Annotated in this window: 60 protein-coding genes and 2 pseudogenes (1 of these 62 cut by a window edge); 37 read left to right on the forward strand and 25 right to left on the reverse strand. The window is 71.9% G+C overall.

All coding sequences use genetic code 11. The features are described from left to right. On the forward strand, positions 1-585 hold the 3' portion of the coding sequence (locus MXD64_RS14650; protein ID WP_031259002.1) for a zinc-binding dehydrogenase. 390 nt of this gene lie to the left of the window's left edge; the window shows 585 of its 975 coding nt (coding positions 391-975); its start codon lies off the left edge, out of view; it ends in the stop codon at positions 583-585. A 148-nt stretch (positions 586-733) separates the two neighbouring features. Here MXD64_RS14650 and MXD64_RS14655 read toward each other — a convergent pair whose 3' ends face one another. The 6 genes from MXD64_RS14655 to MXD64_RS14680 all read right to left on the reverse strand — a co-directional run bounded on the left by MXD64_RS14655 (position 734) and on the right by MXD64_RS14680 (position 7,851). Further along, on the reverse strand, positions 734-2,191 hold the full coding sequence (locus MXD64_RS14655; protein WP_042539908.1) for a sugar porter family MFS transporter: 1,458 nt from the start codon (positions 2,189-2,191) through the stop codon (positions 734-736). 155 nt (positions 2,192-2,346) lie between these two features. After that, positions 2,347-2,883, reverse strand: a complete 537-nt coding sequence (locus MXD64_RS14660; RefSeq protein WP_139179692.1) for a hypothetical protein — start codon at positions 2,881-2,883, stop codon at positions 2,347-2,349. A 238-nt stretch (positions 2,884-3,121) separates the two neighbouring features. Continuing rightward, positions 3,122-4,843, reverse strand: a complete 1,722-nt coding sequence (gene pgi, locus MXD64_RS14665; protein WP_259552967.1) for a glucose-6-phosphate isomerase — start codon at positions 4,841-4,843, stop codon at positions 3,122-3,124. Between the two features lie 237 nt (positions 4,844-5,080). After that, positions 5,081-7,312 carry a heavy metal translocating P-type ATPase gene (locus tag MXD64_RS14670; RefSeq protein WP_263136693.1) on the reverse strand — a complete coding sequence of 744 codons (2,232 nt, stop codon included), beginning with the start codon at positions 7,310-7,312 and terminating at the stop codon, positions 5,081-5,083. Further along, positions 7,309-7,527, reverse strand: coding sequence for a heavy-metal-associated domain-containing protein (locus tag MXD64_RS14675; RefSeq protein ID WP_017885416.1), 219 nt, complete (start codon positions 7,525-7,527; stop codon positions 7,309-7,311). The genes MXD64_RS14670 and MXD64_RS14675 overlap by 4 nt, the downstream gene beginning before the upstream one ends. A gap of 33 nt (positions 7,528-7,560) precedes the next feature. Further along, complete coding sequence (locus tag MXD64_RS14680; RefSeq protein WP_027466001.1) at positions 7,561-7,851, reverse strand: metal-sensitive transcriptional regulator; 291 nt, start codon at positions 7,849-7,851, stop codon at positions 7,561-7,563. A gap of 82 nt (positions 7,852-7,933) precedes the next feature. On the opposite strand from MXD64_RS14680, the gene MXD64_RS14685 reads away from it, so the two are divergent. The 10 genes from MXD64_RS14685 to MXD64_RS14730 all read left to right on the forward strand — a co-directional run bounded on the left by MXD64_RS14685 (position 7,934) and on the right by MXD64_RS14730 (position 13,772). Beyond that, positions 7,934-9,160, forward strand: a complete 1,227-nt coding sequence (locus MXD64_RS14685) for a helix-turn-helix domain-containing protein (protein ID WP_056070064.1) — start codon at positions 7,934-7,936, stop codon at positions 9,158-9,160. A 161-nt stretch (positions 9,161-9,321) separates the two neighbouring features. Then, complete coding sequence (locus MXD64_RS14690; protein WP_017885413.1) at positions 9,322-9,780, forward strand: Asp23/Gls24 family envelope stress response protein; 459 nt, start codon at positions 9,322-9,324, stop codon at positions 9,778-9,780. After that, positions 9,777-9,968 (forward strand): DUF2273 domain-containing protein, encoded by a 192-nt coding sequence (locus MXD64_RS14695; protein ID WP_017885412.1) that lies wholly within the window; start codon positions 9,777-9,779, stop codon positions 9,966-9,968. Before MXD64_RS14690 ends, MXD64_RS14695 begins: the two co-directional genes overlap by 4 nt. Continuing rightward, complete coding sequence (locus MXD64_RS14700) at positions 9,965-10,279, forward strand: hypothetical protein (RefSeq protein ID WP_017885411.1); 315 nt, start codon at positions 9,965-9,967, stop codon at positions 10,277-10,279. The genes MXD64_RS14695 and MXD64_RS14700 overlap by 4 nt, the downstream gene beginning before the upstream one ends. Before the next feature lie 9 nt (positions 10,280-10,288). Further along, on the forward strand, positions 10,289-10,864 hold the full coding sequence (locus MXD64_RS14705; protein WP_056070061.1) for a DUF6286 domain-containing protein: 576 nt from the start codon (positions 10,289-10,291) through the stop codon (positions 10,862-10,864). Then, positions 10,861-11,424 carry a hypothetical protein gene (locus MXD64_RS14710; protein ID WP_056070056.1) on the forward strand — a complete coding sequence of 188 codons (564 nt, stop codon included), beginning with the start codon at positions 10,861-10,863 and terminating at the stop codon, positions 11,422-11,424. Before MXD64_RS14705 ends, MXD64_RS14710 begins: the two co-directional genes overlap by 4 nt. An 83-nt stretch (positions 11,425-11,507) precedes the next feature. Continuing rightward, complete coding sequence (locus MXD64_RS14715) at positions 11,508-11,681, forward strand: CsbD family protein (RefSeq protein WP_017885408.1); 174 nt, start codon at positions 11,508-11,510, stop codon at positions 11,679-11,681. A 78-nt stretch (positions 11,682-11,759) separates the two neighbouring features. Next, a complete protein-coding gene (locus tag MXD64_RS14720; RefSeq protein ID WP_263136694.1) occupies positions 11,760-12,683 on the forward strand; it encodes an Asp23/Gls24 family envelope stress response protein in 924 nt (307 codons plus the stop codon). Then, positions 12,680-13,096 (forward strand): MFS transporter permease, encoded by a 417-nt coding sequence (locus MXD64_RS14725; RefSeq protein ID WP_214519520.1) that lies wholly within the window; start codon positions 12,680-12,682, stop codon positions 13,094-13,096. Before MXD64_RS14720 ends, MXD64_RS14725 begins: the two co-directional genes overlap by 4 nt. A 100-nt stretch (positions 13,097-13,196) precedes the next feature. Continuing rightward, on the forward strand, positions 13,197-13,772 hold the full coding sequence (locus MXD64_RS14730; protein WP_235517570.1) for a gamma-glutamylcyclotransferase family protein: 576 nt from the start codon (positions 13,197-13,199) through the stop codon (positions 13,770-13,772). Here MXD64_RS14730 and MXD64_RS14735 read toward each other — a convergent pair. From MXD64_RS14735 to MXD64_RS14750, 4 genes are all read right to left on the reverse strand, one after another. Beyond that, positions 13,748-14,737 (reverse strand): NAD-dependent epimerase/dehydratase family protein, encoded by a 990-nt coding sequence (locus MXD64_RS14735; protein ID WP_263136695.1) that lies wholly within the window; start codon positions 14,735-14,737, stop codon positions 13,748-13,750. The two genes, MXD64_RS14730 and MXD64_RS14735, sit on opposite strands and share 25 nt — an antisense overlap. Further along, entirely contained in the window at positions 14,734-17,439 is a 2,706-nt protein-coding gene (locus MXD64_RS14740) for an alpha/beta fold hydrolase (protein ID WP_263137452.1), read from the reverse strand. The genes MXD64_RS14735 and MXD64_RS14740 overlap by 4 nt, the downstream gene beginning before the upstream one ends. Before the next feature lie 8 nt (positions 17,440-17,447). Beyond that, positions 17,448-18,521, reverse strand: a complete 1,074-nt coding sequence (locus MXD64_RS14745; protein ID WP_263137453.1) for a 3-oxoacyl-ACP synthase III — start codon at positions 18,519-18,521, stop codon at positions 17,448-17,450. A 69-nt stretch (positions 18,522-18,590) separates the two neighbouring features. Continuing rightward, positions 18,591-19,769 carry a RimK family alpha-L-glutamate ligase gene (locus MXD64_RS14750; RefSeq protein ID WP_042537686.1) on the reverse strand — a complete coding sequence of 393 codons (1,179 nt, stop codon included), beginning with the start codon at positions 19,767-19,769 and terminating at the stop codon, positions 18,591-18,593. Positions 19,770-19,856: 87 nt separating this feature from the next. On the opposite strand from MXD64_RS14750, the gene MXD64_RS14755 reads away from it, so the two are divergent. Further along, a complete protein-coding gene (locus MXD64_RS14755; RefSeq protein ID WP_017886827.1) occupies positions 19,857-20,339 on the forward strand; it encodes an ATP-dependent zinc protease family protein in 483 nt (160 codons plus the stop codon). 118 nt (positions 20,340-20,457) lie between these two features. Here MXD64_RS14755 and MXD64_RS14760 read toward each other — a convergent pair whose 3' ends face one another. Next, on the reverse strand, positions 20,458-21,351 hold the full coding sequence (locus MXD64_RS14760) for an alpha/beta hydrolase (RefSeq protein WP_042537689.1): 894 nt from the start codon (positions 21,349-21,351) through the stop codon (positions 20,458-20,460). Beyond that, positions 21,348-21,938, reverse strand: coding sequence for a TetR/AcrR family transcriptional regulator (locus MXD64_RS14765; RefSeq protein ID WP_042537691.1), 591 nt, complete (start codon positions 21,936-21,938; stop codon positions 21,348-21,350). Before MXD64_RS14765 ends, MXD64_RS14760 begins: the two co-directional genes overlap by 4 nt. A gap of 62 nt (positions 21,939-22,000) precedes the next feature. Between MXD64_RS14765 and MXD64_RS14770 the strand changes: the two genes are divergently transcribed. Continuing rightward, positions 22,001-23,203, forward strand: coding sequence for an MFS transporter (locus MXD64_RS14770; RefSeq protein ID WP_263136696.1), 1,203 nt, complete (start codon positions 22,001-22,003; stop codon positions 23,201-23,203). On the opposite strand, the gene MXD64_RS14775 is transcribed toward MXD64_RS14770, so the two are convergent. Further along, entirely contained in the window at positions 23,109-23,477 is a 369-nt protein-coding gene (locus MXD64_RS14775; protein ID WP_081612260.1) for a YciI family protein, read from the reverse strand. The genes MXD64_RS14770 and MXD64_RS14775 overlap by 95 nt on opposite strands. Positions 23,478-23,603: 126 nt before the next feature. Between MXD64_RS14775 and MXD64_RS14780 the strand changes: the two genes are divergently transcribed. The 6 genes from MXD64_RS14780 (at position 23,604) to MXD64_RS14805 (ending at position 28,809) form a co-directional block, all read left to right on the forward strand. Next, positions 23,604-24,014 carry a hypothetical protein gene (locus tag MXD64_RS14780; RefSeq protein WP_152427231.1) on the forward strand — a complete coding sequence of 137 codons (411 nt, stop codon included), beginning with the start codon at positions 23,604-23,606 and terminating at the stop codon, positions 24,012-24,014. Then, a complete protein-coding gene (locus tag MXD64_RS14785) occupies positions 24,011-24,319 on the forward strand; it encodes a transcriptional regulator (RefSeq protein WP_194590784.1) in 309 nt (102 codons plus the stop codon). The genes MXD64_RS14780 and MXD64_RS14785 overlap by 4 nt, the downstream gene beginning before the upstream one ends. An 82-nt stretch (positions 24,320-24,401) precedes the next feature. Continuing rightward, positions 24,402-25,676: a sensor histidine kinase gene (locus tag MXD64_RS14790; RefSeq protein WP_259552979.1), complete on the forward strand. Its 1,275-nt coding sequence runs from the start codon at positions 24,402-24,404 to the stop codon at positions 25,674-25,676. After that, a complete protein-coding gene (locus tag MXD64_RS14795; RefSeq protein WP_263136697.1) occupies positions 25,658-26,377 on the forward strand; it encodes a response regulator in 720 nt (239 codons plus the stop codon). The genes MXD64_RS14790 and MXD64_RS14795 overlap by 19 nt, the downstream gene beginning before the upstream one ends. Positions 26,378-26,854: 477 nt before the next feature. Continuing rightward, positions 26,855-27,736 carry an ABC transporter ATP-binding protein gene (locus MXD64_RS14800; protein ID WP_263136698.1) on the forward strand — a complete coding sequence of 294 codons (882 nt, stop codon included), beginning with the start codon at positions 26,855-26,857 and terminating at the stop codon, positions 27,734-27,736. After that, positions 27,733-28,809, forward strand: coding sequence for an ABC transporter permease (locus MXD64_RS14805; protein WP_017886836.1), 1,077 nt, complete (start codon positions 27,733-27,735; stop codon positions 28,807-28,809). Before MXD64_RS14800 ends, MXD64_RS14805 begins: the two co-directional genes overlap by 4 nt. Positions 28,810-28,948: 139 nt before the next feature. On the opposite strand, the gene MXD64_RS14810 is transcribed toward MXD64_RS14805, so the two are convergent. Beyond that, positions 28,949-29,452, reverse strand: coding sequence for a flavin reductase family protein (locus MXD64_RS14810; protein WP_017886837.1), 504 nt, complete (start codon positions 29,450-29,452; stop codon positions 28,949-28,951). After that, a complete protein-coding gene (locus MXD64_RS14815) occupies positions 29,449-29,961 on the reverse strand; it encodes an NADPH-dependent FMN reductase (RefSeq protein WP_017886838.1) in 513 nt (170 codons plus the stop codon). The genes MXD64_RS14810 and MXD64_RS14815 overlap by 4 nt, the downstream gene beginning before the upstream one ends. 658 nt (positions 29,962-30,619) lie before the next feature. Between MXD64_RS14815 and MXD64_RS14820 the strand changes: the two genes are divergently transcribed. The 10 genes from MXD64_RS14820 to MXD64_RS14865 are packed head-to-tail and all read left to right on the forward strand — an operon-like array spanning position 30,620 to position 41,812. Next, positions 30,620-31,801 carry a sugar ABC transporter substrate-binding protein gene (locus MXD64_RS14820; RefSeq protein ID WP_263136699.1) on the forward strand — a complete coding sequence of 394 codons (1,182 nt, stop codon included), beginning with the start codon at positions 30,620-30,622 and terminating at the stop codon, positions 31,799-31,801. Continuing rightward, positions 31,798-33,468 (forward strand): sugar ABC transporter ATP-binding protein, encoded by a 1,671-nt coding sequence (locus MXD64_RS14825; RefSeq protein WP_263136700.1) that lies wholly within the window; start codon positions 31,798-31,800, stop codon positions 33,466-33,468. The genes MXD64_RS14820 and MXD64_RS14825 overlap by 4 nt, the downstream gene beginning before the upstream one ends. Then, positions 33,468-34,505 carry an ABC transporter permease gene (locus MXD64_RS14830; RefSeq protein WP_017886841.1) on the forward strand — a complete coding sequence of 346 codons (1,038 nt, stop codon included), beginning with the start codon at positions 33,468-33,470 and terminating at the stop codon, positions 34,503-34,505. The genes MXD64_RS14825 and MXD64_RS14830 overlap by 1 nt, the downstream gene beginning before the upstream one ends. Before the next feature lie 43 nt (positions 34,506-34,548). Continuing rightward, positions 34,549-35,649, forward strand: a complete 1,101-nt coding sequence (gene rutA, locus MXD64_RS14835; protein WP_263136701.1) for a pyrimidine utilization protein A — start codon at positions 34,549-34,551, stop codon at positions 35,647-35,649. Beyond that, positions 35,646-36,557 carry a carbon-nitrogen hydrolase family protein gene (locus tag MXD64_RS14840; RefSeq protein ID WP_263136702.1) on the forward strand — a complete coding sequence of 304 codons (912 nt, stop codon included), beginning with the start codon at positions 35,646-35,648 and terminating at the stop codon, positions 36,555-36,557. The genes rutA and MXD64_RS14840 overlap by 4 nt, the downstream gene beginning before the upstream one ends. Then, positions 36,554-38,197, forward strand: a complete 1,644-nt coding sequence (locus MXD64_RS14845) for an amidase (RefSeq protein WP_263136703.1) — start codon at positions 36,554-36,556, stop codon at positions 38,195-38,197. The genes MXD64_RS14840 and MXD64_RS14845 overlap by 4 nt, the downstream gene beginning before the upstream one ends. A 43-nt stretch (positions 38,198-38,240) precedes the next feature. After that, positions 38,241-39,698 (forward strand): MFS transporter, encoded by a 1,458-nt coding sequence (locus MXD64_RS14850; protein WP_263136704.1) that lies wholly within the window; start codon positions 38,241-38,243, stop codon positions 39,696-39,698. Positions 39,699-39,744: 46 nt separating this feature from the next. Beyond that, positions 39,745-40,368, forward strand: a complete 624-nt coding sequence (locus MXD64_RS14855) for an isochorismatase family protein (protein ID WP_262117990.1) — start codon at positions 39,745-39,747, stop codon at positions 40,366-40,368. Further along, complete coding sequence (locus tag MXD64_RS14860) at positions 40,365-40,997, forward strand: TetR/AcrR family transcriptional regulator (RefSeq protein WP_017886847.1); 633 nt, start codon at positions 40,365-40,367, stop codon at positions 40,995-40,997. Before MXD64_RS14855 ends, MXD64_RS14860 begins: the two co-directional genes overlap by 4 nt. Continuing rightward, positions 40,994-41,812, forward strand: coding sequence for a GntR family transcriptional regulator (locus MXD64_RS14865; RefSeq protein WP_262117991.1), 819 nt, complete (start codon positions 40,994-40,996; stop codon positions 41,810-41,812). Before MXD64_RS14860 ends, MXD64_RS14865 begins: the two co-directional genes overlap by 4 nt. Positions 41,813-41,829: 17 nt before the next feature. On the opposite strand, the gene MXD64_RS14870 is transcribed toward MXD64_RS14865, so the two are convergent. From MXD64_RS14870 to MXD64_RS14885, 4 genes are all read right to left on the reverse strand, one after another. Continuing rightward, positions 41,830-42,060, reverse strand: a complete 231-nt coding sequence (locus MXD64_RS14870) for a helix-turn-helix domain-containing protein (RefSeq protein WP_262117992.1) — start codon at positions 42,058-42,060, stop codon at positions 41,830-41,832. Beyond that, a complete protein-coding gene (locus tag MXD64_RS14875) occupies positions 42,060-42,671 on the reverse strand; it encodes a hypothetical protein (protein WP_263136705.1) in 612 nt (203 codons plus the stop codon). Before MXD64_RS14875 ends, MXD64_RS14870 begins: the two co-directional genes overlap by 1 nt. 78 nt (positions 42,672-42,749) lie before the next feature. Beyond that, positions 42,750-43,781: a YeiH family protein gene (locus MXD64_RS14880; RefSeq protein WP_071251256.1), complete on the reverse strand. Its 1,032-nt coding sequence runs from the start codon at positions 43,779-43,781 to the stop codon at positions 42,750-42,752. 73 nt (positions 43,782-43,854) lie between these two features. Beyond that, positions 43,855-44,442, reverse strand: coding sequence for an LppP/LprE family lipoprotein (locus tag MXD64_RS14885; RefSeq protein ID WP_140448778.1), 588 nt, complete (start codon positions 44,440-44,442; stop codon positions 43,855-43,857). A gap of 125 nt (positions 44,443-44,567) precedes the next feature. Here MXD64_RS14885 and MXD64_RS14890 point away from each other — a divergent pair, with 125 nt between their 5' ends. From MXD64_RS14890 to MXD64_RS14905, 4 genes and pseudogenes are all read left to right on the forward strand, one after another. Beyond that, entirely contained in the window at positions 44,568-45,425 is an 858-nt protein-coding gene (locus MXD64_RS14890) for an alpha/beta hydrolase (RefSeq protein ID WP_263136706.1), read from the forward strand. A 145-nt stretch (positions 45,426-45,570) separates the two neighbouring features. Further along, positions 45,571-45,915 carry a hypothetical protein gene (locus MXD64_RS14895; RefSeq protein ID WP_056069993.1) on the forward strand — a complete coding sequence of 115 codons (345 nt, stop codon included), beginning with the start codon at positions 45,571-45,573 and terminating at the stop codon, positions 45,913-45,915. Between the two features lie 53 nt (positions 45,916-45,968). Next, positions 45,969-46,064 (forward strand): annotated as a pseudogene (locus MXD64_RS14900) (DivIVA domain-containing protein); the annotation flags it as partial. A 9-nt stretch (positions 46,065-46,073) separates the two neighbouring features. Beyond that, positions 46,074-46,223, forward strand: a pseudogene (locus MXD64_RS14905) (DivIVA domain-containing protein); the annotation flags it as partial. A gap of 99 nt (positions 46,224-46,322) precedes the next feature. Here MXD64_RS14905 and MXD64_RS14910 read toward each other — a convergent pair. Together MXD64_RS14910 and MXD64_RS14915 are read right to left on the reverse strand one after the other, a co-directional pair. Beyond that, positions 46,323-47,687, reverse strand: coding sequence for an MFS transporter (locus MXD64_RS14910; RefSeq protein ID WP_052481922.1), 1,365 nt, complete (start codon positions 47,685-47,687; stop codon positions 46,323-46,325). 211 nt (positions 47,688-47,898) lie between these two features. Further along, a complete protein-coding gene (locus MXD64_RS14915) occupies positions 47,899-48,069 on the reverse strand; it encodes a hypothetical protein (protein ID WP_017886857.1) in 171 nt (56 codons plus the stop codon). 168 nt (positions 48,070-48,237) lie between these two features. Here MXD64_RS14915 and MXD64_RS14920 point away from each other — a divergent pair, with 168 nt between their 5' ends. The 4 genes from MXD64_RS14920 to MXD64_RS14935 all read left to right on the forward strand — a co-directional run bounded on the left by MXD64_RS14920 (position 48,238) and on the right by MXD64_RS14935 (position 50,893). Then, positions 48,238-49,017, forward strand: coding sequence for a LamB/YcsF family protein (locus tag MXD64_RS14920; protein ID WP_056069985.1), 780 nt, complete (start codon positions 48,238-48,240; stop codon positions 49,015-49,017). After that, positions 49,014-49,646, forward strand: a complete 633-nt coding sequence (locus tag MXD64_RS14925) for a 5-oxoprolinase subunit B family protein (protein ID WP_263136708.1) — start codon at positions 49,014-49,016, stop codon at positions 49,644-49,646. Before MXD64_RS14920 ends, MXD64_RS14925 begins: the two co-directional genes overlap by 4 nt. Continuing rightward, entirely contained in the window at positions 49,643-50,527 is an 885-nt protein-coding gene (locus MXD64_RS14930) for a biotin-dependent carboxyltransferase family protein (protein ID WP_263136709.1), read from the forward strand. The genes MXD64_RS14925 and MXD64_RS14930 overlap by 4 nt, the downstream gene beginning before the upstream one ends. A gap of 63 nt (positions 50,528-50,590) precedes the next feature. Next, positions 50,591-50,893 carry a putative quinol monooxygenase gene (locus MXD64_RS14935; RefSeq protein WP_017886861.1) on the forward strand — a complete coding sequence of 101 codons (303 nt, stop codon included), beginning with the start codon at positions 50,591-50,593 and terminating at the stop codon, positions 50,891-50,893. A 52-nt stretch (positions 50,894-50,945) separates the two neighbouring features. On the opposite strand, the gene MXD64_RS14940 is transcribed toward MXD64_RS14935, so the two are convergent. The 4 genes from MXD64_RS14940 to MXD64_RS14955 all read right to left on the reverse strand — a co-directional run bounded on the left by MXD64_RS14940 (position 50,946) and on the right by MXD64_RS14955 (position 54,018). Continuing rightward, on the reverse strand, positions 50,946-51,128 hold the full coding sequence (locus MXD64_RS14940) for a hypothetical protein (protein ID WP_017886862.1): 183 nt from the start codon (positions 51,126-51,128) through the stop codon (positions 50,946-50,948). A 61-nt stretch (positions 51,129-51,189) separates the two neighbouring features. Further along, positions 51,190-52,245 carry a DUF2891 domain-containing protein gene (locus MXD64_RS14945; protein WP_263136710.1) on the reverse strand — a complete coding sequence of 352 codons (1,056 nt, stop codon included), beginning with the start codon at positions 52,243-52,245 and terminating at the stop codon, positions 51,190-51,192. After that, positions 52,232-53,314 (reverse strand): DUF979 domain-containing protein, encoded by a 1,083-nt coding sequence (locus MXD64_RS14950; RefSeq protein WP_042540668.1) that lies wholly within the window; start codon positions 53,312-53,314, stop codon positions 52,232-52,234. The genes MXD64_RS14945 and MXD64_RS14950 overlap by 14 nt, the downstream gene beginning before the upstream one ends. Further along, positions 53,311-54,018, reverse strand: a complete 708-nt coding sequence (locus tag MXD64_RS14955; protein ID WP_017886865.1) for a DUF969 domain-containing protein — start codon at positions 54,016-54,018, stop codon at positions 53,311-53,313. Before MXD64_RS14955 ends, MXD64_RS14950 begins: the two co-directional genes overlap by 4 nt. Positions 54,019-54,106 lie beyond the last annotated feature (88 nt).

The following is a 54,106-nucleotide window of genomic DNA, read 5'->3' on the forward strand; positions in this document are numbered from 1 at the left end:
CTGCACTCGCTCGACCTGCACGAGGGCGACTGGATCATCCAGAACGCCGCCAACGGTGCGGTCGGTCGCATGGTCGCCCAGCTCGGTGCCGCACGCGGCATCAACGTCATCGGACTGGTCCGTCGGGCCGCCGGTGTCGACGAGCTCCGTGAGCAGGGCATCGAGCGCATCGTCGCCACCGACGCCGACGACTGGCAGGACCAGGTCGCCGCGATCACCGGCGGCGCCCCGATCATCGCCGGTGTCGAGTCCGTCGGTGGCAAGGCCGCCGGCGACATCGCCTCGGTGCTGGGCGAGAACGCCACCCTCGTCGTCTTCGGCGCGATGGCGTCGCCGACGCTCGAGATCCCGTCGGGCAAGGTCATCTTCGGCCAGCTCACCGTGAAGGGCTTCTGGGGTTCCGTCGTCAGCAAGACGATGCCCGCCGAGACGAAGGGCCAGCTCTTCGGTGAGCTCATCACCCGCGTGCTCGACGGCTCGCTGACGCTCCCCGTCGCCGAGACCTTCGCCTTCGAGCAGGTCCGCGACGCCGTGCGCGCCAGCGACACCGCCGGCCGCGTCGGCAAGGTGCTCCTGCGCCCGTAGCGCGACCACAGGACGGGAGGCCCGGTGCCAGCTGGCACCGGGCCTCCCGTCCGTCTGCGTGCTTCGTCGCACACCGAATGAGCAGAAGACGCCGGGTGCCCTGGGGCGACCCGACGTCTTCTGCGCACTCGGTGCAGCGTGGTGCGGCCTAGCGGCGCGACGCCTTCACGGGGACGGTGAAGATGTTGCCGGTGGTGACGCCCTCTTCGACCTCTTCCAGGGTGCGGCCGCGGCTCTCCGGCACGAACTTCCAGATGAAGAGCAGGGCGAGGAGCCCGACGATCCCGAAGCCGAAGAACGTCCCGGTGATGCCGGTCGCGGCGACGATGGTCGGGAAGTACAGCCCGAGGAACGCGTTCGCGATCCAGAGGCAGAACACCGAGATGCCCATGCCGAGCGCGCGGATCTGGGTCGGGAAGATCTCAGACAGGACGACCCACACGGCGATGTTGAGGAAGGTCTGCATCGAGCCGACGAACGCGACGACCAGGAACAGGATCACCCACGGACGAGCGGGGTTGCCCTCGGGCAGTGCGACCGACGCGATGCCGATCAGGAAGTGGCAGGTCGTCGTCAGCGTGAACCCGAGGATCAGCGTCGTCCGGCGGTTGATCTTCTCCATGTTGTACAGGGCGATGACGCCACCGACCACGGCGATCACACCGGGTGCGATGTTCGCGATGAGGGCTGCCGATGCCTGGAATCCGGACTCGATGAGCACGGTCTGGCCGTAGTACATGATCGAGTTGATGCCGGTGAGCTGCTGCGCGACGCCGAGTCCGGCGCCGATGAGCACGATGCGGATGAGCCACTTGTTCCCGCGCAGCGTCTGCCACCCGCTGACGCGCTCGACCTTCGCCTCGATGTCGTTGCTCCGCTTGATGTCGTCGAGCTCGGCACGGGCACGGTCGGTGGTCCGCACCTGCTCGAGGACGGAGAGTGCTTCGTCGTAACGGTTCTTCGACGCGAGCCAGCGCGGCGACTCCGGCACCCGGAGCATGCCGACGAAGAGGGCGATCGCGGGGAGCGCGCAGACGGCCAGCATGACGCGCCACACCCCGTTGCCCTCACCCCACACGCTGCCGATGACCGCGTTGACCACGAACGCCGCGAGCTGGCCGATGACGATCATCAGCTCGTTGCGGCCGGACAGGGATCCGCGGATCTCGTACGGGGCGAGTTCGGCGAGGAAGACGGGCACCACCGTCGACGCGCCACCGACCGCGAGGCCGAGGAGCACACGACCGATGACGATGACCTCGAACGTCGGCGCGAACACGCAGATCAGCGTGCCGACGAAGAACGTGACGGCGAGCAGGATGATCGTCTTGCGGCGACCCCAGCCGTCGGCGATGCGGCCGCCGAGCATGGCACCGATCGCGGCGCCGAACAGCAGCGAGCTCGTGACGACACCCTCGGTGAAGTTGGTGAGGCCGAGCTCCGTCTTCATCGGGTTCAAGGCGCCGTTGATGACGCCGGTGTCGTACCCGAAGAGCAACCCGCCGAACGTGGCGACGAGGGCCAGCACGCCGAGACGTCGGCGGTGCGGCCCGGTCCCCAACGGGGGCAGTGCGACAGTCGGGGCTGTCGGTTTGATGTCGACCATTCGGTGACTCCTTCGTCGGTGATCGCGCGTCAGTGCGTGGACCGATCGTAACCCGATTTCATGTCCTGTCAATTGGACATTCTGTCGTCAGGTCGTTTGGATCGGTCCACAGAACACCTGATGAGGACGGGAGCGGTCCAATCTGCGATGCAGCGTCAGCGGTCGTCGTCGACGGGGCCGTCGCCGAGGACGTCCCCCAACGACGCCATGTCCGCACCGTGGTCGGTGTAGCGGCGGACGGTGCGTCGAGCGGCCGCACTGGCGGCGCCGGACAGGGCGGGGTTGCGCCGAGCGGCGTCGGCGACGCGGCCCGCGTGCCCCGCGGTCGAGAGCAGCACGTTCGCCAGCGCACGGGCGTCACCCCGCTCGGGGACCCCGGTCACGGTCCAGGCCGTGCGGACCTGCGCGTCCGGGGTGACGCCACGACGAGTGCCCATCCGGTGCCAGTCGGACAGCACGCCCTCGGTGCGTGAGGCCGCGCGGTCCGCCTCTCCCGCACGACGGCGGGCGGCGTCACGGGCGTCGGACTCGGTGTCCGTGCCCTCGACCGTGTCGTACCGGTCGGTGAGCCCGTCGGCCCGGCGCCGGACACTGTCGGCCCGTTCACGCGCCGCGGCGTCGTCACCACCCGCCGCTGCGATGCGGGCGGCGTGCGCGGCGGCAGCCGCGGCGAGGATCTCCGAACGCTCCATGCCCTCGACCGTAGCCGCTCCGACCGACACCGGCGGACCGTCCGTCGCGGTGGCGGGGCACCGCGACCAGCCGCGTTCCGCACTGAGCGACACCGCACGGGACGGCGCGCGCATGAGGTGTCGCTGAGCGCGAAACCGGCCCGGCGACCGGCCCGCGGCCGCAGCGCACGCACACGACGGACGGGAGGCCCGTGGCGGATCCGCCACGGGCCTCCCGTCCGTCAGGTGGGGGCGTGCGCTACTTCCGCAGCTCCAGGTACTTCGCGATGAGCGCCTTGGTCGACGGGTCCTGCGCGTCGAGCGCGGCCTGGTCGCCCTCGACGGCCGGCGTGACCTGCAGCGCCAGCTGCTTGCCGAGCTCCACACCCCACTGGTCGAACGAGTCGATGCCCCAGATCGTGCCCTCGGTGAACACGATGTGCTCGTACAGGGCGATGAGCTGGCCGAGCACGCTCGGGGTGAGCTCCGGCGCGATGATCGACGTGGTCGGCTTGTTGCCGGGGAACGTGCGGGCCGCGACGATTCCTTCGTCGGTGGTGCCCTCGGCGCGGACCTCGTCGGCGCTCTTGCCGAACGCCAGCGCCTTGGTCTGCGCGAAGAAGTTCGCCAGGAACAGCGTGTGCACGTCGGTGCCGGGCGCGACGCCCTTGCCGTCGCCGGTCTCGTCCTGCAGCGGACGGGCCGGGTTGGCGACCGTGATGAAGTCGGCCGGGATCAGGCGGGTGCCCTGGTGGATGAGCTGGTAGAACGCGTGCTGGCCGTTCGTGCCGGGCTCACCCCAGAAGACCTCGCCGGTCTCGGTGGTGACGGGCGAGCCGTCCCAGCGGACGCGCTTGCCGTTCGACTCCATCGTGAGCTGCTGCAGGTACGCGGCGAAGCGGTGCAGGTACTGCGTGTAGGGCAGGACCGCGTGGCTCTGCGCACCGAGGAAGTTCGTGTACCAGACGTTGAGCAGGCCCATCAGGACGGGGACGTTCTGCTCGAGCGGCGTGGTGCGGACGTGCTCGTCGATGGCGTGGAAGCCGGCGAGGAACTGCTCCCAGTTCTCCTTGCCGATGGCGATGACGACGCTCGTGCCGATGGCCGAGTCGACCGAGTAGCGGCCGCCCACCCAGTCCCAGAAGCCGAAGGCGTTCTCGGGGTCGATGCCGAACGCCTCGACCTTGTCGAGCGCGGTGGAGACGGCGACGAAGTGCTTGGCGACGGCGTTCTTCTTCTCGTCGTCGGCGGCGTCGGTCAGGCCGAGCTTCTCCCACAGCCACTGGCGGGCGAGGCGCGCGTTCGTCAGGGTCTCGAGCGTGCCGAAGGTCTTCGACGCGACGATGAAGAGCGTGGTCTCGGGGTCCAGGTCCGCGGTCTTCTCGTAGATGTCCGCCGGGTCGATGTTCGACACGAAGCGGGCCTCGAGGCCGGGCTGGACGTAGGGCTTGAGTGCCTCGTAGACCATGACCGGGCCGAGGTCGGAGCCACCGATGCCGATGTTGACGACGGTCTCGATGCGCTTGCCGGTGACACCGGTCCAGGCGCCGCTGCGGACCTGCTCGGCGAAGCCGTAGACCTTGTCGAGCGTGGCGTGCACGTCGGCGTCGACGTCCTGGCCGTCGACGGTCAGCGGCGCGGCCGGCACGAGGCCCTCGGTCGACTTCGGACGGCGGAGCGCGGTGTGCAGCACGGCGCGGTCCTCGGTGACGTTGATGTGCTCACCGGCGAGCATCGCCTGGAAGCGCTCGGCGACGCCGGTGTCCTTGGCGACCTGCAGCAGCGCGGCGAGGACCTCGTCGGTCACCAGGCCCTTGGACAGGTCGACGGTCAGGTCGGCAGCTTGGAAGGTGTACTGCTCGGCACGACCGGGGTCGCTGTCGAACCACCCTCGCAGGTCCGGGGTGAAGCCGGCAGCGATGCTGTCGAGCTTCTTCCAGCCTTCGGTCGATGTGGGGTCGACGGGAGCGGATTCGGTCACTTCGGTCCTCCTGGGGATCACGTTCGAGACGTACAGCCCGCGGGTCACGCAGCGCTGCGTCGCGGACCGTCTTCGAGCGTAGTGCGCTCCGGCAGGTGGTGCGCACAGTCGGACGGGAGGCGCGGCCCGCGTTCGCTGCGCGCGTCACGCCTCCCGGCCGGTCGCGTTCATCGCCGCGGTCGGCTTGCCGGGTTCAGGGCTGCGGTCGGCCTGCCCGGTTCACGACTGTGGCCGGGTTCACGACTGCGGTGCGAAGCGGCGCAGGCGCAGGCTGTTCGTCACGACGAAGACCGACGAGAACGCCATCGCCGCACCCGCGAGCACCGGGTTCAGCAGCCCCGCCATCGCGAGCGGGATCGCCGCCACGTTGTACGCGAACGCCCAGAACAGGTTGCCCTTGATGACGCCGAGCGTCGCGCGGGACAGCCGGACGGCGTCGGCCACCACGGTGAGCCGACCGCTCACGACCGTGATGTCGCTCGCCGCGATGGCCGCGTCGGTGCCGGCGCCCATCGCGATGCCGAGGTCTGCGGCTGCCAGCGCGGCGGCGTCGTTCACGCCGTCGCCGACCATCGCGACGCTCCGGCCCTCGGACTGCAGCCGGCGGACGGTCTCGAGCTTCGACGCCGGGGTCGCGCGGGCGTGCACCTCGTCGATGCCGACCCGGGCGGCGACGGCACGTGCTGCGCCGTCGTTGTCGCCGGTGAGCAGGACCGGGCGCAGGCCGAGCGCGCGGAAGCGGGTGATCGCGTCGGCGGCCTCGGGCTTCACGGTGTCGCCGACGACGACCACGCCCAGGGCGCTGCCGTTCCGGGCGACGACGACCGCGGTGGCCCCGTCGGCCTCGGCGCCGTCCACGGCGTCGGCGAGCACCGGCGGCAGGGTGATCGACCATGCGTCGGCGAGCCAGCGGGTCGTGCCGACCAGGACGACGTCACCGTCCACGACGGCCTGCACCCCGGCACCGGCGGCGGCGGTGAACTGCTCGGCCGCGGGCAGGTCGGTGGCCCGGGCGCGGGCCGCGGTGGTCACGGCGCGGGCGACGGGGTGCTCCGAGCCGTCCTCGACAGCGGCGGCGAGCCGGAGCACGGCGTCCTCGGTCTCGTCGACGACGGTCACGGACCGCAGGGTCATCGACCCGGTGGTGACGGTGCCGGTCTTGTCGAGCACGACGGTGTCGACGCCGCGCGTGCGCTCGAGCACTTGCGGGCCGCCGATCAGGATCCCGAGCTGCGAGCCCCGACCGGTGCCGACCAGCAGCGCGGTGGGCGTGGCGAGCCCGAGGGCGCACGGGCACGCGATGATCAGGGTGGCGACGGCGGCGGTGAAGGCCGCCGTGACCGAGCCGCCGAGCACGAGCCAGCCGACGAAGGCCAACACGGCGAGCGCGATGACGATCGGCACGAAGACGCCGGACACGCGGTCGGCCAGGCGCTGGACCTCGGCCTTGCCGGTCTGGGCGTCCTCGACCAGGCGCCCCATGCGGGCGAGCTCGGTGTCGGCACCGATGCGGGTGACGGCGACGACGAGTCGGCCGCCGACGTTGATCGTGGCGCCGGCGACCCGGTCGCCCGGTCCGACCTCGACCGGCACGGACTCGCCGGTGAGCATGCTGCGGTCGACGGCCGAGGAGCCGTCCTGCACCAGGCCGTCGCTCGGGATCCGCTCGCCGGGTCGCACGACGACGACGTCGCCGACGACGAGGGACGAGGTCGGCACGCGGTGTTCGGCACCGTCGCGCAGGACCGCGGCGTCCTTCGCACCGAGTTCGAGCAGCGCCCGCAGTGCGGCACCGGACTGCGTCTTCGCACGGGCCTCCATGTACCGGCCGGCGAGGATGAACACCGTCACGGCGGTCGCGACCTCGAGGTACAGGTCGGCGGCCTCGGGGTCGGTGGCGAACCACGAGAACGTCATGTGCATGCCGGTCGTGCCGGCGTCCCCGAGGAACAGGGCGTACAGCGACCACCCGAACGCGGCGAGGACCCCGACGCTCACCAGGGTGTCCATGGTGGCGGCACCGTGGCGGGCGTTCACCCATGCGGCACGGTGGAACGGGAGCGCTCCCCAGACCGCGACGGGTGCCGCGAGCGTCAGGGCGAGCCACTGCCAGTTCGGGAACTGCATGGCTGGCACCATCGAGAGCACCACGACGGGCACCGCGAGCACGGCGGACACGACCAGGCGTCGTCGCAGCGGTTCCGCCCGGTCCTGGTCGGCCGTGGGCTCGGCGTCGGCGGCAGCGGGCGGTGCCGGCACCGTGGCGCCGTAACCGGCGGACTCCACCGCGGCGATCAGCGCCTGGGGGTCGGCGGTGCCGTCGGCCGCGACCTGCACCTGCGCCTTCTCGGTGGCGTAGTTCACGGTGGCGGTGACGCCGGGCAGCTTGCCGAGCTTCCGCTCGATGCGGTTCGCGCACGAGGCGCAGGTCATCCCGGTGATGTCGAGTTCGACGGTGCGGTCCGTCACGAGCGCGCAACCTCGTAGCCCGCCTCGGCCACCGCGGCGTGCAGGGCGTCCGCATCGACCGGCGCCGCGGAGCTGACGGTGACCTCGGACGAGCCGCCGGGGACGAGTCGGACGTCGACGCCCGTCACCCCGTCGACCTCGGAGAGTTCCTCGGTGACGCTCATCACGCAGTGTTCGCAGGTCATGCCCTCGACGAGCAGCGTCTCGGTGGTCATGGTGTCTCCTTCTGGTTGATCGATCGTCAGGGGTCAGGAGCGGACGAGCCGGGCGATCGCCTGGCTGGCCTCGCGCACCTTCTCGTCGGCGGCGTCCCCGCCCTCGGCGACGGCCTCGGCGACGCAGTGCGCCAGGTGGTCTTCGAGCAACGACAGCGCGACGCGTTCGAGCGCCCGGTTCGCCGCGGATATCTGGGTCAGGACGTCGATGCAGTACGTCTCGTCCTCGACCATCCGCGCGATCCCGCGCACCTGCCCCTCGGCGCGACGGAGTCGCTTGAGCAGGTCGTCCTTGTCGCCGATGTACCCGACGTGTTCGTGCATGTCCGCCTCCACCGTTCTCAATACGGTACCCCCCTAGGGTATTCCTTTCCTTGTCTGGTGCAACTGATGGCATGATCGGCGCATGGACACCTCGACGACGAACGGATTCCGCCGGCTGCGGTTCTCCGACGGTGAGGGTTCCGACTACTCCGAGATCTTCGCCGCGGAGTACGGCGGCTCGGACTTCGCCTCGGAGACCTTCGCCACCGACGACACCCGGTACGAGTACACGGTCGTCGGCGACGACGACCTGTCACTCCGCACCATGCGTGCCGAGGGCGGGCGACGCGGCGGGGTCATCGGTGTGCGGGACGACCACGTGGTGTTCTGGCTGACCAAGGGCCGGCTCGAGATGCACTTCGCCGACCGCACCCGCGTCGTCGAGCCGGGCAGCCCGTACATCGCCTCGGCGTCCGAGGCGTACCGGTTCGAGTCCGACGGCACCGTCTACAACGGCGTGCACGTGTCCGACCGCTTCCTGCGGAGCGTCGGCCGCGACCTCGGCTACCGGCTGCCGGACGGTCCGCTGCTGTTCGACCAGCAGGACGAGGTCATCGCCCGGCGCGAACCGCTCCGGCACCTCATCCGCGAACTCGGCCCGGCACTGGTCGACGACCGCGTGCTCGGCCCGATGCGGACCGCGCTGAACCGTCGGCTGGCCGTCGTCATCCTCGACACGTTCCCCATCCGCAACCGCGGCGACGACGTCCCCGTGGCGAACCGGCTGCGTGACGCCGTCCGGTTCATCGAGCTGCACGCCGCCGAACGCCCCTCGATCCCCACCATCGCCGCCGCCTGCGGGCTCAGCCAGCGTGGACTGCAGGACGTCTTCGCCCGGACGCTCGACACCACTCCGCACCGGTTCCTCCGCGACCACCGCCTGGACCGGGTGCGGGAAGAGCTCCTGCGCGCGGACCGCGGCGGCGCGACTGCAGCGGACTGCCCGCTCGTGTCGTCGGGGATCGCCGTGATCGCCCGGCGGTGGGGCTTCACGAACCCCGGCCGGTTCGCCGAGACCTACCGCGAACGGTTCGGCGAGGACCCGGCCACCACGAAGCGCGCGGCACTCGCGGCGCAGCCGGAGGCCGGCAGGGCGTCGTGGCGTGTCCGTCGTGCGGTGTCCTACATCGAACAGCACCTCGACGACCCGCTCACGCTCGACGACATCGCAGCCGCCGCAGGGGTGCTCCCCCGTCGGTTGCAGCAGCTCTTCCGCGAGGAGCGCGGCGAGTCCCCGATGGCCTGTGTCCGCGCCATGCGGGCCGCTGCCGAACGCAACGACGCGGCCGGAATCGGCGAAACGGCCTGACGGAACGCCCCGGGGGTACACGCAGATCCCCGGATTTCCGGGGATCCCTGGATTTTTCCCGAATCCGAGAAGTCGTGTGTGACGAATCTCTTCCACAGCCCGTCTCATCCGTGAACAGCAACCGCTGGGAACGCCCGGCGGGTCAACGGAAGGAATGAACCATGGCTGACACCACCACCCCCACCCCGGCCACCACGGCGACCCGTGCCACCTCGCACGCCGGCACCAGCGGCGTCACCGGCAAGACCGTCATCGACGACACCGTCGTGTCGAAGGTCGCCGGCATCGCCGCCCGCGAGGTCAACGGCGTGCACTCCCTCGGCAACGGCGCAGCCCGTGCCATCGGCGCCATCCGCGACGCGATCGGCCAGCGCGACTTCGGTCAGGGCGTCAAGGTCGAGGTCGGCGAGAAGCAGGTCGCCGCGGACATCGTGATCGTCGCCGAGTACCCGGTGTCGCTCCAGCAGGTCGCCGACGGTGTCCGCACCGGTGTGGCCCGTGCCCTCGAGCAGATCGTCGGCATGGAGGTCGCCGAGGTCAACGTGACCGTCCAGGACGTCTACATCCCGGGTGACGACGACGACAACGACGACGAGAAGAAGGAAGCGCGAGTCGCATGAGCAACACGCTGATCGGCGCCCTCATCGGCGCAGTCCTCGCCGTCGTGGCACTGCAGTTCGGGTTCTGGGGCTTCGTGCTCGTGATCGTGTTCGGTGCGATCGGGGCCCTCGTGGCCGCCCTCGCCACCGGTCGCATCGACCGCGGCGCCCTGACCGACGTGCTGACCGGACGCCGGAGCTCCCGGTGAACGCCGGCCCGGACGTCCCGGGCCGCGTCGAGATCACCGCACGCGCGCTCACCTCGCTGGCGCGGGCCGTCGCAGCCGAAGGGCTCGGCGCCCCCGCCAAGCGGGTGCGCGTCGGACTCGGCGACGCGTCGGGAGCACTGTCCCTCGACATCACCGGGCCGATCGCCGCGAGCGACGACATCGTCTCCGGGTCGATCCGGATCGCGGACCAGGTCAAGGGCCGCGTGAGCGACCTGACCGGGCGCCGCGTCGGCAGTGCCCACATCGAACTCACCGGGATCGTGCGCGAGCACGAGTCCCGTGCCCGCTAGGAGGCCATCATGAGCAACGGTTCCGTCGAACGACGCATCCGTCGTCGGAGCGTGCACCGCTCCCGCTCCACAGCAGTGGCGGTGGCCCTCGTGGTGCTCGCCCTGGTGGCCGCCTGGATCGGCACCGAGTCGGTGCTCAGCGCCATCGGACGCCCACCGCTGGTCGCCGACCCCCAGACCGTGGTCGACACGGCGCTCCGCCCGGACGCCGCGTTCGTCACCATCGTCGAGGTCATCGCCGGCGTGCTCGTCGTCCTCGGCGTCGTGCTGGTCGTCCTGGCCCTCAAGCCCGGTCGCCAGCACCGATCGGTCGTCGAGCACGAGCGTGGTGCGGTCGTCATCGACTCCCGCATCGTCGCCTCCACCGCGGCGAACGCCGCCGGCATGGCGGCCGGCGTCCCCGAGGGGAACGCCTCCGCCACCGCCCGCGGCCGTTCCACCGAGGTCCGCATCGTCCCGGTCACCGGTGTGCCGGTCGACGAGGCGACCGTCCGCGCCGCCGTCGTGGAGCGCCTGAGCGGCCTCGACGAGCGTTTCGGCCGACGCGTCCGCGTCCGGGTCGAGGAGAAGGGAACCCTCGCATGACCAAGAGCAACCGGACCCTCAACCGGATCATCCTGTTCGTCCTCGGCCTGGTCGCCGTCGTCGTCGGGATCGCGATGGGCGCGGGTGTCCTGCCCGCCGTCCAGGATGCGCTCAAGCCGTACGTCGACCTCCCCCGCAGCCTCGACGTGCCCGCGTCCGCCCTGTGGATCGTCGCCGGGGCCGCGGCCCTCGTGGTCGTCCTGTCACTCGTGTGGGCGTCCACCCGCGGTGGTGGCGGCACGTCCGTCGCCGTCCGGGAACGCTCGGGCGACGACGCGGTCACCATCAACGTCGCACTCGTCCGGGACGTCGTCGAACACGAACTCGCGGGTGTCCGCGACGTGGTCGGCTCCCGCGTCGACACCTACCTCGTCCGCCGGCAGCGCGCCGCACGGATTCGTGTCGCGGTCCGCCGCGGCGGGGACGCCGTCACCGTGCTCGACGCCGTCGACCGAGCCGTCGCGGTCCTCGACCGCACCCTCGGCCGTCCGGTCCCGGTGCTCGTGCACCTGACCGGCGGTACCCGCTCCGCGCTCGCGAAGTCGACCCGCGTCCACTGACACCCGTCAGCCGGACGCACCCCCGGGCCTCCCGGCCCACCTCCACACCACCGGGCACACGCCCACCCACGAAAGGACCCGTGATGGGACTCGACGACAAGATCAAGAACGCCGCTCAGGACCTCGCCGGAAAGGCGAAGGAAGCCGTCGGCAACCTGACCAACGACGACGCCAAGGTCGCCGAAGGCAAGAAGGACCAGACCGCTGCGAGCGCGAAGCAGACCGGCGAGGACGTCAAGGACGTCTTCAAGAAGTAGGTCGCACGACCGCATCGGGGCACCCGTCGAACGGGTGCCCCGACGCGTCCCCGCGCTGATCCCGAACGAGGAGGAACCATGCAGCACGACCCCCATGCGAACACGCAGGTCACCGAGGTGGCCCTGCCCGCAGCACTGACGGAGCCGCTGCCCGACGACGCGAGCACCGCGACGATCGTCGCGCGCACCGCGGCGGAGACCGCGCTCGGCGTGCCCGGCGTGCACCACCTCGGCGGGATCGCCGCCCGTGCCGCCGACCAGCTGCGGAAGCAGCTCGGCCGCTCGGCCGGCACCGCCGGCGTGCAGGTCGACGAACAGGACGGCGAGCTCAGTGTCCAGGTCGCCGTCGTCGTCAGCTACCCGCACCCGGTGCTCGACGTCGCCGCCGAGGTCCGGCAGCAGGTGCGCGCAGCGACGCGCCAGCTGTCCGACCTGCACACCACGGTCGACGTGCGCGTCCTCGACGTGCACGGCCCGTTCGACGACGAGCAGTCCCCGCTGGGTCGCGCCGCCGAGCAGACGACCGACGCCCTCAAGCAGGCGGCCGAGTCGACCGGCGACGCCGTCAAGCGGGCCGCCGAGACGACCGCGGACGCCACGAAGCGCGCTGCCACGGCCACAGCGGACGCGACGAAGCAGGCTGCCGACGCCACCGCTGACGCCACCAAACAGGCAGCGTCCGCCACCGCCGACGCCACCAAGCGCGCTGCCGACGCCACCGCCGACACGACGAAGCGTGCCGTCGACGCCGCTGCCGAGACCGGCGAGCGTGTTCGCGACTCCGCCTCGGAGTCCCTCGCCCGCGCATCGGAACAGGCCGCCGACGCGGCATCGTCCGCGAAGGACGCCGCCGAACAGGCCCGCGACGTCGTCGTCGAGACAGCTGGCACGACCCGCGACCGGGCCGCCGACGCCGCCGATGCCGCGGCAGAAGCGGCTGACGACGCCGCTGACTCGGCCGCCGACGCCGCAGCGGTACCGCGGCACCGGGACCAGCCGTGACCACCGCCTGGTCCGGAGGGCGCCGGTCCCGCGACCGGCGCCCCCGACCCCGCGGCGTCTGGATTGCCGGCGGCACCGGGGTCTTCCTCGTGCTCGCCATCGCGGTCGGCGGCTTCCTGCCACTGGTCGGGTTCCTCGGCGGGGTCACCGCCACGACCGCCGGCCTCGTGCCGTTCCCGTTCGTCCGCGTCACCCTCATCGCCCTGCTCGGCGCGGTCGTGGTGCTCGCCCTGCTCCTGCTCGCCCTGACCCGCCGGCACACCGCCACAGCGACGACCGCCGTCGTGCTCGCCGTCCTGGTGAGCGTGGCCGTCACCCTGGTCCCCGTCGTCCTGGTCGCCGTCGGGTCCGCCGACCGTGCCGGCGACGTCTGGCCGATCGTCACGGAACTCTGGAACCGCTTCACCGGCTGACGTCGTGCACGCGGTCCCGGCCTGGAGGCCCGCCCCGCCCGCCCACGTCGGCGCACCCGGGTGGTCCTCCGGTCCACTGCCCGTCCGCTAGCCTCGCGACGTGAAGCGTCTCTCCCCCGGCCAGCGCTGGGTCATCGGTCTCGGCGCGTTCGCGCTCGTCTGTCTCGTCGTCGGGATCATCGCGTTCGCGGTCGGCTTCCCCTGGGGCGGCGTCGTCGGCATCATCGGGCTGCTGCACCTCGGCCTGACCGGCCTGGCCGGTGCACTCGTCTGGACCTCGACCCCGGCGATCGCGCCGCGTCCCGTCAAGCGTCCGACGCCGCGCCCCGGAGCGACGCACCGGGTCTTCTCGTACGGCACCCTCCAGCAGCCCCTGGTGCAGGAGTCCCTGTTCGGCGACCACGTCCCGACGACCGCGGACTCCCTGCCCGGCTGGCGACTCGACTGGGTGACGATCACCGACCCGGACGTCATCCGGACGAGCGGCTCCGACCGGCACCCGATCCTGCGCCGCGGCGCCGCGGGCGACGTCGTCGAGGGCGTGGCCCTGACGCTCGGGTACGAGTGGCAGCTCCGCGCGGTCGACGACTACGAGGTCGCCGACTACCAGCGCATCCAGGTCACGCTGGCATCGGGCTGGACAGCCTGGGTCTACGTGGCGGCCGACGAAGCCTGAGCCGCAACGCGCAGCCGCTCCAGCCCCTCGTCGATCGACACCGACGGGGCCCACTGCAGGTCGCGCCGGGTCCGTCGCTGATCGAACCAGTGCGCGGTCGAGAGCTGTTCGGCCAGGAACCGGGTCATCGGCGGCTCGTCCTCACCCGGTCGGACACGCCAGACGGCCTCGACCACTGAGCCCGCTGCCCGGGCGACCGCCGCCGGCACGTGCGCCTGCGGTGGCCGGACGCCCGATGCCGTGCAGATGCCGGCGAGCAGGTCGGCGACCGGGCGGGGCTCACCGTTCGTGACGACGTACGCGTTGCCGTGGACGCCGTCGTCCGTGGCGTGCTCGAGCGCCGCGACCATGGCCGTCGCGGCGTTGTCGACGTAGAGCGTGTCGATGAGCGCGGCGCCGGAGTCGAGCAGTGGGAGTCGTCCGGCCCGGGCCCGCTCGACGATCCGTCCGACGAGCTGCGTGTCACCCGGCCCCCACACCAGGTGCGGCCGGACCGCCACGACGGCGAAGTCCGGGGCGTCGGCGTCGAGTGCCAGCAGCTCCGCCGCGGCCTTGGTGCGGGCGTAGTCGCCACGGGCACGGGACGGTTCGGCAGGTCCGGCGTCGGCCCCGACGAGCGACGACCCGGTGTGCGCGACCGACGGCGACGACACGAAGACGAAGCGCGCGACCCCGGCGGCACGGGCGGCTCGCAGCAGTGATCGCGTTCCGTCGACGTTCACGCGCGCGAAGTCGGCTGGGTCCCCGGCGAGCGACACCTTGGCGGCCAGGTGCACGACGGCTTCGACCCCGTCGACCGCGCGGGCGAGCGCAGTGTCGTCGGTCATCGTGCCGGCGACGTCCTGCACCCCGGCGACGCCCGAGGGACGGCGCTGGAACGTGCGGACCCCGTGTCCGGCGTCCCGCACGGCGGCGGCGGTGGCCTGCCCGAGGAACCCGCTGGCCCCGGTGACCAGGACCTTCACGGCCGGACCATCCGTCCGCCGGACAGCACCGAGCCGGCCCAGCGGGACAGCCGGGTGCGGTCGACCTTGGAGTTGTGCCGGATGTCGGTCGGCAGCACGGGCACGACGAGCACTGCGGCGAGCCGGACCCCGGCGGCAGCGCGGACCGCGGCGGCGAGCTGCGGCGACGCCAGACCCGGCCGGCGCACGGCGGGATCGGTCTCGACGACGGCCACCACCTGCTGCGTGCCGATCGGACCGATGGCCGCGACCCCGGTACGTCCGACACCGTCGACGCCCTCGATCCGCTGCTCCGGCCCGACCGGTGTGACGACCCCGTCGGGCGTGGTGAGCACGTGCTGCAGCCGGCCTTCGACCCAGACCCGTCCCGCGGAGTCGAGGTGTCCGACGTCCCCGGTGCGGTGTCCGCGCGGGTCGTCGACCCCGAGGCGCGAGACCCGGTCGGTGCGCCAGAGCCGGTCGTAGTGGTCGCGCACGTGCGGTGCCGCGACGACGATCTCGCCGGTGACCCCGGGCGCGTCCGTCAGGGCTCCGGTCGCGCGACCGGAACCGTCGAGCGGCGCGATGCGGACGCGGACGTTCTCCGCCGGCGCCCCGACGCAGATCCCCTCGTCGGTGGACCGGCCGGCGGCGCGGACCCCGTCCAGGTCGACGTCGGTCATGAGCAGCCCCTCGGTCATGCCGTAGGGGGTGTGGGCAGTGGCGTTCGGCATCAGCTCGGTCGCCGCGGTCAGCAGCGCGGCCGACACGGGAGCGCCGGCCGACAGGAACAGCCGCACGCCCCGCAGCGCCGCACGATCGGCATCGGTGAGCTCCGACGCCGTCTCGACCACGTTGGCCAGCGCTGCCGGCGACAGGAACACCACGGTGGCATCGGCGGCGGCGACCGACGCAGCGACCGCCTTCGCCGTGAGCGTGCGCGGCGCGGTGACGTCCATGTCGGGCGCGACCGACCTGGCGCCGAGTGCCGGGCCGAGCAGCGCGAACGGTGCGAACCCGGCGACGAGTCCGGTGCCGACCCCGACGTCGTACTGGGTCGCCAGGGCGTCCCGGACGGCGCTCAGCTGCAGGTGCGTGTACACGACGCCCTTCGCCGGGCCGGTCGATCCCGAGGTGAACAGCACCGCGGCGGGCGCGTCCGGCGACGGCGCTGCCGGCAGTTCCGCCCCGTGTGCGAGACGACGCGCACCACGTCGGGCGACGTCGACGAGCGTGTGCTCGACGCGCAGCGCCCTCCGTGCCGGTGCGGGCAGCGAAACCGTCGCGATGCGTCGCCCCGGCCAGCCGAGGGCACGCGCGGCACCGAGGCCGGGCAGCGCGCCGATGATCCAGTCGGGTCGGGCACCGCGGACCGCGCGGGTCAGGCCGCCGAGGCCGAGACCGGCATCGGCGACGACGACGACCGCCCCGATCCGCACGCAGGCGTACAGGACGGCGGTCAGGTCGGCACCGGGGGTCACCAGGAGCGAGACACGGTCGCCGCTCCGGACCCCCAGGTCGTCCAGCCCGGCGGCGATCTCGTCGACGCGTCGGGCGAGCAGCCGCCACGTGATCGTGCGGGGACCGCCCGGGGCGGCCATCTCGACCAGGGCGGGTTCGTCACTCCCCCGCAGCTCGTCGAGCCGCGCCCAGAGCGGCGGCGTCGCCGCGGCGGGCCGGTCCGTGTCCACGGGTCCGGACTGGAGGCCCGGGTCGGCCTGTGCAGGACGGCCACCGTCCGGCAGGCGGTCACCGAGCCAGTCGAACACCGCGCCCGCCACGTCGGCGTCATCAGGCAGCAGGTGCCCGGCGCCCTCGAACCGGTGGACGTCGGCGTGCGGCATCCGCTCGGTCAGGTCGTCCAGGTAGCGCTCGAGGAACACCGGGTCACGCGGACCCCAGAGCAGGAGCGCCGGCACGTCGAGCGCCGCCACACCCGCAGCGATGCGGTCGAGCTCCGGCGCACTCCGGTGCCGGGCGTCGACGGGGATGTCCGCGACGAAGCCGCCGATGCCACCGCGCCGCGCGGCACCGCGGTAGGGCGCCCGGTAGCCGTCGGCCGTGGCACGGTCGAGCTTCGGGTGCGCGATGGCCAGGGTGGTCTCGAGGAACGCGGGGGTCACGACCGTCGCGCGGCCGAGCATGCCGGGGCCGAGGGCGAGCCGCAGCGGGGCGGGGATCGGGGCGTCGTCGGGCTGGTGCACCGCGGTGTTGCACGTCATCGCGGCGGCCAGGACGTCCGGGTGGTCGACCGCCCAGCCGAGCGACACCACACCGCCCCAGTCGTGGCCGAGGGTGACGACCGGGCCGGTCAGCCCGAGTTCGTCGGTCAGGGCACCGAGGTCCGCGACGCGCTGCGGCAGCCCCCGCTCGACGCCGGTGCGCTCCGAGAAGCCCATGTCGAGCTGGTCGACGGCGACCACGCGCCAGGCCGGGCCGCCGGCCTGGGCGACCTCGAGCGAGGTGCGGAGCACCGACCGCCAGAGGTACGACCAGGTCGGGTTGCCGTGCACGCACAGGATGGTGCCGACCGGTTCCACGCCGAGCGCGGCCAGGGACCCGGCCGTGTCGAGGAGGTGCCAGGTGCGCGCGGCGCGATCCGTTCCTCCCCTGCGATCTCCGGACCACGCGGGGACCGTGACCAGACGCGACCACGCCGGGTCGAGGCCGGGCAGGGAGGGTGGCTGCGTCGCCGGAGCCGTGCTCGCGGCGACGCGGGGCAACCGGGACCTCACCAGTGGAGTTCCATCATCGCCGTGTTGATGCCGGAGCCGACGCCGCCCAGGAACACGCGGTCACCGCGACGGATGCCGCCGGAGGCGACCTCGTCGGCCAGGGTGATCGGGATCGACGCGGGGCCGACGTTGCCGAACCGCTGGTAGGTGGTGGGGACCTTGTCGCGCGGGATGCCGATCGCCTCGACGAAGGCGTTGGTGTGCACGTCGGAGACCTGGTGCAGCACGTAGCGGTCCATGTCGGCCCAGTCGAAGTGGGCGCGGGCCTCGGTCCAGGCGGCGACGACGAGCTCCATGCCGCCCTTGAGCAGCATCCTGGCGTCCGTGAACATGCCGTCGACGCTGCCGACGCACAGGTCGTACCACTGGGTCGCCGCGCGGGTGACGCCGCCGACGATCCGGTGTCCTTCGGGGTGCAGGTCCGCCGGGCCGAGCACGGCCGCCGCGGCGCCGGACCCGAGGGTCAGGCTGGCGAACTCGCTCATGAAGTCCTTGCGGTTCCGCCCGCCCTGGTTCAGGCGGTCGATGGTGTTGAGCTGCACCTGGTCGGCGTCCTCGCCGTCGACGACGAGCGCGTACTTGATCTGCCCGGAGTCGATCATGCCCGCGGCGACGCTCATGGCGTTGACGAACCCGAGGCACGCGTTCGCGATGTCGAAGTTGATGGCCGACGACGGCAGCCCGAGCCCGTGGTGCAGGCGGACGGCCACCGACGGCTCCAGGTGCGGACGGGTCACCGAGGTGTTGATGAGCAGGCCGATCTCGTCCGGACGCACCCCGGCCTCGGCCATGGCACGGCGGCCGGCGTCGATCGCGGCGTCCTGGAAGGTCTGCCCCTCGCCCCAGTTGCGACGTTCGATGACCCCGGCGACGCGCTCGAGCAGTCCCATCGGCAGACGGAGTCGACGGAGGACCCCACGGAGCTTGGCCTCGATGTCGGCCGAGGTCGTCACACGCTCCGCCGTGGTGGTCGCCACGGAGAGCAGTGAGACGTTCCGGTGCTTCGCCGTGGCGTTGCCGGGCTGCTCCGGTTCACTGCTCGATGCCTGGTCGACCGGCCGTTCCGTCATGATCGTCACCGACACATACTTCCGCATCTGGCCTGTGTGCGCGATCCGGATGCGCTGGACGGCTCCGGATCAGACGTCCTTCGGCAACTTCCGCACCTTCGCGCGCCGCTTGCGACGCTCCGGGATCATCGAGCGCATCTCCTCGAGCTTGCCGAAGCAGAGCAGGCGGTCACCCGGCTCCAGGACGACACCGCTGCGTGGGTTCGGGATGACGTTCGAGCCACGGTGCAGGGTGAGGACCGTGATGTCGCGGTCCCAGAGCCCGGACTCCTTGATCGTCTTGCCGACCAGGTCCGCGTTGGTGTGCACGAGGAGCTCGGCGACGCCGTAGCCGGTCGAGACGGACAGCCGCTGGCGGACGTCGATCTCGGGGAACGCCACCTGGTTCGCGATGAAGTCGACGACCGCACCGGCGATGTCGAGGCCGGTGGCACGCTCGACGCCCTCGAGCCCCGGTGAGGAGTTGACCTCCATCACGAGCGGCCCGTCGTTGCCCTCGAGCATGTCGACGCCGGCGACCTTCAGGCCCATGATCTGCGCCGAGCGGACGGCCACGGCCTCGTACTCGGGCGTGAGCGTGACCTTCTCGACGGTGCCGCCGCGGTGCACGTTCGACCGGAACTCGTCACCCGAGGCGGTCCGGCGCATCGCCGCGACGACCCGGTCACCGACGACCAGGGCACGGATGTCCCGGCCGCGGCTCTCGGCGATGAACCGCTGGATCAGGACGTTCTGCTTGGTGGAGTGCAGGGTCTCGACGATCGACTCGGCGACCTTCGCCTCGGGTGCCAGGATCACGCCGATGCCCTGCGTGCCCTCGAGGAGCTTGATGACGACGGGCGCGCCGCCGACCCGTTCGATCGCGCCGCGCACGTCGTTGCGCCCGGCCACGAACGTCGTCGCCGGCATGCCGATGTCGTGCCGCGACAGGATCTGGTTCGCCCGGAGCTTGTCACGCGAGTTCGTGATGCCGTTCGCCGTGTTCGGCGTGTAGACGTCCATCTGCTCGAACTGCCGCACGACGGCGGTGCCGTAGTAGGTGATCGAGTTGCCGATGCGCGGCAGCACGGCGTCGTAGTCGCTCAGCAGCTTGCCGCGGTAGAGCAGGTCCGGGTCGTCACCGGACAGGTCGATCGCGAAGCGCAGCGTGTTGAGCACCTTGACCTCGTGCCCGCGGTCGAGTGCCGCTGCGCGGAGGCGCTGGGTCGAGTACGCCTGGGGCGCACGCGACAGGATGGCGAGTTTCATCGAGGGGTTCTCCGCTGGGTCGGATCGACGGCGACGCTCCATCAAAGCATGAGGACGTGGCCGCGGAGCATGCGACAGGATGGGCACATGGCCCGAGCTCCGAAGTCCTCCGACAGCGGGCTCGTCGTCGCCGGGTGGCGGGAGTGGGCGGGCCTGCCGGACCTCGGCGTGCCGTGGATCAAGGTGAAGCTCGACACCGGCGCCCGGAGCTCCGCGTTGCACGCCTTCGACCTCGAGGAACTGCCCGGCGAGCGGGTCCGGTTCTCGCTGCACCCCTGGCAGGACACCGATGCCGACGCCGCCACGATCGAGTGCGACGTGCACGACCGGCGCGTCGTCCGCAGCTCCACCGGGCACACCCAGGAACGCATCGTGGTGCTGACGCAGATCGCCCTGGCCGGGCGCGTCGTCGAGTCCGAGGTCACGCTGAGCAACCGCGACCAGATGGGCTTCCGGATGCTCGTCGGGCGCGAGGCGCTCCGGCAGGGCTTCCTCGTCGATCCTGCGCGGTCCTTCGTGGCCGGGCGGGCTCCGAAGGAGATCCGGCGCCGCAACCGCGGGCGCGCCTGAGCGGTCCTGGTCACCCGGCACGGGCCGTTGCCGCGACCGGTCGACGGCCTGGAGGCGCGGTGCGGGGCCGCCACGGGCCTCCCGTCCGCCGCGACGCGCGTCCGGGGCGTGGCTCGGGTCAGCGGCCCAGGTGGCGGCCGAGGAAGGCGAGCTGCTGGGGCGCCAGGCGGCGCCAGTAGCCGTGCGTGTGGCCGCCGGGTGCGAAGCCCCCGGCCGGCGGCTCGGCGAAGCCGTCGACGTAGGCGTGCACCGCCGGCGCGAACCCGTCGCCGTTGCCGCAGTCGACGCGGACCGCGACGCCGTCGAGCGCACGCTGCCGCCCGAGGACGGTGTTCGCGCGGAAGTCGGCCGCGTCGTCGAAGGCGCCGCGGGCGGTGTCCGCGGCCGACTTCCAGAGCGCGGGGCTGATGGCCGAGACGGCCCGGACGCGCGCGGCGCCGAGGACCCCTGCGAGCCGGAGCGCGCCGAAGCCACCCATCGAGTAGCCGGTCACGGCGAGGCGGTCGGTGTCGTACCCGCGGCGGGCGATCAGGGGCAGGAACTCGTCGACGACCATCGCGGCGGGGTCGTCCCCGTCGGCTCGTGGGTGCCAGTACCGGTTGCCGCCGTCGATCGAGGCGATCGCGAACGGGGCTCCGCCGGCGGCCACGTGCGCCGCGAGGAACCGGTCGTAGCCCAGGCTGCGCCCGAAGAACGAGGTGTGGTCGTCGCCGTACCCGTGCAGGGCGACCGCCACCGGCAAGGGGGTGTCGGACGCCGGTGCCGCGATCGTCCAGCCGACGGTGCGGCCCTTCCGCGCCGCCGACACGAAGGTGCCGGAGGTCGTGGGGACGGGCTCGACGTCGGGGACCGTGCCGTCGGTGCCGTCCAGACCGAGGACCCGGTACATGGTCGAGCGCCCGGGCAGCAGTCCGAGGTTGATCGCCTCGGCCACGGCTCCCGCGGCGACGACGCCCGTCCCGCCGATCAGCAGGGAGCGGCGGGTGATCGTGGCAGCACGCGATCGGGTCATGGGGTGGGCGCCGTTCCGTCGGGGGTGGTGTGTTCCCGGATGAGGGACGCGGCGACGGACCGTGCCGTCGTCGTGTCGAGCGCGGGGTCGCGCAACCGCATCGCAAGGGAACCGGAGACGATGAGGAGCAGCTGGTCGGCGAGGGCCTCGGCACGGGGACCGACCACCGGCGCGGCCAGCGACACGAGCCGCTGCCGCAACGTGGTGGTCTCGAGGTCCAGGACCTGCCGGACCTCGGCTGGCGCGTCCGCGTACTCGGCGGCGGTGCCGAGGAAGGCGCACCAGCGGGAGCCCGTGGGCGTCGAGCGGTAGTCGTCGAGGGCGTCGAACACGGCCAGCAGCCGGCCCAGGTCGTCCCGTTCTGCGGCGACCGCACGGTCCCAGGTGGCGATCCAGTCGTCGTGGCGACGGGTGAGCGCCGCGGCGACGAGTGCCTCCTTGCTCGCGTAGCCGCGGTAGAGCGTCGCCGTCGAGACCCCGGCCCGTTCGAGGACGGCGTCGATCGGGGTGGCGGCGATCCCCTGCGAGAAGAAGAGCTCCTCGGCGGCGTCGAGCAGCCGTTGCTCGGTTCCTGGGCGCATCACCATGACAGCACCCTAGGGTCTGAAAAGTGAAACGATCGTTTTCGTTGCGACATCGACTGCTCCTCGTGAGCGGACTCGGCCTGATCGCGGCCACCTACGGCCTGGTGCGGCTGGCGTACGGGCTGTTCCTGCCCGACGTGCAACGCGACCTGGGGCTCCGGTCCGACGCCGCCGGATGGGTCTCGTCGGGCGCCTCGGCGCTGTACTGCGTCGGTGCGGTCGCCGGGTTCCTGCTCGCCGCACGGATGCCCCGGGTCCTCGTCGCGGTTGCCACGCTGGTGGCGGGGGTCGGTGCGATCGCCATGGCCACCGCCGACGGTCCGGTGCCGTTCGGTGTCAGCGCAGTGCTCGCGTCGGCAGGCGCCGGGCTCGCGTCCCCCGCACTCGTGCGACTCGTCGCGGAGCAGGTGCCGTCCGCGTTGCTCGGTCGAGCGCAGGCGGTCGTGAACGCCGGCACCGGACCGGGGCTCGTGGGCGCCGGGGTCCTCGCGCTCGTGCTGCTGCCCGACTGGCAGACGGCCTGGGCGGTGTCCGCGGTGTTCGCCCTGGCCGTCGGAACCCTGTTGCTCGTGGTGTCCCGGGGTGGTGCGGCGGCATCCCGGCCCCCGCTGCCCGGTGCTCCGTGGTTCGCGGCGCACCGAGGGGTCATCGTGCTGGCGCTGCTGTTCGGGGCCGGGTCCGCCGTCGTCTGGACCTACGGTCGTTCGGCCCTGGTGGACGCCGGTGCGTCGGTCGTGGTCTCGGTGTCGGCCTGGATCGCGCTCGGGGTCGGCGGAGCGGCCGTCGTGGTCACTGCGCGGTGGACGAACGGACTGCACGCCCGGACCCTCTGGGCGGTCACGGCGGGCTCGGTCGCCGTCGCCGTCGTCGTGCTGGGGGCCTTGCCGCAGTCGACGGTCGCAGCACTGCTGGCGTGTGCCGTGTTCGGTTGGGGCTACACGGCGGCGACCGGGGCGCTGATCGCGTGGACGACCGAGATCGACTCCGAGCGGTCGTCGGCCGGCACGTCGATGCTGTTCGTCGCACTCGTGCTCGGGCAGGCCGTCGGCGCGGCGGGTGCCGGAGCGCTCGTCGGTGCGATCGGGTTCGTCGCGACGTTCGTGGTCGGGGCCGTCGTGACCGCGGCGAGCGCCGTCCCCGCGGTGGTCCGTCGGCCGGGTGGGGTCCGTGCCGTCAGAGCAGCGGGCGGAGCTCGATCTTCCGGTTGCACGCCTGCGACGCCTGGTGCGCCACCCGGGCCGCCGTCTCGGCGTCCGGGAGCTCCATGACCCAGAAGCCGGCGACGTACTCGTCGGTGGCGGTCGCGGGTCCGGTCGTGGCGCGCCCGGCCGTCGCGGGGCCGGTGGCCGCGTCGCCCGCACCTGCACGGGCGTCGACCAGGGTGGCGTCGGCCGGTGCGGAGACGCCGGCCGCGAACACGATCGCGTCGGCCATCCGTTGGTTGAAGGAGTCGACCGCGGCGGCTTCGGCGTCGGTCGCGGAGTACGTGTTGCCGACGGCGGCGGCCTGGCCGTCGTCGATGACGTTGACGAGGAACTGCATGGCGTCTCCCCTGCTCGTTGGCGGGAGGCTACTCTCGTCGCGCACTGGCCGACCTCTTCGCCCCGAAGCTGCGGTTCCACTGGGACATCCGCGCATGCGGCAGTTTCACGTTTACCATCTGTGAACATGAACACTTCCACTCGAGGAGCTGCAGCCGGGACTCGCCTCAGGCAAGGGCGCGGCTGGCAGACGCCGGTGTTCCTGTGCAGTGCCGCCCTGGTCGCGTCCTTCGTGTTCGTGGCCGAGGGGCTGGGTGCCCCGCGGCTGCCCGTCCTCGCGATTGCCGCTGTCGCCGTCATCGCACTGTGGCTCGTCGCGAGTACCCGGCGGGTCGTCCCCCGCGGAGGCAACCGACTGATGACCGTCGCCTGGGTCGCAACCGGCGTCCTCTACGTCCTCGCCGTTGCTCCGCTCGACGCCGCGGTGCTCCGAGGACTCGACGGGTCGACGTCGCTGATGGCATGGGGAGCGACCTCGCTCGTCGTCGCAGCTCCACTCATCGTGGCGGCAGCGCAGGCTCGGCCGCGGCGCCGATGACGAGCGGCGCCCACCCTCGGCACGAACTCGACGACCGGATCCACTCGCCGGTGCGGTTCTCACTGCTCGCCCTGCTCAGGACGGTGGACGAAGCGGAGTTCGGTGTCGTCCGGGACGCACTCGAGGTCAGCGACTCAACACTGTCCCAAGCAGCGGCGGTTCTGGGCGAGGCGGGGTTCCTCCGGGTCCGCAGGCTTCGCGTGGGGCGGAGCACGAGGAGCTGGCTCGCCCTCACCGACGCAGGACGGGATGCGTTCGAGCGGCACGTCGCCGTCATCCGGGCGATCGCCGAACCCGACGGGTGACCAGAGCACCGTGAAGCGAGCGGACGCCGAGCAGTCCAGCGTGATGGCGACATCGCACCGGGATTCCGCTAGCGTTCCGCGAGTGGGGACGACGGCGGAGTGGTCGCGACTGCCGGTGGGGCGGCACGAGTACCGACAGGACACGGTGCTCGCCGTGGTGCTGGCCGGTGGGCTCGCGCTCACGACGTTCCTGTACGGGTCGGCCGGCACGTACGGCGACGACCAGGCCGCCTGGTGGGTCTCGGCCCTGATGATCGTCGCGAACGCGGCACCGATCGCGTTCCGCCGACGGTTCCCCATGTCGGTGGCGTTGGTGTCGGCGGTGGCGTTCGCCGCGACGCAGCTGCTCCGTGTCCCCGAGGTCTTCCTCGTCAACTTCACGCTCTTCATCGCGCTGTACACGGTCGGAGCGTGGTGCTCGGACCGGGTCCGGTCGGAAGCGGTGCGCTGGGTCGTCATCGGTGGCATGTTCGCGTGGCTGTTCATCGCGATCTCGTTCGGGTGGGCGTCACCGAACTCCCTGCCGAACGACACGGACTCGCCCGTGGCGCCGTACGTGGCGTTCTCGCTGCTCAACATCTTCATCAACGTGATCTACTTCGGCGCCGCCTGGTACGCCGGCAACCGCGCCTGGGTCTCCGCCGTCGCGCGGCACCAGCTCGCCGAGCGCACCGCCGAACTCGCTGCGGAGCGGGAACGGTCGGCCGCGCAAGCGGTCACGATCGAGCGGGTGCGGATCGCCCGCGAGCTGCACGACGTCGTCGCCCACCACGTGTCGCTGATGGGTGTGCAGGCGGGTGCGGCACGGCGCGTGCTCGACCGCGACCCGGGGCAGGCGTCCGCATCGCTCGAGGTGGTGGAGGAGAACGCCCGTACCGCGGTGGAGGAGCTGCGGCGGATGCTCGGTACCCTGCGCTCCGACGACGATGCGGCCGGCGGCGGGACGACCGGTGGCGACGGGCCGAGCACCGAGGGCATCACGCGGATCGCCGAACTGGCCGAGTCGGCCCGGGTGGCCGGCCACCCCGCCGAGTACGTCGTCGTGGGTACCGAGCGCCCGGTGCCACCGACGGTGGCCGCCGTGGCGTACCGGATCGTGCAGGAAGCGGTGACGAACATCCTGAAGCACGCCGGACCGACCGCCCGCGCCGACGTCCGGCTGCGGTACCTGGACGACAGCGTCGAGGTCGAGGTCGCGGACGATGGACTCGGTGCCCGTGCAGCCCGGAGCACCTCCGGCAGCGGGCTCGGGCACGTCGGGATGCGGGAACGCGTCGACGCCGTGGACGGACGGATCGAGATCGGGCCACGCGCCCGGGGAGGCTACCTGGTGCGTGCATGGCTGCCGACGACGTGAACGGGACGGCCGACCTGACCATCGTGCTGGCCGACGACCAGGAACTCGTCCGTGCCGGGTTCCGCGTGATCCTGGAGTCCGAGCCGGGCCTCCGGGTGGTCGGAGAGGCCTCGGACGGAGCGCGGGCGGTCGAGGCCGTGCAGGCGCTTCGCCCCGACGTGGTCTGCCTCGACGTGCAGATGCCCGGCGTCGACGGGCTCGAGGCCGCGCGGCGGATCGCGGCGCTGCCGGACCCGCCGGCGGTGCTCATCCTCACGACGTTCGACAGCGACGACGCACTGTTCCAGGCGCTCGAGGCGGGAGCGAGCGGGTTCCTGCTGAAGAACGCCTCCCCCGAGCGGCTGATCGACGCGGTGCGGACCGTCGCCGCCGGGGACGCCCTGCTCGCGCCGGACGTCACGCGGCGGGTGATCAGCCGGGCGACGGCGACGACGCTGCCGGAGACCCGGCCCGAGCCGGCGACCACCGCGACGGCAGCGACGTCCGGCCGGGATGCGCTCACCGCCGCCGGCCTCACCGAGCGGGAGACCGAGGTGCTGCGGCTCCTCGCCCGGGGCCTGAGCAACGCGGAGATCGCCGCCGAGCTCTACGTCGGGGACGCCACCGTGAAGACCCACGTGTCGAACGTGCTGCAGAAGCTCGCACTGCGCGACCGGATCCAGGCGGTCGTCTGGGCGTTCGAGCACGGCGTCGCCGGCTGACCGAGCCCGACCGATCCGGCACCGGCGGGACAAGTCCGCACGGTGCCGAGTTCGCAGACATCACCGCACCGTGCGCCATCGTTCAACCCGTGCAGCGTTGACCACACCGTGCCCCGCCAGCACGACGCACCGAGCAACCAAACCCGCACCAGCCCAACAAGCCCGCACGGTGCCGACCACCGCACCCCACGCCCGCACCGTGCGCCATCGTTCAACCCGTGCAGCGTTGACCGCACCGTGCCCCGCCACCACGACGCACCGAGCAACCAAACCCGCACCAGCCGAACAAGCCCGCACCGTGCCGACTCGACGCACGCACCCCGCACCCCGCACCCCGCACCCACCCCGCACGCTCCTCCCCCACGCGGTGGAGCCGACCACCCGACCGAATCCCGCCTGGCGGCGGAGGCGGGGCGTGCCTCCCGGCCAATAGCGTCGAGCGCAGCGACGACCAGCGTCGTGACGAAGGGGAACGACATGCTCACCATCGAAGGGGTGATGAAGCACTTCGGTGACCGCCGGGTGCTCGACGACGTGGGGTTCACGGTCGGCAGCGGCCGCCTCACCGGCTTCGTCGGCGGCAACGGCGCCGGCAAGACCACCACCATGCGCATCATGCTCGGCGTGCTCCAGGCCGACGCGGGCACGGTCTCGATCGACGGCACCGCGGTCCGTCCCGCCGACCGCCGCCGCTTCGGCTACATGCCCGAGGAACGCGGGCTGTACCCGAAGATGCCGGTGGCCGAGCAGATCACCTACCTGGCCCGGCTGCACGGCGTCGACAAGCGCACCGCGACGGCCCGCACCGGCGAACTGCTCGAACGCCTCGAGCTCACGCAGCACGCCGGCGACGCCGTCGAGAAGCTCTCGCTCGGCAACCAGCAGCGCGTGCAGATCGCGGCGGCGCTGGCCCACGACCCCGAGGTGCTCGTACTCGACGAGCCGTTCTCGGGCCTCGACCCGATGGCCGTCGACACGGTGCTCGGTGTCCTGCGCGAGACCGCCGCCCGTGGCGTCCCGGTGCTGTTCTCGAGCCACCAGCTCGACGTGGTCGAACGGCTGTGCGACGACGTCGTGGTCATCGCCGGTGGCACGATCCGCGCCGCCGGTCCGCAGGAGGAACTCCGCAAGCAGGCCGGCCCCGCCGCGTGGGAGCTGCTGGTCGACGGCGACGTCGCCTGGCTCCGCGACGAGCCGGGTGTGGCCGTGCGGGAGTTCGACGGCGGCTACGCGGTCTTCGAGGCCGACGCCGCCACCGCCCAGCGCGTCCTGCAGCGTGCCGTCCAGCACGGCTCCGTCGGGTCGTTCTCGCCGCGGGTGCCGCGGCTCAGCGAGGTCTTCCGGGAGGTCGTCCGATGAACAGCTCCTTCGTGCAGGCCGTGCGGCTCGTCTCCGCACGCGAGATCCAGGCACGCATCCGCAGCAAGGCCTTCGTGGTCTCGGCACTCATCCTGATCGGCATGGTGGTCGCCTCGATCGTCGTCGGCGGGATCGTGAGCAAGGCCACCGCCGACGACACCACCGCGGTCGCGGTCGTCGACGGTGTCGCGCTGCCGACCACCAGTGGGCTCGACGTCACGAAGTCGGCATCGGTCGACGACGCCGAACGGCTCGTCACGAAGGGCGACGTCGACGCCGCGATCGTGCCGTCGGACGACCCGCTCGGCTACAAGGTCGTCGGGCTCGACGAGGCCCCGTCCGAGGTCGTCTCGGCGTTGAGCGTCACCCCGCGCATCGAGCTGCTCGACCCGGACGCGCTGCCGGGTGGGCTGGTCTACCTCATCGCGATCGCGTTCGGCGTCGTGTACTTCGCGTCGGCGGTGACGTTCGGCCAGTCGATCGCGCAGAGCGTGGTCGAGGAGAAGTCGACGCGGGTGGTCGAGATCCTGATGTCCGCGATCCCGGCCCGGGCGCTGCTCGCCGGCAAGGTGCTCGGCAACAGCATCATGGCGTTCGCCCAGATCGTCGCGGTGGCCGTCGCCGCCATCGTCACCCTGGCGGTGACCGGGCAGGACAACACGTTCGCGATGCTCGGCCCGAGCATCCTGTGGTTCATCGGCTTCTTCGCGATCGGGTTCGTGCTGCTGGCGTCCCTGTTCGCGGCCGCCGCCGTGCTGGTGTCCCGGCAGGAGGACGTCGGCAGCGTCACCACCCCGGTGATGATGCTCGTGATGATCCCGTACTTCCTGATCATCGTCGCGTACGACAACCCGACGATCCTCGGCATCATGTCGTACGTGCCGTTCAGCGCCCCGATCGGCATGCCGATGCGGATCTTCCTGGGGACGGCCGAGTGGTGGGAGCCGATCCTGTCGCTCGTCATCGTCGCCGCTTCGGTGGTCGCGGTCGTGGTCATCGGTGCCCGCGTCTACGAGAACGCGCTGCTCCGCACCGGCAGTCGCGTGAAGCTGTCGGAGGCGCTGCGCGGCTGACGCCGCAGGACCGGCAGGCCCAGCGCACCCGGCGCACCCGGCGCACCCGGCGCACCCGGCTGCCCCGGACGGGAGGCCCGCCCAGCGTGAGCAGACCTGCTCACGTGGGGCGGGCCTCCCGTCCGTTGCCCGGCGCCGGTCAGGCGGTCAGCGTCGCGAAGGCGGACCGGTGCCAGACCAGCGGATTGTGCGCGAAGTCGGACATGAGTCCGAGCACCCGGAGCACCACGATGTCGTGGTCGCCGGCCGGGTAGGTGTGCTCGACCGAGCACTCCAGCCAGATCGGCGCCCCCTGCAGGAACACCGCGCCCGTCTCGGCGACCGTCGTGTCGACACCGACGAACCGGATCGACTTGTCCCGCGATGCGAGCTGCCGGGTGACCTGCGCGTGCCCCTCACCGAGGATCGAGACCCCGATCGTGCCGGCGTCGCGGAGTACCGGCCACGTGGTCGACGTGTGCTGCACGGCGAACATCACGAGCGGTGGGTCCTGTGAGACGCCGACCGTGAACGAGGACGCGACGAGCACGGTCGGTTCGCCGTCGACGACGGCGGAGAGCGCGGCGACACCGCACGGGAACCCGGAGAACGCCTGCTTGAGCGCGGAGCGGTCCGGGGCCTCGGTGGAGTAGGGGCTGATCATGACGCGGTTCCTTCCTGGTGAGCGGCGGCGGCGAGGACGACGTCCTGCCAGCGGGCGAGCCACACGTCGGTCGATGCGGGGTCCGAGTAGTGCTTGTCGTTCAGGTACAGGGCTGGGGCGACGACGGTCGCGCCGAGTTCGACCAGCACCGGTTTGAGGAAGACCTCCGGAGCGAGGGCGTGCGCCGGACCGGCACCGAGCATGAGCGGCACCGCGACGACGCCGGCGAGTCCGTCGCCGGTGCCGAACTGGTCGAGGAACAGCTTGAGCACGCCGGTGTACGTCGCCTTGAACGTCGGCGACGCGACGACGACGAGGTCGGAGCCGGCGACGGTGCGGACGGCGTCCGAGACGGCGGGGTCGCCCCAGCCGAGCAGTCCGGCACCGAGGTCGATGACGTCGACGACGTGGTCCGGGGCCCGGCCGGTGAGCCGCTCGAGCACGACCGTCGCGGCGTCGAGTGTCCGTGAGGCCGGCTTGGGGTTGCCGGCGACGACGGTGGTGATCATCGGGGTGCTCCTGTCGATGGGCGGGTGGTGGGTGCTTGGTGCAGTCCACCGCTCGTTCGTTTCGCCGCCGTACCGCGTCCGTATCGGCTGGGTTACGCCAGCTGCCCCGGCCCTGCGGCACCCGAATGTCCCGGTCAGCGGGGCTGCGCGTCCGGGCCGCTCCGCCATTCCGCCAGGCGTCGTCCCCACTGACCGCGCCGGATTGTGAGAGCGTCGTTTCCGGAAGTCGCCTCGGATGGGTCCGGCGTGTTTCGCCCCGCCGTCGCCGGCCCGTCACCGCCCGGATCCGCCCCTGCACGCGGGTCGGTGGCGCAGTCGTCCGCCCCGGATCCGTGGGTCGAACGCCCATCCGCGTCGGGCGCCGCAGGTGGCCTAACACCAGCGAAACAAACGCCTAACAGGACCGTTACCGGGCGACCCTCTGTCGGCACGCCCTGGCCGTTACATTCGCATCAGCCCCACTGCAGCGGCCGGCGTCACCGGCGATCCGCCACACGTCGGCCCCGCCCCGATCCGATGCCCCGCCGCCCGTCCCCGGCTCCCTTGCACGCTCCACCCCGCGCCGCGGGGCCTTCGGGGTCCCCGCCGCCCGTCCCCGCACCGGCTCCCCCGCCCCCCGCACCTTCCCTGCTCCACCCGTCCAGGAGGTCCCCGACCGATGTCGTCCCCCGCACCGTCCCGAACGCGTCCGTCGCGTCCCGTGCTCCTCGCCGCCGCGATCTCCGGCGTGCTCTTCCTGTCCGCGTGCTCCGCCACCTCGACTGCGTCGACGAGCTCCGGTGACGACACCGCCGGTGTCGAGCACGCCACGAGCCAGATCAAGGCCGCCAGCGTCGACCCCGAGTTCACCTTCGAGGGCGCTCGCTTCGACATGTCGGGGATCGCCGGCAAGACGATCTTCAACATCCCGAACTCGTCCGCCGTCCCCTTCATCACCGCGGTCGACGAGGCCGGCGAGAAGGTCGCCGAGCAGTACGGCGCGAAGTGGATCGAGTACACGAACCAGGGCACGCCCACCGAGCACTCCGCCGGCATCGACCAGGCGATCAGCCGCGGAGCCGACATCATCGTGCTGGCGCAGGGTGTCAACGGCGAACTGATCGTCCCGGCACTGAAGCGTGCGAAGGCAGCGGGGATCCCCGTGCTGATCAGCCACACCTACCAGACCGGGCAAGCGCTGCCGGACCAGCTGCAGGGGCTCGTGGCGGCACAGGTGACCGCCCCGTTCCACGAAGCCGCGAAGCTCAACGCCGACTGGGCCACCAAGGAGACCAAGGGTCAGGGCGACGTCCTCATCATCACGTCGTCCGAGGTGCCCCCGTCCGACGGCATCGTCACGGCGATGCAGGACGAGTTCGAGGCGCAGTGCGACGGCTGCAAGGTGAAGGTGACCAACGTCCCCGTCGCCGACTGGGCGACGAAGATCTCGTCGACCGTGCAGTCCGCCGTGCAGTCCGACCCGAACCTCGACTACGTCCTGCCGGTCTACGACTCGATGACGCTCTACGTCGAGGCCGGCGTGACCGCTGCCGGCAAGACCGGCCAGGTCTTCACCTCCTCGTACAACGGCACCCCCGCGGTGCTGAAGATCCTGCAGGAGGGCAGCGTCCTCACGATGGACATCGGCGAGAACATGGAGTGGCTCGCCTACGCGACGCTCGACCAGGCCGGCCGTGTCCTGACCGGCACGCCGATCATCGAGGACGGCGACGAGAAGACCCCGCTCAAGGTCTTCACGAAGGACAACGTCGACGCGACCGGCACGCCGCCGGCGCCGAGCAAGGGCTACGGCGACGCGTACAAGACCGGGTACGAAGCGATCTGGGGCGCGGCCGAGTGACCGCCACCCGGGAGGCACGGCTCGGCTCCGCATCGTCGGCTGCGGTCGTCGGCACGGGTGCGGACACCGCGCCGGTCCTGCGGATCAGCGGGCTCACGAAGCGCTTCGGCGGGCTGACCGCGCTCGACGACGTCGACCTCGAGGTCCTGCCCGGTCAGGTGCACGCACTGCTCGGCGAGAACGGCTCCGGCAAGTCGACCCTCATCAAGATCCTGTCCGGCACGTACGCGCCGGAGCCGGGCGCGACGATCGAGGTCCGAGGCGCCCGGCTGCCCCTGCCGTTGCCTCCCGGGTACTTCCGCCGCGTCGGGATCAGCTTCGTCCACCAGGACCTCGCACTCGTGCCGTCGCTCGGCGTGACCGAGAACCTGCGGCTCGCGACCGTGGTGGCCGGGCGCGGACCCTTCGTCCGCTGGGGCGCCGAGCACCGTGCCGCGGCCGAGCTGTTCGCTCGGTACGGGGTCGACATCGACCCACGAGCACGGATCGACGAACTCACCGACACCCAGAAGGCCCTCGTCGCGATCCTGCGGGCCGTCGCCGAGCTGGGCGACGACCGAGCGCTCATCGTGCTCGACGAACCGACGGTCTTCCTCCCGAAGGAGGACGCCGACCTGCTGTTCCGCGTCGTGAAGGACCTCGTCGCGGACGGCCGCACCTCGGCGCTGCTGGTGTCGCACGACATGTCCGAGGTCCTCCAGCACGCCGACCGGGTCACCGTCCTGCGGGCCGGCCGGGTCCAGGCGCACCGGGACACCACCTCGACGACGGCCGACGAGCTCGTCTCCCTCATCGTCGGACGCGGACTGGACGGTCCCGCCGCCAGGACTCCGCGCCCGGCGACCACCGGCGACGCCGTCGTGACGGTGCGGGACCTCCGGGTCGGTGTCGTCGACGGGCTGTCCTTCGACGTCGCGGACGGCGAGGTCGTCGGCATCACCGGGCTCGCCGGCTCCGGTGTCGAGGACGTGCTGCCCGGCCTGTACGGCGCACGGCCCGCGACCGGCTCGCTCGCCGTGCGGCAGGACGGGGCGACGCCCGCGCCGGTCGACCTGGCACGGGTGACGCCCGGCTCCTCGATCGCCCGCGGCGTCGTGTACGTCCCCGCGGACCGCAAGCGCGAGGGCGGGGCACTCACCCTGTCCGTCGAGCAGAACGTCACGCTCCCCGTCCTCGGGAAGCTCCGCGGGCTGCTCGGCCTGTCGCCCGCGCGGGAACGCGCCCACGTCGCGGGACTCGTCCGCGACTACGACGTCCGGCCCGCCGACCCGGCCGCCCTGTTCGGGACCCTGTCCGGCGGCAACCAGCAGAAGGCCGTCCTGGCCAAGTGGATGCAGGACGCCCCGAGGCTCGTGCTGCTGCAGGAACCGACCCAGGGCATCGACGTCGGGGCCCGCGCCGCGATCTTCTCGATGCTCCGCCGGAGTGCGGAGCAGGGCGTCACGATCGTCTGCGCCTCCACCGACTACGACCAGCTCGCGCAGGTGTGCGACCGCGTCGTCGTCCTCGCCCACGGCCGCGTGCACGACGTGCTGACCGACGACCGCATCGACCGCGACGTCATCGCGGCTGCCGTCGTGGCGAGCCTCGTCGACGACGACGCCCCGGCGTCCCCTGCCGTGCCCTCCTCCCCCGATGCCTCCTCCGCAGTCAAGGAGAACGCCTGATGTCCACCACCGCCGACCCGGTCCTCGAGACCTCGATCGTCCGTCCGACCCGTCCCCGCTTCTCGTGGGGGCACACCGAGCGGTACGCGCTGCTCGGCGCCTGGCTCGTCATCGTCATCGCGTTCAGCATCGCGCTGCCCGACACCTACCCGACCCTCGGCAACCTGCAGAACATCCTCGGGTCCCAGTCGGTGTTGCTCATCCTGGCGCTCGGGTTCCTGTTCCCGCTCACCGCGGGCGAGTTCGACCTCTCCGGCGCCTCGACGATGTCGCTCTCCGCCATGACCATCGCCGTGCTCAACGCGAAGATGGACGTCCCGCTCGTGCCCGCGATCGCCGCAGGCCTGGTCATCGGCGTCGTCGTGGGCCTGGTCAACGGGCTGCTGACCGTCGGGTTCCGCATCGACTCGTTCATCGTCACCCTCGGCACGTCGACCTTCATGATCGGGATCATCCAGTGGATGAGCGTGTCGTCCTCGGTGACGGGCATCGACCCGGCACTCGTGCAGGCCACGGTCGGGTGGCGCGGGCTCGCAGGCCTGCCGCTCGCGTTCGTCTACGGCCTCATCGCCACGGTCGTCGTCCTGGTCGTCCTGAGCGCCACCCCGGTCGGCCGACGGCTGCTGTTCGTCGGCACCGGCCGCACCGTCGCGGAACTCTCCGGGCTGAACGTCCGACGGCTCCGGGTCGGTGCGTTCGTGGGCGCCGGCTTCACCGCCGCGGTGGCCGGGGTCGTCTACGCCGGCACCCTCGGCGGCGCCGACCCGTCGAGCGGACAGTCGTTCCTGCTCCCCGCGTTCGCCGCCTGCTACCTCGGTGCGACCGCGATCGTCCCGGGGCGCTTCAACGCGATCGGCACGTTCATCGCCGTGTACTTCCTGTTCTCCGGCGTGGTCGGTCTGCAGATGCTCGGCGCCGACAACTTCGTGCAGCAGCTCTTCTACGGCGGCGCCCTCATCGTCGCCGTCGCCGTCTCGCAGACCATCCGGCGGCACTCCGTCGCGACCGCCGCCAAGGCCGCCGCGAAGCGTCCCTGACCCTGCTCCCCCTTCGACACCCACCACAGAAAGCGAGTTCCCCATGGACATCGGAGTCTTCATCCCGATCGGCAGCAACGGCTGGCTCATCTCCACCACGTCGCCCCAGTACAAGCCGTCGTTCGACCTGAACCTCGAGATCGTGCAGAAGGCCGAGGCGTACGGCTTCGACTTCGCCCTGTCGATGATCAAGCTGCGCGGCTTCGGTGGCCCGAGCGGCTTCTGGGACGAGAACCTCGAGTCCTTCACCCTGATGGCCGGTCTCGCCGCCCGCACCGAACGGATCCGCCTGTTCGCGACGACCGCCGTCCTGACCATCCCGCCGGCGATCGCGGCACGCATGGCGGCGACCGTCGACTCGATCTCGCACGGCCGCTTCGGGCTGAACCTGGTCGCCGGGTGGCAGAAGGCGGAGTACGACCAGATGGGCCTGTGGCCGGGTGACGAGGTGCACTTCAAGCGCCGCTACGCGTACCAGACCGAGTACATGCAGGTGATGAAGGAGCTGTGGGAGACCGGCCGGAGCGACTTCCACGGCGAGTACTTCCAGATGGACGACTGCCGGATGCTGCCGCGGCCGACGTCGCACATCCCGATCGTCTCGGCCGGTCAGTCGTCCCAGGGCATGGCGTTCGCCGCGGAGTACTCGGACTACAACTTCTCGATGGGCGTCGGTGTGAACACCCCGACCGCCTACGCCGAACAGAACCAGGCCCTGCTCGAGGCACGCGAGAAGACCGGCCGTGACGTCGGCTCCTACGTGCTCTTCATGGTGATCGCCGACGAGACCGACGAGGCCGCCCAGGCGAAGTGGGAGCGGTACAGCGACGGGGTCGACGTCGAGGCGATCGCCTGGATGACCGGCCAGGCGCTCACCGATGCCGAGGGCGAGGACGGCAACACGGCCAAGCGGATCTCGCTGCCCGAGGGGGCCGTGAACATGAACATGGGCACGCTCGTCGGCTCCTACGAGCACGTCGCCGCGATGCTCGACGAAGCCGCCGCCGTCGAGGGCACCAAGGGCATCATGCTGGTGTTCGACGACTTCCTGCAGGGGATGGACGACTTCGGCACCCGCATCCAGCCGCTGATGCGCACCCGCGAGGGCATCGCGTCCGCTGCTCCGAGCGCGGTCACCGCATGAGCGCCGCCGCGAGCCGACCGGTCATCGAGGTCGCGGTCGTCCAGGCCGGCGAGACCCCCGCTGACGGCGACACCGCACTCGACGAACTCATCGCCCTGTTCGAGCAGGCCGCGGAGGGTGCCGACCTGGTCGTGTTCCCCGAGCTCTGCACCACGCCCTACTTCTGCGGCGTGGTCAACGACAGCCGGAAGTCCTGGGCACAGCCGGTCCCCGGTCCGGCGACCGCCCGCTTCGCGAGCGCGGCGAAGCGTCTGGGCACCGCCGTCGCCTTCGGTCTCTACGAGGACGCGGGCGACGCGCAGTACAACAGCGCGGTGCTCATCGACGCCGACGGCACGCTCGTGCACGGCACCGACGTGCACGGCGACCGCGTGGCGTCGTACCGCAAGACGTCGATCCCGACGAACGCGATCTCCGACGTCGACGAGAAGCACTACTTCGCCGCCGGTGCCGGACCGGTCGTGTTCGACGCGCTCGGCACCCGCTTCGGCATGCTCATCTGCTACGACCGGAGCTTCCCCGAGTACTGGCTCGCGTCACGTGCCGCCGGAGCCGAGGTGATGCTCGTGCTCGTGTCGTCGATGGGCTTCCGCGAGACCCTGTTCACCCAGGAACTGCAGGTCCGTGCGCTCGAGACGCAGACGTGGGTCCTCGCCCCGAACCGCGGCGGCGAAGAGACCGTCGACGGCAAGACCGTCAGCTACTTCGGTCGGTCCTCGGTCGTCTCACCACGGGGTGACCTGGTCGTCTCGGCCCCCGCCCACCAGGCGGGACCGATCATCCAGGCCACCATCGACGTCGGCGAGGTCGCGGCAGCCCGCCGGGACTTCCCGCTCGGACATGACCGGCAGCCCGGGGTGTTCCGGTACCTCGCCGACGCCCACGCAGCGGCGGCGGTCCCCGCGTGACGGACGTCGCCGCCCTGGTCCGCGGCACCATCGCACCGCAGCTCGACCGCGCGCTGGCCGCGAGTCGCGCGAACCCGTTGCCCGCGGCTCCGTCGGCGCTGCCCGCGGAACCGGCTCACAGCGCGCAGCTGTTCGGCCGGCTCCTCGGCGCGGCGATCGACGGGGCCCCGGCGCCGACCGCTGCCGGTCCGGACGACGACCTGGCGGTGTGCCGGGCTGCCACCGACCCCGCTGGCGCCTCGGTCGTCGAACTCCTCGCCGCGTACCGGTCCGGCACCACGACCCCTTCCGAGGTCCTCGCCGCACTCGCCCCGCACTGGACGAGCGACGACGTCTGGTCCGATGCCGTCCTGCGCCTGGTGCAGGGGGCCGAGGAAGCCGCCGCCGAGTCCACCCGCCGCTGGGCGGACGACGACGCCCGACCGCTCGAGGGGATCCCGTTCGCGGTGAAGGACATCATCGACGTCGCGGGGACGATCGTCACGAGCGGCTCGCTCCAGACCGGTGACCGTGTGGCCCCGAAGGACGCCACCGTCGTGGCTCGGCTCCGCTCCGCCGGCGCGATCCCGGTGTTCACGGCGGCCACCACCGAGTTCGCCTGCGGCGGGCCGCACAACGCCCGGTACGGCGCCGTGCGGAACCCGTGGGACCCCGAGCGCTGGACCGGTGGCTCCTCGACCGGGTCGGGTTCGGCGCTGGCCGCCCGGATCGTCCCGCTCGCGCTCGGGTCCGACACCGGCGGATCGATCCGCGTCCCGTCCGCCCTCTGCGGGACCACGGGGATCAAGCCGACGTACGGCCTCGTGCCGCGCACCGGGGTCGCGAGCCTGTCGTGGACGCTCGACCACGTCGGCCCGATGGCACGCTCGGCCGAGGACCTCGCCCTCGTCCTGGCGGTCATCGCCGGCTCCGACGGCGAGGACCCGACGACGTTTGCCACCGTGCCGCTCATCGAGGCCGCGCCCGAACGGGTCGAGGGGCTCCGGATCGGGGTCCCGCTCGACTGGTTCACCGAACGCGTCGACCGCGCGGTGCTCGACGCACACGCCGCGGCGGTCGAGCGCTTCCGCGAGCTCGGCGCGACACTCGTGCCGATCGAGTTCGACGACCTGGAGTCGATCGACTCCGAGTGCTGGACGGTGTTCTACGGGGAGCTCGCCGCGAACCAGGAGGCCAACGCCGACACGGCCGACCTGTTCGACGCCGGCACCCGCGCGCGGTTCGACGTCTCGTTCCTGCCGACCGCGGCGGACTACCTCCGGGCACTCCGCCGTCGCCCGCTCGTGCAGGCCGCGATGGTCGCGCGGATGGACGAGGCCGGCGTGGACGTGGTGCTCACCCCCGGGATCGGCGCCACCGCCCCGCGACTCGACGACCTGACGATGTCGGTCGACGGCGAGCGGTTCAACCTGCACGACGTCATCCCCCGGAACACCCGGCTGTTCGACTACGTCGGGTTCCCCGCGCTGATGATGCCGGCGGGCACCGCGCCGGACGGCCTGCCCGTCGGCGTGCAGCTCGTCGCGCGGCCGTGGGACGACCGCCTCGTGCTGTCCGCGGCCTCCGCCTTCCAGCGGGTCACGACGCACCACCGCCTGGTGCCGCCGTCGTCCGCCGTGCGAGGGCCGACCGATCGGTAGCCGCACCATCGACGAGGGCGCCGCCCGGCGACGCGCCTGGCAGGTGCTCTGCGCGTCGAGCCTGAGCGTCGTCCTCGTCTTCATCTCCTCGAGCGCGCTCCTCATCGCGCTCCCCGACGTCAGCCGTGACCTCGACGCCAGCGCCGTGCAGTCCAGCTGGGTGCTCCTCAGCTACATGCTCACCACGACCCCCCTCATCCTGGTCTTCGGGCGCATCGCCGACCTCGTCGGTCGGCGCCGTCTGTACATCGCCGGCATCCTCGTCTTCCTGCTCGCCTCCCTCGCCTGCGGCTTCGCCCCGGACGCCGCGGTGCTGCTCGGTGCCCGACTCGTGCAGGGCGTGGGGGCGGCAGCGATCGTCACCAACACGACCGCGCTGCTCACCGATGTCTTCCCGGAGTCGATCCTGTCGCTCGGCCTCGGCCTGAACGCCACCGTCGCCGCGGTGGGCCAGGTCATCGGGCCCGTCGTGGGCGGGCTGGTCGCCGAGTCGTTCGGGTGGCGGTGGATCTTCCTCGCCGGCGTGCCGATCTCACTGGCCGGACTCATCTGGTCGCTCCGGCTGATCCCGCACAGCACGCGTCCCCCTTCCGGCGAGCGCCTCGACGTGCCGGGGTCAGTCCTGTCCGTCGCGGCCGTCGGGCTGCTCGTCGGTGCGGTCTCGACCGGCGGCTCGATCGGTTGGTCGGCCGTGCCCGTCGTCGGGATGACCGCCGGCGCGGTCGTGCTCGGCGGAGTGTTCGTGTGGACGCAGCGCAGGGTCGCGCACCCCCTCGTCGACCCGGCGATCTTCCGCGACCGCACCACCATCACCCTGTTCTCCGCCGCCGGGCTGTGCGCCCTGTCCAGCTACGCACTGGTCCTGCTGGCGTCGCTGTCGTTCCAGGCCGTCGACGGCAAGGACGCTGTCGACGCCGCGCTCTGGGTGCTGCCCACGCCCATCGGCACGACGGTCGCAGCGGTGAGCGCGGGCTTCCTCGCCCGTCGGGTCGCCGCGCGGACGCTGTCGACCATCGGCATGCTCCTGATCGCGCTCGGCGCCGCGGTGCTCGCGGTGTCCCTCGCCGACGGCGACGCCTACGCCGTCACCGCCACCGGCCTCGGCGCCGTCGGGGTCGGCACGGGCGTGTTCATGACGCCGAGCACGTCGGCACTGATGACCCGCGTCCCGGAGCACCGCCGCGGCATCGCGAACGCCATCCGGTCGGCCCTGCAGAACGCCGGCTTCCTGTTCTCGACGGCACTCGGCCTCGCGATCGCGACGGGCGGCCTGTCCGCGGCGCAGGCGGCCGCGGCCTACGACGGCAGCCTGCTCAGCCTGCCGTCCGGCGACGTCCAGGTGTTCGTCGACGGCGTCCGCGCCGCGGCGCTGACGTTCGCCGGCTGCGCGGCCCTGGGGGCGCTCATCGTCGCGTTCGGTCCGTTCGGGCCTCCCGACCGGGAGGCGCCACTCCGACCCGACAGGTCGGGTCCCCTCCCCGAGCCGGGGGCGTCCACGTGACCGTCCTCACCCTGGCAACGACCACCCACGACGGAAGCAGGACACCATGACCGACGACCACCAGGACTACGCGGCAGCCGGCTTCACCGGCACGCTGCAGCCAGGACGACGCGCTGCGCTCGTCGTCGTCGACCCGGTCCGCGCGTACGTGGACCCCGAGTGCGGGCTCTACGCGGGGGTCGAGGAACCCGTCGAACGGATGCGGGAGCTCACGACCGCCGCTCGGGCAGCCGGGGTGCACGTGGCGATCACCACGATGGCGCTCTCGGCCGACGGGTCCAACGCCGGCGTGTTCTTCCGCAAGGTGCCGGCACTCGCCGCGTACCTGCCGGGTGCGTCCACGGGGGCGTTCGTCGACGGGCTCGAACCCCTCGACGGCGACACCGTGGTGCCCAAGCAGTACCCGAGCGCGTTCTTCGGCACGTCCCTGGCCGCCGACCTCGTCGCCCGCGGCGTCGACACGCTCTTCATCGCGGGGCTGTCGACGAGCGGGTGCATCCGCGCGACCGCCACGGACGCCATGCAGCACGGCTTCGTCCCGATCGTCGTGCGCGAAGCCGTCGGCGACCGGTTGCCGAGCGTGCACGAGGCGAACCTGTTCGACATCGCCGCCAAGATCGGCGAGGTCTGGCCGATGGAACAGGTGCTCGAGCACTGGGACGCGGCATGAGCACCACGACGCGCATCGAGGCGCCGGTCCGGGGCCGGCCGCGCAGCGCCGCCGTCGGCGAGTCCGTGTACACCGCCTGTGTCGAGATCCTGGCCGAGGGCGACCCCCGGGCGTTCACGATCCGGGCCGTCGCCGACGCGGCCGGCGTGGGTGCGGCGACGATCTACCGGCGGTGGTCGAGCAAGGAGGTCCTGCTCACCGAGACCGTGATCCGTCTGATGGAGGAGCACATCCCGACGGTGCAGGATGTCCCCATCGCCGCGGGTGTCCTGGGCCTCACCCGGGGATGGGTGCACGCCCTCGTCGCGACGCCGGTCGGTCGGGCGCTCCCGCTCATCGTGGAGACCGCGTCGCACGAGCCGCGGGTCGCCGAGGCCGTGGCCGAGTGGCACCTGGACCGGCGGCTCCGGGTGAACGCGATGCTGCAGCGGGCGATGGACGCGGGCGATCTGCGACCGGACGTCGACCTCGGCATCGCCGTGGACCTGCTCGGCGGGCCGACGTTCTACCGACGCGTGTTCGTCTCGCTCGACATCCGGGCGCCCGACTACCCGGTGCGGCTGGCCCGGGAGTTCCTGCGGTGGGCCGGTTGGACCGGCGACCTGTCGACGGTGGGGGTGGCCTCGTGACCGGGACCGTGCCGGAGGGGTTCGCCCCGTCCGCTGCCTGGACCGACATGGGGGTCGGGACGACTCCGTCGGCACCGGGTCACTGGATCGGGTTCAACCGACGCTCCGACGCGGCCCGCCAGGTGTCCGACCTGATCCGCGCCGACATCGTCGCGGGGCGGTTCACCGGTCCGCTGCCGTACGAGTGGGAGCTGCTCGACCTGTACGGCACGACGCGGAACGTCCTGCGGGCTGCCCTCGCGTTGCTCAAGGAACAACGGCTGCTCACCCGTGCGCCGCGATCGGGCACGTTCGGTGTGCGGCCCGTCGCCTCGGTGAGCCTGGCCCGCACGTCCGACGAGGTCACGATCTACGGCGAGACGGCAGGGGGCAGCGTGTTCGAGTCGCCCCGGCTCAGCATCGTGCACCTGTGCGTGCAGCAGGTGACCGCGCCGGAGACCGTCCGGCGCAACCTGGAGATGACCGGCAGCAGCGCCTTCTTCGTCGAGAGCCTCATCTCGTTCGACGGCGAACCGAGCCGGGTCCGGACGAGCTGGGTCCCACACGAGCGCTTCCCCGACCTGGTCGCCGAACCGCTCACCGAGTACGTGCCGGACGTGCTCGTCAGGAAGGCCGGCGCGCGGCCGGAGGCACGACGGTTGCTCCTGAGCACCGTGAACGCCGACCAGTGGACGGCCGACCTGCTCGACATCGATCCCGGCCAGGCGATCTTCCACATCGAACGGTTGATGTGCCTGGCCGACGGGAAACCCGTCGAGTACGGGTTCTCGCGGTACCGCGGCGACCGGGCGGTGATCGACTCCCGGATCACGTGAGGCACGGGCGGGGATCGTCAGTCCGTGCGCACCGAGAAGACGTCGCCCGGCTGGCAGCCGAGCACCTCGCACAGTCGGGTGAGGGTGGAGAACCGGATCGCGCGGGCCCGGTTGTTCTTGAGCACCGAGAGGTTGACGACGGTCACACCGACGCGGTCGGCGAGCTCGGTCAGGGTCATCCCCCGCGCGGCCAGCAGATCGTCGAGGTGACAGACGACCGCGTGGCCGTCCTCCTGTTCCGGGGACATCAGACCAGCCCGGCCTGGTCCCGCACCATCCGCTGCGAGGCGGTGAGCGCGAACCGGAAGCAGACGACGACGAGCAGGCCGAGGTACACGGGCAGGAACTGGTGATCGACCACCGGCGTGGGCAGGTACCCGTCCCAGCCGAGCCCGGACACGACCCAGTTCCACCCCATCCGGCGGACGAACGACGGCAGGAACCCGGCGGCCAGCACCGCGCCGGCGAGCCAGTCGAGGATCCGGGTGGTCGAGCGGTCGAAGAGCCCGCCGCGCGAGATCTTCCAGGCCACCGCCGCCACCAGGGCGATCAGGACGCTAACGAGCAGGACCTCGAGGGCGTCGCCGACGCGGATGCACCCGATCGCACCACCCGGCAGGTCGGCGACCGGCGCCCGGAGCACGAGCTGGTCGGACGTCACCGTCGCGCCACCCGGGGGCTGCGGGACGGCCCTCGTCTCACGCATCCGGATCGGCACCGCCACCGTGCCCGAGGTGATCGACTGGACGAGCTGTTCGACGTACCGCCAGACGACGAACACGATGCCGATGGCGCACGAAACGACGTAGGCCAAGTAGGAGTTCCGCCCGCGGGGCGGTTCGTAGACGGGTGTGGTCATGGCTGCTTCCCCTGTCGATCATCGATACCATCGAATTTCGATGCAACGATAAACGATGGGTCCGGCTCGGGCAAGCCCCTACAGCAGCCCGAACGCCGCCTGCACGCCGAGGCTCGTCCCCGCCACCAGGACCCAGAGCGCGATGCCGAGCAGCATCGGACGGAACCCGGCACGTCGCAGCGCCGCGAAGTCCGTCGAGCAGCCGATCGCGGCGAGCGCCACCGTGATGAGGAACGAGGCGGCGGTCGCGAACCCCGGTGCCACGGACGCGGGCAGGACCCCGACCGTCCGGAGCAGCACCACCACGAGGAACCCGATCAGGAACCACGGCACCAAGCGGAACACGCGGAATCCGCGGCCCGACCCCGAGGCGGGGGCGAGTTGCTCGCGGGAGGCGCGGCGGGCCTCCAGCCCGGCCAGCCCGATGACGATCGGGATGATCATCAGGGTGCGCACCAGCTTCACGACGACCGCGGTGTCGGTCGCCTGGCGACCGTAGACGGTCGCGGTGGCGACGACGGACGACGTGTCGTTCACGGCGGTGCCCGCGAAGACGCCGAAGGCGTGCTGGCTGAGGCCGAGGGCGTGCCCGAGCAGCGGGAAGGCGAAGACGGCGGCGATGTTGCAGAGGAAGATCGTGGACATCGCGTAGGCAACGTCGGCGCTCACCGCGCCGATGATCGGCGTGACGGCGGCGATCGCCGAGGCGCCGCAGATGCCGGTCCCGACACCGATCAGGGTGCGGAGCGCGCCCGACACCCGGAGCAGTCGACCGATCCCCCACGCGGCCACCAGGCAGACGACGAGCGTCGCGAGCATCACCGGCAGGGTCTCACCGCCGATGCGCAGCACCTCGCCGATGGACAGCTGCGCGCCGAGCAGGACCACCGCGAACTGCAGCACCCGGCTGGACGAGAACTTCACCCCGGGGGCGAGCACCGCGAGTGTGCCACCGGTGCGACGCCGGACGAGCCACCCCACCACGGCACCGATCAGGACGGCGGGGACGGGGCCGCCGACCACCGGGACGACCCGGCCGACCAGGGTGGCGACGATGCCGATCGCGACGGCGAGGGCGACACCGGGGGCGGCTGCACGGACGGACTGCATGAGGACAGCATGTCGTGCCGGCAGATGCCGCGCTCGCGGAACGGGCGTCACCGCGACGGGCAGCGCCCGATCGTCACTGAGCGGGCGGGGTGTCACCCGTCATGTCGACGCGGCCGGTCTCGTCGTTCCAGGTGAAGGTGGCCGTGGTCCGGCCGGAGGGTGCTGCGTTCGGTTCGCCCGCCTTCGCGAACTTGTAGGTCACCGTCACGGCCGACTCGCTCCGTCGTTCGATGGTCGGCTCGAAGGCGTACTGCTCGGCAGTGGCGGTGCCGAGGTACCGGCCTTCGTGGAACAGCAGGATCGCGTACGGGGAGCCGGCTGTGGCGAACTCGGGTTCGACCACGGACCAGGACAGCGGCGCGCAGGCGTCGTAGCCGGAGTAGTCGGCGTTCGCGGCGTCCCACTTCGCGTCCTCGAGTCCGGCGGGCAGCGGCAGGGCCGCGATGCCCGCGGCAGCAGCCTCGGCGCCGCTCGTCGGCCCGCAGGTCGGGGTCGGGGTCGGCGTCGGCGTGCTCGCGGCGTCGGAGGGCGGGGCGGTGACGGTCTCGGTCACGGTCGGGGTCGCCGCGCTGCCGTCCGCCCCGTCCGCGCCGGAGCACCCCGTCAGCAGTGCGGCCAGGGTCGCAGTGGTCAGGATCAGGGCGGTTCTCGTCAGGCGCATCCCTCCACGCTGCCTGCGCCGCCGAACGGTCGCCCGCATCGTTACCGGGATGTGTCCCTCCGGACGCTGCAGCGGTGCGACTGTGTCGTCCGCCGGCGTGCTGCCACACTGCTCCCATGCGGGGGATGCACCAGGGGACCGTCCGGGTCGAGGTCCGGGACGACCAGATCGACGGACCACACGGGCCGGTCCCCGTCCGTCGGTACCGACCGGCCGATCCGAGCGCCAGCACGGGAGCCCGGACCCTGGTCTGGGTCCACGGTGGCGGGTTCTTCCGAGGCGACCTCGAACTGCCCGAGTCCGACGCCGTCGCACGGGCACTCGCTGCGCGCGGCCTGCCGGCCGTGACCGTCGGCTACCGCCTCGGACCGCTGCCCGGGCTGCCCTGGCTCGGCCGGGGTGGACCACGTGGGCGACGGCGGGCACCCCACGCGCGGGACGAGATCGTCGCCGTCCTCCACCACCTGCGCGACGAGGCACCCTCGGGCCTGCTGCTCGGCGGAGCGAGCGCCGGTGCGTGCTTGGCGGCCTCCGCGGTCGCGACCGCCCCGGCACTGGTCGGCCTCGTGCTGACCTACGGGTTCTTCCACGCCCGACTCCCCCGCGACCGGGCGGTGCGGCGACTCGTCCGCGGACACCGGTGGTTCACGCACGCCCCGGTGCTGTTGGACCTGAGCAACCGGGCGTACGCGGGCGGCCACCCCGCTGCGGTCTACCCGGCGTCCGACGACCTCACCCGGTTCCCTCGCACCCTGATGGTCGACGCCGAGCGGGACGTGATGCGCGGGTCGGGGGAACGCTTCGCGGGCGAGCTCGAGCGCGCGGGCGTCCCCGTCGAACGTCACGTCCTGCCGGACAGCCGTCACGCGTTCCTCAACCGACCCGGCACGCGGGACTTCGACGACGCGATCGACCGCATCGCCGCGTGGGCGGATCGGACACCCGACCACCGGACGCCCGACCACCACACGCCCATCCGCTGAGCGCTCTTCCACGGACGAACGGCGGACATCGGGGAACGCCGCGCCCGAGGCGGACGTACTCTGGGAACGGAAGCAACGGCGGTTCCGAATCCCCTTCGCCACGCTTCCCCCGTGGCGCCTCACCACCGTGACGAAGAGTTCCATCGTGACCGAACACCTCATCGAGTACGTCGCCCGCGACCGCACGGGCATCACCGCCGTCGTGACACCGACCGGTGTCATCGACGTGGACACCGTGATCCAGCACATCCGCGCCGGCCACGCGGGGTACTACGTGGCTGCCGACTCGTGGAAGCGCGCGCCGGTCCGGAGCATGTCGTTCATCGGCGGGACCTACCTGTTCGCGAACTGGGACGGCTCGAAGCGGAACATGCTGCACGACCTGGCGTTCCGGTCGCCGACCCGCTCGATCGAGACGATCCACGAGCCGGAGTCCCGGTTCTCGCGGTTCCTCGACGCACTGTTCGGCAAGCGGACGCCGCAGCGCTGACCCTCGGCAACCGGCCCGTGGGAGCATTGCCGGACAGACAGAAGGGGGAGCACATGCTCGCACGAGAGGTGTCCGAGAAGCGGTTCCGGCCGACCAAGTTCCGCGACGGGTACGACCAGCGCCAGGTCGATGCGTTCCTCGACCGGATCCAGGCCACCCTGACCGGGTACGAGCAGCGGCGGCCCGTCGACCCGCTCACGCCGGAACAGGTCATGGATGTGCGGTTCCAGCCGACGAAGTTCCGCGAGGGGTACGACCAGGGGCAGGTCGACGACTTCCTCGACGAGGTCGTCGTCGCACTGCGCCAGCACGGCGCCCGCTGAAACGGTCACCGGCGGTGCAGGTGACCGCCTGGAGGCGCGGCGTGCGTCACGGACGCAGGTCGCGCCTCCAGGCGGTCGCGTCGGTCAGCGGACCGACTTGATGGGCAGGATCACCAGGGCACCCAGGATGACGGCGACGCCGGCACCCCAGAGCATGAGCGTGTAGTTCTGGCCGCCACCGATGCCGAGCAGGAACAGGCCGACGGCGGGGGCGAGTGACTGCGGCAACGCGTTCGCGATGTTGATGACGCCGAGGTCCTTGCCGGGGCGCTCCGGGTCGGGCAGCACGTCGACGACCAGGGCCGTGTCGATGGCGGCGTAGATGCCGAAGGCGAAGCCCAGGACGATCTCGGCGAAGTAGAACCCGCCGACCGTGTCGACGTGGGCCAGGATCACCAGACCGACGGCGGTCATGGCCGTCGAGCCCCAGACGAAGACCTTGCGACGTTGGATCCGGTCGGACACCCAGCCGGAGACCGCTGCGCTGACGAGCAGGGCGATCGTGTACAGGAGCACGCCGAACGCGACGACCCCGACTGCCTCGCCCTGCGGGAGCCCGATGCGGTCCTGCATGTACAGGAGTCGGTACGTCGTGAACATGAACGTGCCGAAGGTGATGAGGAAGCGGCCCCACCAGGCGAGCCCGAAGTCGCGGTGCTTGATCGGGTTCGTCCAGAACGAGCTGATCAGGTTGACCCAGCTGAAGGGCTTGACCGGAGTCGTCGGCAGGTCGTCACGGGCGACGAACGAGTAGACGAGGACCGCGACGATCGCCAGGACACCCGGTGCGATGAACAGGACCGGCAGGTTGCCGACCAGGTACACGGCCAGGTAGAGCCCGGCGAGGATCGCGATGTTCTGCGCCAGCGCGATGACGCTCGAGGCCTTGCCGCGCTGGAACTCCGGCACGTTGTCGGCGAAGCTCGCCGTCAGGGTCGAGAGCACCGCGTTGGCGGAGACCTGCGCGAGCACCCAGGCCAGGGTGAGCTGCAGCACGTCGGGCGAGAACGCGAGCCAGGCGAGGGATCCGACGAAGACCACGACGCCGCCGACCATCCACGGGCGACGACGACCCCACCGCGTTCGGGTGCGGTCGGAGAGCGCACCGAACAGCGGGTTGGCGAACAGGGCACCGAGCGCTCCGAACGGCAGGACCGAGCCGACGACGGTCTCGGGGCTCGTCGGGTTCAGCTCCGTGGCCTTGATCGACATGCTCACGAAGACGGGGGTGAGCAGGGCGACGAACAGGCCGAACTGGGCGAAGCTCAGGCCCCAGAGGTACCCGCGACCCACCCGGACGGTGCTGACGGACTGTGTGATGCCCTCGACCGAGAACGCTCGGGACGCAGCAGCGTCCGTGGCGGTGGCTCCGGCGGCTGCGGTGACCGCGGGGGACGCGGTCCCGGCGATGCCGCGGGTGGGTTCTTCCTTCGACGACGGTGTCGACATGACTCCTCCTCGAGTCATAGGGGGCTTCGGGGCCCTCGAATACCTAGCGCTGCTAGGTGATCGGGACTGTAGCACCGGAAACCGCAGGCCGGAAGGTTTTGCTCTGATTGTTTCGTCGGTGCGGATGCGTGCCGACGAAGAACGACACCGCCGTTGTCGGAGGACAACGACGGTGTCGTTCTGCATCGACCCGCAGGCCGGAAAGGAGCCGCTACTGCTCGCCGTCCTCTTCCGGGTTGAAGTGCGAGTCGTCGCCCGAGTGGCCCGCGGCCAGGCCGTCGGGGTTGTTCGGGATGGTGTTGTCGTCGCCGAGGCCGCCCGGCTTCTCGGTGCCCTCGGGGTCGTTCTTCGGGGCGTCGTGCGTGTTGCTGCTGTCGGTCATGAGCTGCTCCAGTGCAGGGATCGACCCGGCGGCACCGCCACCGGGGTACTGAGGACTCGGACAGTACGTGCCCCGCCTCGGAATCCACCGTCCGAGCGGGGGAAGCGGATGACACGGGCCGGGGCGCTCGGTAGATTGTTCAACAACCCGCGACGACAGGGAGCACCCGTGACGACGATCGACCTGAACAGCGACCTCGGCGAGGGCTTCGGCGCCTGGGCCATGGGCGACGACACCGCGATGCTCGACGTCGTCTCGAGCGCCAACGTCGCGTGCGGGTTCCACGCCGGCGACCCGACGATCATGCTCACCACCGCCCGCGCCGCCGCGGAACGCGGTGTGGCGATCGGCGCCCACGTGGCCTACCGCGACCTGATCGGCTTCGGCCGCCGCCCCGTGCACGTCACACCGGACGAGCTGTACGCCGACGTCGTCCACCAGCTCGGGGCGATGGCGGCCACCGCGCACGTCGCCGGCGCGGCCGTCACCTACGTCAAGCCGCACGGCGCCCTGTACAACACCGCCTGCGCCGACCCGGTGCAGGCCGAGGCGGTCGTCCGCGCCGTCGCCGACGTCGACCCGTCGCTCGCCGTGCTGGCGTTGCCCGGGTCGGAACTGCTGCTGGCGGCCGAACGACACGGGCTCCGCGCCGTGAGCGAGTCCTTCGCCGACCGTGCCTACGAACCCGACGGCTCGCTGGTGTCCCGGAAGCAGCCGGGGTCGGTGCTGCACGACCCGGACGAGGTCGCGGCGAGGGTGCTCCGCATGGTCACCGACGGCGTCGCGATCGCCGTCGACGGGTCCGAGATCGCGGTGCGTGCCGACTCGGTGTGCGTGCACGGCGACTCCCCCGACGCCGTCGCGATGGCCCGTGCGATCCGAGCACTCCTGACCGAGCACGGCGTGACGATCGCGCCGTTCGTGTTGCCCGCACCGCTCGCGCCGTGACGGGTCCCGACGTCCGCTCCGCTGGCGGCACCGCACTCCTCGCCACGTTCGAGTCGCTCGCCGAGGTCGTCGCCTTCCGCGCCGGGCTCGACGAGGCCTCCCTGCCCGGCCTGACCGAAATCGTCTCCGGCGCCCGGACGCTGCTGTTCCGGTTCGACCCCGCGACGACCGACGCCGGTCGGCTCCGCTCGGAGCTGGCGCACGTCATCCCGGTCAGCGCCACGCGCGAAGCGCACGACACCGAACCGCTCGTCATCCCCGTCACCTACGACGGCGATGACCTCGACACCGTCACCGAACTGACCGGCATGCGGCGCGACGAACTCGTGGCGTGGCACACCGGGCAGCTCTGGACGAGCGCCTTCTGCGGCTTCGCCCCGGGCTTCAGCTACCTGACCGGCAGCGATCGACCGCTCGACCTGCCCCGCCGCAGCACCGCCCGCACGGCCGTCCCGAGCGGTGCCGTCGCGGTGGCCGGAGAGTTCAGCGCCGTCTACCCGCGGACATCGCCCGGCGGCTGGCAGCTCATCGGCCGCACCGACGTGCCGATGTGGTCGCTCGAGCGCACGCCCCCGGCGCTCGCGCCAGCCGGCACCCTCGTCCGCTTCGTCGTGGCGGGTGCGGCATGAGCGCGCTCACCGTCGTGCAGGTCGGCTACGGCGTGACCACGCAGGACCTCGGTCGCCCGGGCTTCAGCGACATGGGCCTCGGGGCGGCCGGCGCGGCCGACCGCGGGTCCGCAGCACTCGCCAACCGACTGGTCGGCAACCGTGCCGACGCGGCCGTCCTGGAGGCCGTGCTCGGCTCCGTCACGCTCCGCACCGACGCGTACGTGGTGGCGGCCGCCACCGGCGCGGCCTGCCCGGTCGAGGTCGAGCGGGCGGACGGATCGGTCCGCGGGGCGGCCTCGCACGAGGTGCTGCTGCTGGCCCCGGGCGACACGCTCCGCATCGGCACCGCGACCGTGGGCCTGCGCGCCTACATCGCGGTCCTCGGGGGCTTCGCGGTGGAACCGGTGCTCGGCAGCCGCTCGTGGGACTCCCTGGCGTGCCTCGGTCCGCCGCCGCTGTCGGCCGGCGACCTCCTGCCGGTCGGCGGAGCCCGGGTCTCGTGGCCGGTCGTCGACGCGGTGCCGCAGCCCGAACCGCGGTGGCCGGACGAGCCGGTCGTGCTCGACGTGGTGCCCGGGCCGCGCGACGACTGGTTCACCCCGGAGTGGCGATCGACCCTGACCGGTCAGGACTTCACCGTCAGTGCGGACAGCGACCGCGTGGGGGTACGCACCACGGCTGCGACGCCGCTCGCCCGCTCCGTGACACGCGAGCTGCCGAGCGAGGGTGTCGAGACGGGATCGCTGCAGGTGCCGCCCGAGGGGTTCCCCGTGCTGTTCCTCGCCGACCACCCGGTCACCGGCGGCTACCCGGTCGTCGCGGTCCTGACGCCCCGGTCGGTCGACCGTGCCGCGCAGCTCCGGCCTGGTGATCCGCTCCGGTTCCGCATCCTCGACTGACCGACCCGGAACAAGCGCAGGGGGTCCGGAGTTGGCTTGGACACCGCTGACGAAAGGTTCCCCATGTCGATCACCGTCCTGCTCGAGGTCCAGTTCCAGAGCGACGCCCCCGAAGACGCGCTCCAGGGTGCGATCCGCGAGACGCTCGAACAGACCGCGTCGTTCCACGGCCTGGAGTCGCTCGAGGTCCTGGTCGACGACGAGGACCCGGCGCGCATGGTCGTCGTCGAGTCGTGGACGACCGCCGCGGACCACGACACGTACGTGGCCTGGCGTGCGACGCCCGAGGGTGCTCCGGCGATGGCACCGTTCCTCGAAGCGACACCGGTCACCCGCACCTTCGCGCGGACCATCCCGCTCCACTGAGCCGACACCGGCGCCGCCCCACGGCGCATGGGTCGGCGTCGGCCGCGGTCGGTCAGACCACGTCGTCGTCGGTGTCGAGCGGCACCGGCCGTTCGTCGTCGGGGAGCACTTCGTCGTCCGCGTCGTCGACCACCGGGAGGTCGTCGGGGTCGAGCACGGTCGGCTCCGGTTCGTAGTCGGTCTCCTGCGCCTCGCGGAAGTCGTCGAGGGTCTCGTCGTCCTTCGGATCGCTCATGGCCCCGAAGGTACCTCCGGATCCTCAGTGTGTCCGCAGACGATCACCACCCCGAAGCCGGTCAGCGAGCGGCGTACTCCCGGGCCTCCATGGCGTCCCAGGCGAAGCTCGCCAGCCAGTGGGTGGAGTAGTGCTCCTCGCCCACGCTCGCCGCGAGCCCGGAGGTCAGCAGCCGGTCGGCCGCGTCGTCGAGCAGGTCCGCGATGCCGGAGTCGTCCGAGCTGCCGGCACGGAGTGCGTCCGCGATGCGCCGGGCCGATCCCGCCCGCGACAGGTCGAGCCCGAACAGGTGCACCTGCTGGGGGTCGTTCTCGTCGCGCACCACCGTCGACCGCAGGATCGCGTCGCCCGGCTGCACCGCGGCGAAGAAGCCAACGGCCCACGTCGAGAACTCCGCAGCGGGCAGCACCGCACGCATCAGGTCGGCTTCGGCGAGACCGGCGGACAGGAAGTCGTGCCCATTCCTTTCCCAGGCGAACGGCCACCCGGCGTCCGCGCCGAACCAGTCCCGTGCTGCCCCCTCGACCACTGCCGCCAGGGCCGGACGGTCGAGTGACCGGGCGGCCTCGAGCACGAGCAGCAGCCCGAACGCCGAGTTCGAGTGCACGCCGTGCCGGACCGGGTGCGCGGCGCCGTCGATCCACCGGACGACCAGGTCTTCGAGGACGTCGACGACGGGCGCGAACCCCGGTGCCAGTGCCCGGACGGCGGGCGCCTCGGATGCCGACACCTCGGCGGCCAGCCGTGCGAGCCAGGCCCAGCCGTAGGGGCGCTCGTAGTGCGGTGTCTCGCGCAGGTAAGCGGCCTCGGTCGCCAGGTGATCCGTCGTGAGGTGCGCCTGCAGGATCGAGGTGAGCCGGGCCTCCAGGTCGGTGGGCAGACCGTGCGCGACCAGGCGCGCCGCGAGCCAGTGCATGTGCACCGACGAGTGCCAGTCGTACGACGTGGCGAAGGCGGGGTGGAGCTCGACGGGCAGTGCCCGGTCGTCCGGCCCGGACGTCGCGTGGTGCGCGGCGTACGGGTACTCACGGGTCGTGTTGTCCGCGGCGACGGCCGCGAAGCGGTCGGCCCAGGCCGCCCGGGTCAGGTCGATCGGGGCGGCATCAGAATGCGACAAGGTACATGACTCCCATGTTGACGACGAGCAGGATGGCGGCGGTGGGGATCTGCGCCTTGATCGGGCCGTACTTGTCCCGCATCTCGAGCAGGGCAGCCGGCACCAGGTTGAAGTTCGCGGCCATCGGGGTGACGAGCGTGCCGCAGAAGCCGGCGAGCATGCCGATCGCGAAGATCGCGGCCGGGTTGCCGTCGAAGCCCTGCACCAGGACGGGCCAGCCGATCGCGGCCGTCATGATCGGGAACGCGGCGAACGCGTTGCCCATGATGATCGTGAACAGGGCCATGCCCAGGCAGTAGATGACCACTGCGGCGAGCAGCGAGCCGTCGGGAAGGACCGACTTGATGATCGTGCCGACCGCGTCGCCGACCCCCGCCTGGGTGAAGACGATGCCGAGGGTCGAGAGCATCTGCGGCAGCAGCGCCGCCCAGCCGATCGCCTGCAGGAGCCGACCGCCCTCGCGGATCGGGGTGGCGATCTTCGGCGGGCGCAGGACGAACACGGCCACGACCACGGCGAGGACCGAGCCGATGCCCAAGCCGGTCAGGGTCGCGCTCCCCTCGGCCAGCAGCGGTTCGCCGCCGAACGAGACGAGCGGGCCGAGCGTCGCGACCAGCACGGCGACCACGGGCACCACCAAGGCCGGGATGAAGAGCCGGTTGCCGTACTTCGTCGCGAACGCGGCACGCTCGTCCGGGCTGGTGGTGGCGAGCACACTCGTGCTGCCGCTGCCCGCGCTCGTGATCTTCTGCGTCACGCCGGTTGGTTCGGCGGGGCCGGTCTCCGCACCGGTACCGGCGCCGGGGATGCTCGCGACCCGGGTGCGGCTGGTCGTGCCGGTGAAGCCGAGTCCGGCGAGCGCGACCATCACGAGGACGGCGATGCCGAGCGTCCACGGCGGGATGCTGCCAGCGGCGACGAACGTGCCGGCGAAGAACGACAGGCCGAGGATGCCCCAGAACGCGGCGTTGCCCAGGCGCTTCGCGTGCGCGGTGTCGGTGACGATCAGGACGGCGACGGCGATGAAGAACGCGCCGATGAGCCAGTAGAGCCATTCGCTGGTGATCACGCTGCGGCCCCCAGAGTCGGAGCGTCGGCACGGGCGTCCGCCGCCATCTTGTCGAGTCGGCGGTCGAACAGCAGCAGGCGTCCGCCATGGACGATCAGCGCCGCGATGCCCGTCGGAATCGCCCACAGGGCCAGGTCGATCGGTTCCAGCGACAGCCCGTAGGTCGCGTCGACGAACGTCGTGATGAGCAGGATGGAGCCGACCGCGACGAAGACGTCCTCGCCGAAGAACACCCCGACGGTGTCGGACGAGGCCGAGTAGCCCTTGATCTTCTCGCGCATGCGGTCGTCGATCCGCCCGTACTTCTTCGTCGCCGCGCCCTCGGCCATCGGGTAGACCAGCGGGCGGACGGTCTGCGCCGGGCCACCGATGCTGGTCAGGCCGACCGCCGCGGTGACCTGCCGGATCACCAGGTAGCCGGCGAGCAGACGACCCGTCGTGAGCTTGTCGAGCTTCGCGATCAGACGCTTCGCCTGGTCCTGCAGGCCGTAGCGCTCGATCAGGCCGATGACGGGCAGGACGAGCGCGAAGGTCGTGACGGACCGGCTCGAGGCGAACCCGTTGCCGAACGCGTCGAGGATGCCGACGGGACCGATCCCGCCGATGGCCGCGGTCACGATGCCCGCGACCGTGACGACGAGGAGCGCGTTGACGCGCAACGCGAAGCCGACGATGACGACGGCGACGCCGATGAGGACGAACATGCGGGACAGTCTGGACCGCATTGTTCAACAATCGCAAGAGCCGGTTCTGCTCTGTAACACGCCCTTCACAAACGCCGCCCGTGCCAGG

The organism is Curtobacterium sp. Arg-1 (assembly GCF_025643395.1).
Classification (GTDB): domain Bacteria; phylum Actinomycetota; class Actinomycetes; order Actinomycetales; family Microbacteriaceae; genus Curtobacterium; species Curtobacterium poinsettiae.

Excerpts from the sequence above, each read along its gene's own strand:
- MXD64_RS14705 (WP_056070061.1), top strand. The coding sequence starts at position 10,289 with ATGAGCAACGGTTCCGTCGAACGACGCATCCGTCGTCGGAGCGTGCAC.
- MXD64_RS14745 (WP_263137453.1), bottom strand. The coding sequence starts at position 18,521 with ATGACGGAACGGCCGGTCGACCAGGCATCGAGCAGTGAACCGGAGCAG.
- MXD64_RS14795 (WP_263136697.1), top strand. The coding sequence starts at position 25,658 with ATGGCTGCCGACGACGTGAACGGGACGGCCGACCTGACCATCGTGCTG.
- MXD64_RS14680 (WP_027466001.1), bottom strand. The coding sequence starts at position 7,851 with ATGCACGAACACGTCGGGTACATCGGCGACAAGGACGACCTGCTCAAG.
- MXD64_RS14875 (WP_263136705.1), bottom strand. The coding sequence starts at position 42,671 with ATGACCACACCCGTCTACGAACCGCCCCGCGGGCGGAACTCCTACTTG.
- MXD64_RS14885 (WP_140448778.1), bottom strand. The coding sequence starts at position 44,442 with ATGCGCCTGACGAGAACCGCCCTGATCCTGACCACTGCGACCCTGGCC.
- MXD64_RS14755 (WP_017886827.1), top strand. The coding sequence starts at position 19,857 with ATGGCCCGAGCTCCGAAGTCCTCCGACAGCGGGCTCGTCGTCGCCGGG.
- MXD64_RS14785 (WP_194590784.1), top strand. The coding sequence starts at position 24,011 with ATGACGAGCGGCGCCCACCCTCGGCACGAACTCGACGACCGGATCCAC.
- MXD64_RS14910 (WP_052481922.1), bottom strand. The coding sequence starts at position 47,687 with ATGTCGACACCGTCGTCGAAGGAAGAACCCACCCGCGGCATCGCCGGG.
- MXD64_RS14840 (WP_263136702.1), top strand. The coding sequence starts at position 35,646 with ATGAGCGCCGCCGCGAGCCGACCGGTCATCGAGGTCGCGGTCGTCCAG.
- MXD64_RS14800 (WP_263136698.1), top strand. The coding sequence starts at position 26,855 with ATGCTCACCATCGAAGGGGTGATGAAGCACTTCGGTGACCGCCGGGTG.
- MXD64_RS14830 (WP_017886841.1), top strand. The coding sequence starts at position 33,468 with ATGTCCACCACCGCCGACCCGGTCCTCGAGACCTCGATCGTCCGTCCG.
- MXD64_RS14720 (WP_263136694.1), top strand. The coding sequence starts at position 11,760 with ATGCAGCACGACCCCCATGCGAACACGCAGGTCACCGAGGTGGCCCTG.
- MXD64_RS14940 (WP_017886862.1), bottom strand. The coding sequence starts at position 51,128 with ATGAGCGATCCGAAGGACGACGAGACCCTCGACGACTTCCGCGAGGCG.
- MXD64_RS14915 (WP_017886857.1), bottom strand. The coding sequence starts at position 48,069 with ATGACCGACAGCAGCAACACGCACGACGCCCCGAAGAACGACCCCGAG.
- MXD64_RS14660 (WP_139179692.1), bottom strand. The coding sequence starts at position 2,883 with ATGGAGCGTTCGGAGATCCTCGCCGCGGCTGCCGCCGCGCACGCCGCC.
- MXD64_RS14860 (WP_017886847.1), top strand. The coding sequence starts at position 40,365 with ATGAGCACCACGACGCGCATCGAGGCGCCGGTCCGGGGCCGGCCGCGC.
- MXD64_RS14760 (WP_042537689.1), bottom strand. The coding sequence starts at position 21,351 with ATGACCCGATCGCGTGCTGCCACGATCACCCGCCGCTCCCTGCTGATC.
- MXD64_RS14855 (WP_262117990.1), top strand. The coding sequence starts at position 39,745 with ATGACCGACGACCACCAGGACTACGCGGCAGCCGGCTTCACCGGCACG.
- MXD64_RS14690 (WP_017885413.1), top strand. The coding sequence starts at position 9,322 with ATGGCTGACACCACCACCCCCACCCCGGCCACCACGGCGACCCGTGCC.
- MXD64_RS14880 (WP_071251256.1), bottom strand. The coding sequence starts at position 43,781 with ATGCAGTCCGTCCGTGCAGCCGCCCCCGGTGTCGCCCTCGCCGTCGCG.
- MXD64_RS14655 (WP_042539908.1), bottom strand. The coding sequence starts at position 2,191 with ATGGTCGACATCAAACCGACAGCCCCGACTGTCGCACTGCCCCCGTTG.
- MXD64_RS14780 (WP_152427231.1), top strand. The coding sequence starts at position 23,604 with ATGAACACTTCCACTCGAGGAGCTGCAGCCGGGACTCGCCTCAGGCAA.
- MXD64_RS14815 (WP_017886838.1), bottom strand. The coding sequence starts at position 29,961 with ATGATCACCACCGTCGTCGCCGGCAACCCCAAGCCGGCCTCACGGACA.
- MXD64_RS14695 (WP_017885412.1), top strand. The coding sequence starts at position 9,777 with ATGAGCAACACGCTGATCGGCGCCCTCATCGGCGCAGTCCTCGCCGTC.
- MXD64_RS14935 (WP_017886861.1), top strand. The coding sequence starts at position 50,591 with ATGTCGATCACCGTCCTGCTCGAGGTCCAGTTCCAGAGCGACGCCCCC.
- MXD64_RS14685 (WP_056070064.1), top strand. The coding sequence starts at position 7,934 with ATGGACACCTCGACGACGAACGGATTCCGCCGGCTGCGGTTCTCCGAC.
- MXD64_RS14675 (WP_017885416.1), bottom strand. The coding sequence starts at position 7,527 with ATGACCACCGAGACGCTGCTCGTCGAGGGCATGACCTGCGAACACTGC.
- MXD64_RS14890 (WP_263136706.1), top strand. The coding sequence starts at position 44,568 with ATGCACCAGGGGACCGTCCGGGTCGAGGTCCGGGACGACCAGATCGAC.
- MXD64_RS14715 (WP_017885408.1), top strand. The coding sequence starts at position 11,508 with ATGGGACTCGACGACAAGATCAAGAACGCCGCTCAGGACCTCGCCGGA.
- MXD64_RS14820 (WP_263136699.1), top strand. The coding sequence starts at position 30,620 with ATGTCGTCCCCCGCACCGTCCCGAACGCGTCCGTCGCGTCCCGTGCTC.
- MXD64_RS14765 (WP_042537691.1), bottom strand. The coding sequence starts at position 21,938 with ATGGTGATGCGCCCAGGAACCGAGCAACGGCTGCTCGACGCCGCCGAG.
- MXD64_RS14810 (WP_017886837.1), bottom strand. The coding sequence starts at position 29,452 with ATGATCAGCCCCTACTCCACCGAGGCCCCGGACCGCTCCGCGCTCAAG.
- MXD64_RS14775 (WP_081612260.1), bottom strand. The coding sequence starts at position 23,477 with ATGCAGTTCCTCGTCAACGTCATCGACGACGGCCAGGCCGCCGCCGTC.
- MXD64_RS14870 (WP_262117992.1), bottom strand. The coding sequence starts at position 42,060 with ATGTCCCCGGAACAGGAGGACGGCCACGCGGTCGTCTGTCACCTCGAC.
- rutA (WP_263136701.1), top strand. The coding sequence starts at position 34,549 with ATGGACATCGGAGTCTTCATCCCGATCGGCAGCAACGGCTGGCTCATC.
- MXD64_RS14750 (WP_042537686.1), bottom strand. The coding sequence starts at position 19,769 with ATGAAACTCGCCATCCTGTCGCGTGCGCCCCAGGCGTACTCGACCCAG.
- MXD64_RS14930 (WP_263136709.1), top strand. The coding sequence starts at position 49,643 with ATGAGCGCGCTCACCGTCGTGCAGGTCGGCTACGGCGTGACCACGCAG.
- MXD64_RS14805 (WP_017886836.1), top strand. The coding sequence starts at position 27,733 with ATGAACAGCTCCTTCGTGCAGGCCGTGCGGCTCGTCTCCGCACGCGAG.
- MXD64_RS14710 (WP_056070056.1), top strand. The coding sequence starts at position 10,861 with ATGACCAAGAGCAACCGGACCCTCAACCGGATCATCCTGTTCGTCCTC.
- MXD64_RS14955 (WP_017886865.1), bottom strand. The coding sequence starts at position 54,018 with ATGTTCGTCCTCATCGGCGTCGCCGTCGTCATCGTCGGCTTCGCGTTG.